Here is a 56,407-nt window from a genome sequence, read left to right as displayed (position 1 = left end):
CTGCCCCCGACGAAACGGGCTTTCCCGGGGGCAAGGCTCCGCGAGGCGCGATGAATCCATCCATGGACGCTACATCCGCCATCCCTGGCGGATAACCCTCGCTTCGCCTTGCCCCCGGTGCCCGCATCGCCGTCCAGGCAGCTCCTTACCTCCCAAGACTCCGAGATAAAACGCCGACGAGCGAAGGCCAGACAAGGCAAAAATCGGCGAGAGAGCGGAGTTTACGGGTTGTTAAATGAGCAGCTTGAGCCGATTTTTAACGCCGTATGGCCGAGCGCAGTCCGTTTTAAACGGAGTCTCATGACCCGCATCGATTTCTATATCCTCCCCGAGACCACCCTGGAAGCGCGGCTGGCATTCGCCTGCCGGCTAGCCGAGACCATCGCCCGCAAGGGCTATCGGCTGCACCTGCACGCCGAGGACGAGGCCATGGCCCGGGAACTGGACGACAAGCTCTGGACCTTCCGGCCCGACGCCTACCTGCCCCATGCCCTCTTGGGCAGCGAGCAGGCCAACGGCGTGCCGGTGACCATCGGCTGGCAGGAGCCGCCGCCCGGCGACGCCGGCGTTCAGGCGATGCTCAACCTGCACCCGGAGATTCCCGAGTGGTTCTCACGCTTCGAGCGGGTCGCCGAGATCATCAACCAGCACCAGGCGGTGCTGACCGCCAAGCGGCGCTGCTGGCAGACCTACAAGAAGCGCGGCTATCCGGTCACGCCACACCATCTGCGCGCCGGGGGCTGAGGGCCCACGGCATAACGGCAAGGGGCGCCCTCTCCCCCGCCCATGACGCCACCCGGCCCCTCGGGCTATAATCGAGCCCATTTTCGCGTCTCGCACCGCCGGCCCGAAAGGCCCGCCGTGCCACGTCGTCGCCACCTCCTTCGACCCGGAAGATTCCATGGACAAGACCTACCAACCCGAGCAGATCGAATCCCGCTGGTACGAGCGCTGGGAAGCCGACAACCGTTTCGCCCCCTCCGGCGAGGGCGAGCCCTTCTCGATCATGATCCCGCCGCCCAACGTCACCGGCAGCCTGCACATGGGCCATGCCTTCCAGGACACCATCATGGACACCCTGACGCGCTGGCGGCGCATGCAGGGTCGCAACACCCTGTGGCAGGTGGGCACCGATCACGCCGGCATCGCCACCCAGATGCTGGTAGAGCGCAAGGTCGCCGCCGAGGAAGGCAAGAGCCGCCACGACCTGGGGCGCGAGGCCTTCACCGACAAGATCTGGGAGTGGAAGCACGAGTCCGGCGGCCACATCACCCGCCAGCTGCGTCGCATGGGCGCCAGCGTGGACTGGTCCCGCGAGCGTTTCACCATGGACGACGGCTTCTACAAGGCGGTGCAGGAAGTCTTCGTGCGCCTCCATGAAGAGGGCTTGATCTATCGCGGCAAGCGCCTGGTCAACTGGGACCCGCAGTTCGAGACCGCCATTTCCGACCTCGAAGTGGAAAACATCGAGGTCGACGGCCACATGTGGCATTTCAAGTATCCGCTGGCGGGCGGGGAAACCTACGAATACATCGAACGGGACAACGACGGCAACGTCACCCTGCGCGAGACTCGGGATTACATCTCCATCGCCACCACTCGTCCCGAGACGATGCTCGGGGATGGCGCCGTCGCCGTCCACCCGTCCGACGAGCGCTATGCCTCCCTGATCGGCAAGCTGTGCGAAATCCCGGTCGGCCCCAAGGAACATCGGCGCCTGATCCCGATCATCACCGACGAATATCCCGATCCCGACTTCGGCTCCGGCGCCGTCAAGATCACTGGCGCCCACGACTTCAATGACTATGCAGTCGCCCAGCGCAACGGCATCCCGCTCTACAATCTGATGGACCGCAAGGCCCATATGCGCGAGGACGGCCTTGCCTATGAGGAAAGCGCAACGCTCGCCTCACGCGCCGCGCGGGGCGAGGGCATCGACAACGTGGACGAGGTGAATCTGGTCCCCACCGAGTTGCGCGGCCTGGATCGTTTCGAGGCGCGCCGCCTCGTCGTCGACGCCATCACCTCCGAAGGCCTGGCCGTCACCGTGATCGGTGAGGATGGCAGCGAGGTGCCACTGGTCGAAAAGAAGAAGATCATGCAGCCCTTCGGTGATCGCTCCCAGGTGGTCATCGAGCCCTACCTCACCGACCAGTGGTTCGTGGCCGTCGAGGAGCTGGCCAAGCCGGCCATCGCCGCGGTGGAGAACGGCGACATCCAGTTCGTGCCGAAGAACTACGAGAACATGTACTTCGCCTGGATGCGCGACCTCCAGGACTGGTGCATCTCACGCCAGCTGTGGTGGGGCCACCGCATCCCGGCCTGGTACGACGCCGAAGGCAACGTCTATGTGGCCCGCACCGAGGCCGAGGCCCGGAAGAAACATGGCCTGGCCGACGATGTCGCCCTGACTCAAGACGAGGACGTGCTCGACACCTGGTTCAGCTCCGGGCTGTGGACCTTCGGCACCCTGGGGTGGCCCGAGCAAACCGAGGAGCTGGCGACCTTCCACCCCTCCAACGTGCTGGTCACCGGCTTCGACATCATCTTCTTCTGGGTCGCCCGGATGATCATGATGACCCTGAAGTTCACCGGCGAGGTGCCCTTCAAGCAGGTCTACGTGCACGGCCTGGTGCGCGACGGCCTGGGCCAGAAGATGTCCAAGTCCAAGGGCAACGTGCTCGACCCCATCGACCTGATCGACGGCATCGAGCTGGACGCCCTGGTGGAGAAGCGCACCGGCAACATGATGCAGCCGCAGAAGGCCAAGGCGATCGCCAAGGCCACCCGAGGCGAATTCCCGGACGGCATCGAGCCCCACGGCACCGACGCCCTGCGCTACACCTTCTTGTCCCAGGCCACCACCGGTCGCGACATCAAGTTCGATATGGGCCGCCTCGACGGCTATCGCAACTTCTGCAACAAGCTGTGGAATGCCTCGCGCTACGTGCTGATGAACGCCGAAGGCCAGGACTGCGGCGCGGCCGGTGGCGAGGTCGAACTGTCGCTGGCCGATCGCTGGATCGTCTCCCAGCTGCAGAAGACCGAGGCCCAGGTAACGAAGGCGATGGAGGAGTTCCGCTTCGACCACGCCTCCCAGGCGCTCTACGACTTCGTGTGGAACGAGTACTGCGACTGGTACCTGGAGCTCTCCAAGCCGGTGCTGTGGGATGATGCCGCCTCCGAGGCCGCCAAGCGCGGCACCCGCCGCACCCTGGTGCGCGTGCTCGAGGCCGTGCTGCGCCTGGCCCATCCGATGATGCCGTTCATCTCCGAGGAGATCTGGCAGCGCGTGGCGCCGCTGGCCGGCGTCGTCTCCGACGCCGGAAGCGAGTCCGTGATGACCCAGCCCTGGCCGGCGGCCGACGAGGCGCTGATCGACGACGACGCCACCCGCGACATCGAGTGGCTCAAGGGCGTGATCGTCGCGGTGCGCAATGTCCGCGCCGAGATGAACATCGCCCCGGGCAAGCCGCTGGAGGTACTGCTGACCAAGGGTACCGCGGGCGACAGCGCGCGCCTGGAGGCCAACCGGCCGTTCCTCGCCAAGCTGGCCAAGCTCGAGAGCGCCACCTGGCTCGACGATCCGGAGCAGGCGCCGCTCGCGGCTACCCAGTTGGTCGGCGAGATGGAGGTGCTGGTGCCCATGGCCGGGCTGATCGACAAGGACGCCGAGCTCGCGCGCCTGGCCAAGGAGATCGACAAGCAGGACAAGCTGATCGGCGGCATCGAGAAGAAGCTCGGCAACGATAGCTTCGTGGCCAAGGCCCCCGAGGCGGTGGTACAGAAGGAGCGCGGCAAGCTTGCGGACTTCCAGGCCACCCGCCGCGTGCTGGTGGAGCAGCGCGACAAGATCGCCGCCCTCTGACCCCGTGCGTTTGAGACGAACGGCGCGACAAGCTTGCGCGGTTCACCTGGCCAGGCTGCCCGCAAGGTGCTGGTGGAGCAGCGCGACAAGATCGCCGCGCTCTAGGAAACTCCCAATGTAACGCGAACGGCCCGCCTATCCGGCGGGCCGTTCGCGTATGGACTGCAGCTGGAGGATCAGCGAGAGCGGCGAAAGCCGCCCAGCACCCGCTGATCGGGACCGAAGAACACCAGCCGGTCGTGGTCGATCAGGTAGCGGTAGGCGGTATCGAGCATGGCGGTCACCTGGCCGGCTTCGTCCATGTGCGGGCAGGCCATCATGGTGGACGCCAGCTGGCCGAACTCGATGCGATTGTCCGGCCCCAGCTCAACGCTGCCGGTGAAGCGATTGCAGCCGTCATGGCCGTTGACACGTCCGTCCGGCGAGATCTCGAAGTGCGGAGTGGTCGGCAGGTCGAGGCGGTCGCTGGTACCCACCAGCAGCAGATTCCAGCGCGGTCCGACCACAGGGCCGGAGAGGGTCTCGCCCTCGCCGGGCTGGCTCACCGGCGCGGGACCGGAGGCGCAGCCAACCAACAGCACGAGCATCAACAGCGGCAGGGCATAGCGAATCTTCGCGATCATGGGGTCGTCCTTGAACGGGTAGTGGCGGTATCGCGCCCAAGCTTGCCCCAGGCCAGCCTTTCGGACAATGCTTGAAGCATCCCATCGACACGGAGATGTCCCATGCTCAACGCCTTGCACAATGACGCCCTCGGCAAGCTGATCCTGCGCCTCGCCGTGGGCGGCCTGCTGCTCTTCCACGGCGTGTCCAAGCTGCTCAACCCGGGATCGATCGACTGGATCGGTGGCATGCTGGAAGGCTATGGGCTGCCTGCCGTGCTGGCCTATGGGGTGCTGATCGGCGAACTGCTCGCCCCGATCATGGCCATCGTCGGCTGGCAGACCCGGCTGGCCGGGCTATTGATGGCCGGCAACATGCTGGTGGCCTTCCTGCTGGTGCATACCGGTGAGCTGTTGATGCTCAACGACAACGGCGGCTGGCAGCTCGAGCTTCAGGGGCTGTTCTTCTTCGGCGCCCTGGCGCTGATCTTCCTCGGCAGCGGCCGCATGGCGGTCCGCCCCGACTGACCCTATTCCGCCCCACCATGACGCCGCCGGCGGGTTTCCTGCCGGCGGCGGACGTCTCACCGCTCACGCCTTTACCACGACCCTTCATTCTCCATCGACGCCCAGGGCTCCTTCGGCGGCTGCGGCTCGCCTTCCTGCAGCAGCTCGACGGAGATGCCGTCGGGGCTCCTGACGAAGGCCATGTGGCCGTCGCGGGGCGGGCGATTGATGGTGACCCCGCCGGCCTGCAGGCGCTCACAGAGCGCATAGATATCGGCCACGCGGTAGGCCAGATGGCCGAAGTTGCGCCCGCCGGTATAGGTCTCGGGGTCCCAGTTCCAGGTCAGTTCGAGTTCCGGTGCCTGGAGTTCTGTCGAGCGCGCCTCGTCGGCGGGCGCGGCGAGGAACACCAGGGTGAAGCGGCCCTTCTCGCTCTCCTTGCGACGCACTTCCTCGAGGCCAAGCAAGTCACAGTAGAAGTGCAGCGAGGCTTCAAGATCGCTGACTCGGACCATGGTGTGCAGGTATTGCATGAAATTCTCCTTGTTCACAGAACGGACGAACCGGGGCATGCTGACAGCAACACACGACTTCGCCAAACTCGACGAGCAGGACTCATGAGCCACTACTGTGACCTGGCCCCGGCCCATCCGTTTCACGGCCCCTATCACGACCACGAATACGGCTTCCCGGTGGAAGGCGACCACGTGCTCTTCGAACGCCTGGTGCTGGAGATCAACCAGGCCGGGCTATCCTGGCTGACGGTGCTCAAGAAGCGCGCCGCCTTCCGCGCAGCCTTCGAGGACTTCGACATCGACCGCGTAGCTGCCTACGGCGAGGCCGAGCGGGCCCGGCTGCTGGCCGACGCCGGCATCATCCGCAACCGCCTCAAGGTCGACGCCGTGATCCACAACGCCGTCGTGATCCGCGGGCTCCAGGCCGAGCACGGCAGCTTCCGGGCCTGGCTGGAGGCGCACCACCCGCGCCCCCATGGCGACTGGGTCAAGCTGTTCAAGCGCACCTTCCGCTTCACCGGGCCAGAGATCGTCGGCGAATTCCTGATGAGCACCGGCTACCTGCCCGGCGCCCACCGCGACGACTGTCCGGTGCAAGCGCGCGTGCTGGCCGCCAGCCCCGCCTGGGCGCGTCCGAACGACGCTTCCGGGACCTGAACGCCATGATTCGAGGACACACACGACCATGGACTCGCTGACACAGGCCGCGCTGGGCGCGGCGATCGGCGGTACCGTGCTGGGCCGCCGGCTGGGCCGCAAGGCGGTGCTGCTCGGGGCCGTCCTGGGCACCCTGCCCGATCTGGACGTGATCATCGACTACGGCGATGCGGTGGCCAACATCACTCGCCATCGCGGCTTCAGCCACTCACTGTTCGTGCTGACAGGTCTCGCCGCGGCCCTGACGCTGCTGGCGGCCCGCCTCATCCCGGCGCGAGGCATCGGCCTTCGCCGCTGGGCGGCCTTCTTCGGGCTGTGCCTGCTCACTCATCCGCTGCTGGATGCCCTGACCACCTACGGCACCCAGCTGTGGTGGCCGCTGGACGTGCGCCCCACCGCCCATCCGCTGGTGTTCATCATCGACCCGCTCTACTCGCTGCCGCTGCTGGCGGGCGTGTTGATTGCCCTGATCGGCGGCCGGGTCGGCGCAACCCGCCTGGGGCTGGCGCTGTCGTGCGCCTATCTGGTGCTGTCGCTGGGCGCCAAGACGCTGGTCGAATCCCGCCTCGAGCCGGAACTCGCCGAGCGCGGCCTCGCCAAGGCCCCACGGCTGGTACAGCCCACGCCCTTCAACATCCTGCTGTGGCGCGCCACCGTGGCGGACGACAACCGCTACCACGAGATCCTGGTGGGCGTGTTCGACGGTGACCATCGCCCCCGGGTCGAGACCTTCTCCCGCGGCGCCGAGTGGGAGCCTCTCGCCCTGGCCGGTCGCGCCGGCCGTCGCCTGGACTGGTTCGCGGGCCCCTTCCTGCGCTACGAGATCGACGAACGTACGACACCGGCCACCCTGGTGGCCACCGACCTGCGACTGGGTTTCCCGGGCTTCCACCCCTTCCGTTACGCCCTCGCCGAGCGCAGTGCCGAGGCCTGGCAGCCGCTGACGCCCACCCGCCAGCTCGAGACACCCCGCCGCGACGACGGCGAGGCCATCAGGCGGCTGGGCGCGCGCCTGCTGTCGCCGGAGCCGCAGCTGTGCCTCGGCCGGTTCGTCGACCCCAGCTGGTGGCTGACGGCGACGCCAGCCTGTTGAGCATTACCTAGACGCGAACGGGGCGGCCCGAAGGCCGCCCCGTTCGTCGATGACGCTTGTGAAATGCCCGGCTCAGAGTCGCTCGACCAGCCCGGCGATGGCCTGGCGAGCCTCGGCCATGGCGCTGTCGCGCTGCGCCTCGCCCATGGCCAGTCCTTCGGCGAACACCGTGTCCACCTCGCCGATGCCCATCAGTCCCAGCATGCTCATGAGATGTGGGGTCTGACTATCGAGTTCGGTGCCGGCATACTGGCCGCCGCGGGCGGCCAGGATCACCGCACGCTTACCTTCCAGCAGGCCCTGGGGACCGCTCTCGGTGTAGCGGAAGGTCACCCCGGCACGCATCACGCGGTCGAACCAGGCCTTGAGCTGCGAGGGAATGCCGAGATTGTAGAGCGGCACACCCAACACCACGACATCATGCGCCTTGAGCTCCTCGATCAGGGCGTCGGAGCGGGCCGCCAGCTCGCGCTGTTCGTCGCTGCGCTCGTCCGCCGCCACCTGCCAGCTGGACAGCTCCGGCAAGCCCAGGTGGGGCAGCTCGTCGGCTACCAGGTCGCGATGGGTGATCTCGACGCCGTCACGCTCGGCGGCCAGACCGCTGAAGTGATCGGCCAGCTGCTGAGAGTTGCCGCCGAGGATGGAAGAGGTCAGAACGAGGACGCGGGTCATGGCGATCTCCTTGAAGCATCATGAGCTGAGGAATGATCGCCATTATATATTCGTTTTTGACCACGATAAGCGGGAAAAACCGCAGCTATCGTTCGATCATATCGAATATAAGCGAGGCACTCAGGGTGCGATGCCCTGCCCACAACCTCGATAGGTCTGGCCGTTGAGCGAGAGCGTCACCCGAGCCGGCCAGGGCTGGCCGCTCATGTCATCGAAGCAGGCCTTGGCCTCGATGCGCAGCGTGAACGGGCGTGCCGCCTGGCCGCTGGCCAGAATCACTCGTCCGGCGCCGTTGTCGAGGGTGGTCACCCGATAGGGCAGCGTCAGCTCCCGACTGCCATAGTCCAGCGACAGATCGAGCTTCGGCACGTCGTTGGCCAGTTCGACGCTCCAGCCCGGCTCGTTGCCGCGGGCGTGGAACATCACCCCTGGGTGCCCCTCGCGGGTCAGAGCATCCAGAGTGATGTCCCGCCGGCAGTCCAGCCGCCCTTGCTGGCTCTCAACCAGCGCCTCGTCGCCCTTGAGCCAGACACTCAGCTCACCCTTCTGGTAGCGGCTGCCGCTGGCCACCACGGCGGGCGACAAGCTATTGGCGCCATGGGCGGACCATAGCCGCAGCTCGTCCTCGGCGGCGGCGGTGACCAGGTCCTGGGCCGGCGTGCAGCGCCAGCCCACCAGCTCACCGGCCTCGCCGGGGAACAGCGTCGAAGGCAGCAGCGGGGCCTTGGGCGATACCGGGTCTTCATCCTCGGCACTGGCGTTGGCCTCGTCGATCGCTGGCGGCTCGGGTGCGGGCTCGGGCGCCGGCGAGTTCACATAGGTGACGCAGCCGGACAGCCCCAACGCCATCAGCAGCGGCAGGGCAATTCGATAAGACGAGAAATGAGGCATGGCAGTGACTCCTTGCGCAGCGGAACTCCATTGCCGCCAGCATACCAGCCGACGGCGGTGTTAGGGCCGCGATGCCGGACCGACTGGCCCCTATAACTGAATCAAACTAAACTTGCTCTTCATCATCATGAAGCTAGCTCAGAATCATGCTCGAACTCCGTCACCTCCGCACCCTCATCGCCCTGCGCGACGCCGGCTCCCTGGTGGAAGCCGCCGAGCGGGTCCATCTCACCCAGTCCGCCCTCTCCCACCAGATCAAGGACCTGGAGGAACGACTGGAGAGCCCGCTGTTCCTGCGCAAGACCCGCCCGGTAGAGTTCACCCGCGCCGGCCTGCGCCTGCTGACGCTGGCCGAACAGGTATTGCCCCAGGTGCGTATGGCGGAGCGTGATCTGGCACGACTGGCCGGCAACGAGCAAGGGCGGCTACACATGGCCATAGAGTGCCACAGCTGCTTCCAGTGGCTGATGCCTACCGTCGATCACTTCCGTGACCACTGGCCCGAAGTGGAGATCGACATCCCCGGCGGCCATCACTTCGACCCCCTGCCCGCCCTGGCCCGCGAGCAGCTCGACCTGGTGATCACCGCCGACCCTCAGCCGCTGCCCGGCGTCCACTACGAGCCGCTGTTTCGCTACGAGGGGCTACTGGCCGTCGCCCGCCAGCATCGCCTGGCCGGCCAGCGCTTCGTGACGCCGGAGGAACTGGTCGATGAGACCCTGATCACCTATCCGGTGGAGCACGGCCGGCTGGATGTCTTCACCCAGTTCCTCGACCCGGCCGGCTGCAAGCCCCGGGAGGTGCGCACCGCCGAGCTAACCATCATGATGATGCAGCTGGTCGCCAGCGGTCGCGGGGTCTGCGCCCTGCCCAACTGGGCGCTGACCGAATACCTGGAACGGGACTACGTGAAGGCGGTACCGCTGGGCGAACATGGGGTATGGAGCACGCTGTTCGCGGCGATCCGCGAGGAAACCCGGGACGCCCCCTGGATGGAAGACTTCCTGCGCACCGCCCGTGAGACGTCGTTCTCGGTGCTGGCGGGGATCAAGCCGGCCTGAGAGGTCGGTTCGAGGATTCAAGCGTCCCGGACCGTGGCTCGCTGAGGCAACAGCAACGTGAAGCGAGCCCCGCCGAGCGTCGGACTGTCATCGACCATCACGCTGCCGCCGTGCCAGGCCATGACCTTCTGCACGATAGACAGCCCCAGACCGTATCCCCCCGAGCGCCGCGCGCGGCTGTTGTCCAGCCGCGCGAAGGGCTTGAAGATCTCGCTGCGCTTGGCCGTCGGCACCCCAGGGCCGTCATCCTCGACGTCGAAGCGTACCAGCCGCGGCTCGCCGTGGATGCGGATCATCACCCGGGAGCGCGCATGGCGGCAGGCGTTGGCCACCAGGTTCTGCAGCGCCCGCTGCAGGTAGCGTGTCTCGGCCGCGGCCTCTACCTCGGCACCGGGCGCCAGAGTGAGGCTGAGATGGGCATGCAGCGGATGTAGGGTCTCGATGACCCGCTCGGCCATGGCCCGACACTCCACCAGTGAGGTCTCGAAGGTCACGCCGTTGGCTGATTCGCTCCCCAGACGCGCATAGGTAAGGATCTCGTCGACCAGGTCGTCCAGCTCGGTGATATCGGCGTCGATGCCCTGCAGATGGCGACGCACTCCGGGATCATCGGTCATGTCCTCGACCATCTGCACGGCGAAGCGAATACGCGCCACCGGGGTGCGCAGCTCATGGGACACCGCCCGGATCATGTCCTGCTGGCCACGCAGCAGCGACTGCACCTGAGTCGCCATACCGTTCAGTGCCATGCCCAGCCGGCTCAGGAAGTCGTTGCCCTCGACCTTCACTCGGGTGTCCAGACGCCCCGCAGCGATGCGCGTGGCGGCGAGCTCGAGCTTGGCCATGCGTGCCTCCACGCCGCGTACGATCAGATAGATGATCACCGCCAGCATGGCCAGCAACAGCAGCAATAGCAGCAACAGCAGCGAGGCCGGCAACGGCTCGAAGGCATACAGCGGACCGACCTCGACCCATTGCATGCCGCCGCCGGCGCTCGATAGCCGCAGGTAAAGCGACATGGCCCAGCGCTGGGGCAGCAGGCGTACGACCACCTCGGTGTCCCCCAGCGTGGCCAATCGTGCCGGGTCGAGGCCCTCGGGCGGCGTATCGGTGAGCTTGAGCTGGATCACTCCGCTGCGCAACCGGTCGAGCCGGGCGGCCCGCTGCTCAGGCGGCACCGCCATCAACCACTGTCCCAACTGACGGGCCAACCCCATCAGCTGGTCTTCGCCCAGCGAGGCCAGTTCGGCACGCATCAGCAGGGGCTCGTCCGCCAGCCGACGATGCAATCGCCAGCCCATGGCTTCGGTCTGACGCACCAGGGTCTGGCCACCCTCGAGGCGGGCTCGGTCGAAGTAACCAAGCGGGTAGTCCGCCATGTCATACAGCGACAGCTGGATATTCAGCCGAGCACTCTGCTCACGCAGCCAGTCGGCTCGCCACTCGGCGGGGAGTGCCTCGAGCTGAGCCGTCAGCAAAGTCATCGGCGCCTCGGCGAGCTGCTCCTGGTAGTGCTGACGACGCACCTTGTCGACGACGGTGATGGCCAGCAGTGCCAGGGCGAAGATCATCACCAGAGCCAGGGCCAGCAGCACATAGACCCGCAGGAAGGTGCTGTCGGCCAGGGCCCGGGGCAGCAAGCGGGAGGTTGCCATCAGCCGTCCTTGACGAACAGGTAGCCTTTGCTACGAACGGTCTTGATCCGCTGCGGCTGGTTGGGATCATCTCCGATCTTGGGCCGAATTCTCGAGACTCGCACGTCGATCGAACGATCCTGGCCGTCGTACTTGATACCGCGCAGCTGAGAGAAGATCTCTTCCCGGGTCAGCACCCGACCGGCATTGCTGGCCAGCAGCCACAACAGATCGAATTCGGCGCTGGTCAGGTCGATGCGCTCCCCGGCCAGGAAGGCCTCACGGGTCGCGTTGTCGACTTCCAGCTGGCCGAACGCCAGCCGCACCTCATCCCCGACCGGCTCCGCTTCGCGGCGACGCAGCAGCGCGCGCATGCGGGCCAGCAGCACTCGCGGCTGAACCGGCTTGGCCACGTAGTCGTCGGCGCCCATTTCCAGCCCCAGCACCTGATCCATGTCATCAGTGCGAGCGGTAAGCATGAGGATGGGACCGGGATACTCCGAGCGTACCCGGCGGCAGATCGACAGGCCGTCCTCGCCGGGCAGCATCAGGTCCAGGATCACCAGGTCGGGTTGCAGGGAGAGGATCCGCTCGACGCCGTTGGCGCCGTCGGGCTCGAGGGTCACACGGTAACCGTTGGTCTCGAGGTAATCGCGGGTCAGCTCGGCCAGGCGCTCATCATCCTCGATGATCAGCACGTGATCCTGTTCTTGGGAGTCCAGGCTGTCGTCCATTTCTGCGTCATCATCCTCAACGGGCGTTCGGGTAGAGTGGCACCGTCGGCGCTTGACCGACCACCGGTAGCTAAAGAATACCCGACAACGCCTTCCTTCGCTCGATGGTCACCGGCACGAATTCACGCCGACGGCCCAACCATGCGGCCTCGCGATGATGTGCCGAATCAGTCCCCGAAAGGCCACAGCCCATCCACAAGTTATCCACTTGATGAGCGACCCAAAGCACACTATCTTGTGCTCGACTTCGGCAGGAACACCACATCATGTGGCACTAGCAACCTTGCCGAACTCTGTCAACCGTCGCCCTCCGGCGGCCTTCTTCAACCGACAAGGTAGGGAACCCCGGCGCCATGGATACCACCGCTGCCCCGGACCGTCCGTCCGTCTCCGTTACTGCACCGCAGACCCTGCGTGTCATCAAGCGCACCGGCGATGTCGTGCCCTTCGATGCCGGCAAGATCGCCGTGGCCCTGAGCAAGGCCTTCATCGCCGTGGAGGGCGACAACGCCGCCACCTCCTCGCGGGTCCGCGATTTCGTGCAGCGCGCCTCCGATGGCATCGCGCAGGCCTTCCTGCGCCGCATGCCCGACGGTGGCACCGTCCATATCGAGGACATCCAGGACCAGGTCGAACTGGCCCTGATGCGCGCCGGAGAGCAGAAGGTCGCCCGCGCCTACGTGCTCTACCGCGAGGAGCACGCCCGCGCCCGCGCCGAGTCCGGTGCCGACATCGAAAAGCCCCACCCAACGCTCAACGTCACCGCGCCGGACGGCAGCACCCGCCCACTCGACCTGGGCCGGGTCGAGACCCTGGCCTTCGACGCCTGTGAGAACCTCACCAACGTCGATCCGGGCAAGATCGTCGAAGACTCGCTGAAGAATCTCTACGACGGCGTGACCGTCGACGGCGTCTCCCAGGCGCTGATGATGACCGCGCGGACCCTGGTCGAGAAGGACCCCAACTACACCTACGTCACTGCCCGGCTGCTGCAGGACAACCTGCGTCGCGAGGCGCTGTCGTTCCTGGGTATCGCCGACGAGGCGACCTACCAGGAGATGGCCGAGCTCTACAAGCCGGCCTTCCAGGCCTACATCGACAAGGGCATCGAGTTCGAACAGCTCGACCCGCGGCTGGCCGAGTTCGACCTAGAGCGTTTGGGCGATGCGCTGGACCACACCCGCGACGCCCAGTTCACCTACCTGGGCCTGCAGACTCTCTACGACCGCTACTTCATCCACCGCGACGAGGTGCGCTACGAGCTGCCCCAGGTGATGTTCATGCGCGTCGCCATGGGCCTGGCGCTCAACGAGGACGACCGCGAGGCGCGGGCCATCGAGTTCTACGAGCTGCTCTCCAGCTTCGACTACATGGCCTCCACCCCGACCCTGTTCAACTCGGGCACCGTCAGGAGCCAGCTCTCCTCGTGTTATCTCACCACCGTGCCGGACGACCTGGACAGCATCTACAGCGCCATCCGCGACAACGCCCTGCTCTCCAAGTGGGCCGGCGGCTTGGGCAACGACTGGACCCCGGTGCGTGCGCTGGGCTCCTACATCAAGGGCACCAACGGCAAGTCCCAGGGCGTGGTGCCGTTCCTCAAGGTAGTCAACGACACCGCGGTGGCGGTCAATCAGGGCGGCAAGCGCAAGGGCGCGGTGTGCGCCTACCTCGAGAGCTGGCACCTCGACATCGAGGAGTTCCTCGAGCTGCGCAAGAACACCGGTGACGACCGTCGCCGCACCCACGACATGAACACCGCCAACTGGGTGCCGGACCTGTTCATGAAGCGGGTCTTCGACGACCAGGAATGGACCCTGTTCTCGCCGGCCACCTGCCCGGACCTCCACGACCTGTACGGCGCCGCTTTCGAGAAGCGCTACCAGGAATACGAGGAGATGACCAGAAGCGGCCAGCTCAAGTTGTTCAAGCGCGTGCGTGCCAAGGACCTGTGGCGCAAGATGCTGTCGATGCTGTTCGAGACCGGTCACCCGTGGATCACCTTCAAGGATCCGTGCAACCTGCGTAGCCCGCAGCAGCACGCTGGCGTGGTCCACAGTTCCAACCTGTGCACCGAGATCACCTTGAACACCTCCCCGGAGGAGATCGCGGTATGCAACCTGGGCTCCATCAACCTGGCCCAGCACGTGGTGGACGGCGCCTTCGACGGCGACAAGCTGAAGAAGACCGTCAAGACCGCGGTGCGCATGCTCGATAACGTCATCGACATCAACTACTACGCGGTGCCGCAGGCGAAGAACTCGAACTTCAAGCACCGCCCGGTGGGGCTGGGCATCATGGGCTTCCAGGATGCCCTGTACGCCCAGGACATCGCCTACGCCTCCGAAGAGGCCGTGACCTTCGCCGACACCTCCATGGAGCTGGTCAGCTATCACGCCATCGAGGCTTCCAGCGACCTGGCCGCCGAGCGTGGTCGCTACCAGAGCTTCGAGGGCTCGCTGTGGGACCAGGGCGTGCTGCCCATCGATTCCATCGAGAAGCTGAAGCAGGAGCGCGGCGAGAAATACATCGAGGTCGACACCGCCGCTACCCAGGACTGGGATCGCATCCGCGACAAGGTCGCCGACCAGGGCATGCGCAACTCCAACGTCATGGCCATCGCCCCGACCGCGACCATCTCCAACATCTGTGGCGTCTCGCAGTCGATCGAGCCGACCTACCAGAACCTGTTCGTGAAATCGAACCTGTCGGGCGAGTTCACCGTGGTCAACGCCTACATGGTCAACGACCTCAAGGCGCGCGGGCTGTGGGACGAGGTAATGATCAACGACCTCAAGTACTACGACGGCTCCGTGCAGCCCATCGACCGCGTCCCGGACGATCTCAAGGCCACCTACGCCACCGCCTTCGAGATCGAGCCCAAATGGCTGGTCGAGGCCGCCGCTCGCCGCCAGAAGTGGATCGACCAGGCCCAGTCGCTGAACCTCTACATCCAGGGCGTCTCCGGCAAGAAGCTGGATGTGACCTATCGCATGGCCTGGTTCCGCGGCCTCAAGACCACCTATTACCTGCGTGCCCTGGGCGCCACCTCGGTGGAGAAATCCACCGTGGACCGCGGCAATCTCAACGCGGTGAGCAACGCCTCGCCCGGCTCCGCCCCGGCGCCGACGCCGTCCGCCGCACCGGAAGCCAAGAGCGAGCCCAAGGGCATCGACGACTTCCTGCAGGGCAAGAGCGGCAGCGGCTCCCGGGCGCCCTCAGCGGGCGAGATCGACGAGCTCGGCTGCGAGGCCTGCCAGTAACGACAAGAAGGAAGAGGGAAGGCGGCGCGGCGCGCCGATTGAAGAGGGAAGGCCCGCAGCCCCCTCTTCTGCCCACCGGGCGCTTGCCTCTTATCCCTTCCACCTCCGAGGAACGAGGAAGAACATGATCGATTGGAACGAGTTCCACGAAGACACGGTTGATAACGACGCTGCGACCGCCGAGGCGCCCCAGCCGGCCCCCGCACCGCAGCCCGCTGCGCCCAAGGCCGAGGTCCGCGACAGCGCCGGCGCCTACCAGGTGGCCGAGCAGGATCGCCTGGCCCGCGCCAAGCAGTCCCTGGAGGAGCTCGACGTGGCCGCCGGCCTCGAGGAACTGGAAGTCGGCGCCCAGCGCATCGACGTCGACGACAAGCGGATGATCAATGCCCGCGCCGACCTCAACCAGCTGGTGCCCTTCAAGTACGAGTGGGCCTGGCAGAAGTACCTGGACGGCAGCGCCAACCACTGGATGCCCCAGGAAGTGAACATGAACGCCGACATCGCGCTGTGGAAGAGTGCGGACGGCCTCACCCAGGACGAGCGCCGCATCGTCGAGCGCAGCCTGGGCTACTTCTCCACCGCCGACTCGCTGGTCGCCAACAACCTGGTGCTGGCCGTCTATCGCCTGATCACCAACCCCGAGTGCCGCCAGTACCTGCTGCGCCAAGCCTTCGAGGAGGCGATCCACACCCACGCCTACCAGTACTGCGTGGAGTCGCTGGGCATGGACGAAGGCGAGGTCTTCAACATGTACCGCGAGGTGCCCTCCGTCTCGGCCAAGTCCGCCTGGAGCCTCAAGCACACCCAGTCGCTGGCCCGCCCGGACTTCCACACCGGCACCCCGGAGACCGACCAGGAGCTGCTGCGCAACCTGATCGCCTTCTACTGCGTGACCGAGGGCATCTTCTTCTACTGCGGCTTCAGCCAGATCCTGTCCATGGGCCGGCGCAACAAGATGACCGGCGTCGCCGAGCAGTTCCAGTACATCCTGCGCGACGAGTCGATGCACCTGAACTTCGGCGTCGACATGATCAACCAGATCAAGATCGAGAACCCGCACCTGTGGACCGCCGAGTTCCAGGACGAGGTCACCCAGATGATCCTCGAGGGCACCGAGCTCGAGATCGCCTACGCCCGCGACACCATGCCCCGCGGCGTGCTGGGTATGAACGCGGCGATCATGGAAGAGTACCTGCACTTCATCTGCAACCGTCGCCTGGCGCAGATCGGTCTCAAGGAGCAGTTCCCGGGCGCCGAAAACCCCTTCCCGTGGATGAGCGAGATCATCGACCTGCGCAAGGAGAAGAACTTCTTCGAGACCCGCGTCACCGAATACCAGGTGGGCGGCGCTCTGAGCTGGGATTGATCACAGCTCCTCGTGTGGAGGCACGGCCATGATCGAGAACGCCATTCCTTCTCGCCATGTTGACTACCGGGGTGCAGATCGCTCCGCGTGGCCTCCCTCGAACGGAGGTCGGGCCATTGCCGGCTCGATGTCCACTTGATGAAAACGCCCCGCTCGGCACTGCCGAGCGGGGCGTTTTTCATGCCGCCGGGTGCCATCACAACCCGGACAACGCCTGTCTCCAGGCGACACCATGGAGGACCATCCGATGATGCATGCCACCCCGCAACGCGTTCCCCACCGCGATGTCCAGGCCTGGCAATCGGCCCTGGAGTGCGCGCTGGCCGCCCATGACGACGAGGTCGCCCTGGCCCGCTATCCCCATGTGGCCCACGCCTTTCCCTCGTCATCCCCCAACCCCTATACCCCCGACCACCCTCTGCTCGACTACCGCGAGCTGAAGGCCTGGGCTACCGATCGGGGCTGGCACGTGCGCCCGGCGCCGGAGCGAGCCTCTCGGGACGAGAAATATCAACCACCGGTGCGCTTCAGCCGACGACCGCCCGGCGGTCGGCTCCACACCCATTGACGGCCTCGGCCGGCCTAGCGGCCACGATCGAAAAGGCCGACGCCACGGCGTCGGCCTTTTATCGTCTCTCCGCGCTCACCCACGCCCCAGGCTGGGTGGCCTTGAGATTGTGATTGAGCCACCAACGCAGCTGTCGACCGCTCGGCACAGAGGGCGCTCCGTCATCCGGTGACGATGAGATGCGGTGCCATCAGATCGGCAAACCAGTGAATGAAGGCATCGATACGCGAGGTGCGATGCCGGCGATGGGGGTACAGCACCGACACCTCCAGCCCGGCGGGACAGCTGTCGGGCAGCACCTCGCAGAGCACGCCGCTGCGCAGCAGGTCGTCGACGTCGAAACGCGGAACCTGTATCAGCCCGTGGCCGGCGGCACAGCAGGCGATATAGGCGTCGGTATTGTTGACCACCACTCGGCTCGGCAGGCCGAGTTCCCGCGACTGCCCCGCCTCGACCAGTTCGAAGCCCTGCTCGCGTCCGCTCTTGGGATCGAGGTAGCCGACCATCACATGCTCGGCGACGAGCGAGGCCGGGTCCGTCGGCCATCCATGCTCGGCCAGGTAGCCAGGCGACGCGCAACTCACCATGGCGACCCGACCCAAACGCCGGGCCACCAGACTGCATTCGCCGATCGGCCCGAAGCGAACCTGGCAGTCCAACCCCTCCGCTACGGGGTCGATATAGCGGTCCGAGGCGCCCAGCCTGATATCCAGGTTGGGGTAGCGTTGCAGAAGTTGATGAAGCGCAGGTACGACGAGCCGTCGGGCCACGCGAGTTGGCATGTCGATGGTCAAACGCCCGGATATGGCTTCGCGACTCTCCCGAAACAAGTGTTCAAGACGTTCGGCGTCTTCCACGAGGGTTCGCGCATAGGCGAGCAGCAAGTGACCATCCGGTGTGAGCTGTACGCAACGCGTCGTGCGGTGCAACAGGCGTGCACCCACGGCGTCCTCTAACCGCTGCACGGCTAAAGACAGAGTCGTTCTTGGCCATCTCAAGGTTGCCGCTGCCTTTGTGAAGCTGCCCATTTCGGCAACCTGGATGAAGCCTTGCAACTGTTCTATCCGGTCCATAACTGCCCTAGCCCATCAGAAAACTCACCTCAAGTGCGTATCGAGCCCCGTCGGGAAAGCATTTCCCAGAATCCGACGCCCATCAACAGTGCGGTGCTCATTCCTTGAAGAAGCAGGGCACTGTGGAATTCGGCGAGCGGCCACATCATTACCGGCAGCAAGCAAAGCCCCATAAGATGAGACAGCGGTATCCGACCATAAACAATGAACTTATAAACGCCCATGCCAGCAAGGAACAGCATAGGGCCCGCCAACAGCACAATCAGTGCCTGGGATGAAAGGTGGCCTGTGGGGTGAGCGATCACCAGTTCACTGCCCACAGCACAGAGAATGACACTCCCCAGAATGATCACATGAATATAGTGAAAATAAGCCCCGATTTTTCCAGGATCCTTGGCATCAGTAATGACCCGAGCGGCATCACGGATAGTCAGGTGGAAATACACCCACCACATGGCGACCGTCTCGAGAAAGGCCACGCCAAAAGCCAGTAAGGTGCTACTTGCCCACTGTTCAGCATGGGCCAGAGACGCGCCTGTAATGAGAATGGTCTCGCCCAGAGCAATGATCATGAAAAGCGCGCAGCGCTCGATCAGATGCCCCCCTTCGATATCCCAGTCGCGATCACTTCGAGAGCGCCCCAGTCCAGGAAGGGGAAAGCCGAACATCGGCGAGACGTACTCGCACAGCACCGCCAGGGCCCAGAGACCCAACCGCAGGCCGCCTTCGGCCAACCCACCAGCGATCCATAGCACTGCCGCGATACAAGCCCAGCCAAGAATCCGGCTGTAGTTGTCTCTCAAGGGATGATTGCCCAGGCTCAGACGAATGAAGACCGCCCGCCCCACCTGCATGGCGGCGAAACAACCCGCAAATACCATCCCTCGGGATTCAAAGGCCTCCGGCAATGCCGCCGCCATCATCAGCGCCAGGGCCATGGTGCCGAACAGCACTAGCCGAATAGGGGCCGTGTCCGGATCGAACCAGTTGGTTACCCAAGCACTGTATTGCCAGCCCAACCAGACCGCAAACCACATCAAGAGAGCTTGAGTCGCACCCAGCAAGCTCAGGTTATCGAGCAGGAAGTGCGAGACCTGGATGATCGCGAAGACATAGATCAAGTCGAACAGAAGTTCGACATAACTCACTGAGGCTTCATGTCCATCACGGACGCGCATCAGGGGGTGTGGACGTTCCGCTTTCATGCTTTCTCCCGCGAGATACTGGCGTGATAATCAGAGCACTTCCAATATGATACAACCCTCAAGGTGGGGATCATATACGATGCCAGAGCCACCGCCATGCGAACCCAACGGGCATGACAAACAGCACAGCATGAATCGCCATTTCTTCACCTAATGCATAGCCATGCGACAATCCAATGCTGAGATTCCAGACACAGACTATCAGCCAGACTACCGAAAAAATGACTGCCCCCAGGCGCCGGCGAGCTTGTGGCCAATATTGTGCCAGCAGCCATACCGCCACAATGCCGATCAGCAAGATAAACAAGGTACGCATCTATTCCCTCCTCGAACGCGGATGCCAACCCCACCTTGCTCTCGACAATCCAAACGGTCGAGGCAGGCGCTATGCGGCCCAGACACGAAAACCATAAACCCAGAAGGCAACAGACCACCCAGCCACGTCAAGTTTTACTTATGAATATTTGTAAACTCTCAGAGCAAATAGCAACGCGGCCAGGTAAGGATTTCCTCACCTGGCCGCGCCCATCTTACATGGTCGAAATCCGATCACTTGGTCGTATAGCCACCGTTGGAGAGCAGGGTCTGGCCAGTCATCCACCAACCATCGGTGACCAGGTGGCGAATCAGCGGCACAATATCCTCGATATCCGTCAATCCCGTCTTGCTAAAGCCGGAAAGCGCTGCGGCGCTCTTGTGGAAAGCGACGGCATCCTCGGCTTCCTGGCCATAGAAGAAAGGGGTATCCATGGGACCAGGGCCCACCGCGGTCACCGAGATCCCCCGCTCGCCGAACTCTTTTGACGCCGCACGCGTGAAGTGTTCCACCGGTGCCTTGGCACCAGCATAGGTGGAGTAGAAAGGCGTATAGGCACCCAGCAGTGACGTCACCAGCGTCACGATCTTGCCGTGGTCCTCCAACACTCGCCCAGCCTCCTTGAGGAAGAAGAAGGCGCACTTGGCATTGATGTTGAACATTGCATCGTACTCATCCTCGCCGATCTCCAGCATCGGCTTCTTGAGCACCATCCCCGTGGTATTGATGGCAATATCCAACTTTCCGAACCGATCCACCACATCATCGAACAGCTGGGTGACGTTCGCGGCACGAGTCAGGTCGGCTTGGAAAATTGCGCCCTCTCCGCCCAAGGCCTTGACCTCAACGAGGGTCTGCTCGGCGGCCTCCCGAGTTGCATCGCTGTTATAATGAATGGCCACAGCTGCGGCGCCATGACGCGTAAGGTCCCGCGCCAGCAGCCCCCCCAGATTTTTGGCACCACCACCAATCAAAACAACCTTGCCGTCAAGTCCATGTTTCTGCATATCGAAATCCCTAATTGCTGTGTGCTGGAAAATCCGAGTTTAGACAGGCTTTCGGCAAAGATCATTCTTGATCTATGGCAACACTGTTCATATTCGCCATCCAATCGTGTCAAGCGGTATCCCACTCTCCCTATATTGCTCCTATACGGTGCCAATCGGCCCTAGCATCCCCCCTATCCAACGATCCTTCTGCGGATCAGACTACGTCTCACCGCAGGATGATCTCTATAGAAAATAAGAAATATCTCACAGAAAGTGCATCATTTTTCCTGTATGTTTCGCCGCGTCCATATTGCGATCAGGAGGTTATCTTGCTTTTCCTTAGTGAAGAAATCCTCCGGATCTCATGAGGCCGTCTCAGCGCCTTGCGCTAACATGGATGCGTCACTCGATACCCAATGGAGATGTCATGCAATTCCGCACTACGTTTGCCGTTGCTGCCCTTTGCAGTTCAGCCCTCGTCGCCGGCTGCGAGAGCCTGTCACCCGATGCCATGATGCAAACCGGCATGGGGGCCTTCAATGCCGCCACCCTGAGTGACGAGGAGGTCCACCAGATGTCCGAGGAATCCTGCGCGCAGATGGACGCCGAGGCGCAGATCGCCGGGGCAGACTCCGTCTACGGGCAGCGCCTGGAGACCATTGCCAGCAATCTCGGTCACGAGATCGATGGCACGCCGGTCAACTACAAGGTCTACCTGAATGACCAGCCCAATGCCTGGGCCATGGCCAACGGCTGCGTGCGCGTCTACAGCGGGCTGATGGACATGATGAACGACAACGAGGTCGAAGGCGTGCTGGGCCACGAGCTGGGTCATGTGGCGCTGGGCCACAGCAAGAAATCCATGCAGACGGCCTATGCCACTTCCATCGCGCGCGATGCCATGGCCGCTTCCGGCAACGCCGCGGTCGCCTCACTTTCCAGTTCCCAGCTGGGCGACCTGGGCGAGAAATTCGTCAACGCGCAGTTCTCGCAGAGCCAGGAAACGGCGGCCGACAACTTCTCTTTCGAGCTGCTCGGAGAACGCGGCATCTCCCGCGAAGGGCTCGTCACGGCATTCGAGAAGCTGGCTAGCCTCGACGGTGGCGAAGGCAGCCTCATGTCCTCCCACCCGGGTTCCTCGGAGCGCGCCGAGAACATGCGAGCGAAGCTCAACGCCGAAGGCTGATGACGCGGGCCTCGCGAGGGGCGATCGTCGACACTTCACTACCCGCCTCCGCTTGGCCTTCCCAAGCGGAGGCGTGTTTCATCGGCGACGCCGCCACGTCAGCATCAATGCCAACCCCACCAGCATGCCCGCCAGGTGCGCGAAGTGCGCCACGCCCTGGTGCGTACCGGTGAGGCCCAACCATAGCTCCACCAGGCCGATGACGATCACGAAGTACTTGGCCTTCATGGGAATCGGCGGGATCAGTAGCAGGATGTACTGATTGGGGTAGCGCATGCCGAAGGCCAGCAGCAGCGCATAGACGCCGCCCGAGGCGCCCACCGTGGGCGCGAAGGTGCCAGTCGATACCACCAACAGCTGCACCGCACCCGCTCCCAGCACGCACAGGAAGTAGTAGAGCGCGAAGCGCTGGCTGCCCCAGTCTCGCTCCAGCGGGCTACCGAACATCCACAGCACGAACATGTTGATGGCCAGGTGAAAGAAACTGCCGTGCAGGAAGGCGTAGCTCAACAGCTGCCAGAGGTGGAACTCACCCACCGGCATGCTGGCGGGCAGCGGCAGCGTCTCCGGCACCACGCCGAGAGGCCAGAGCGCGAAGTAGCGCAGCATTGGGCCCGGCAGCATCAACTGCACAAGGAAGGCCAGGCCGTTGGCCGCCAGCAGCAGAATGATCACCGAGGCACCGCCATCGGCCGCGCGCTCCTGCATGCGTCCCATCCGCCTCTCCTCCCGGCTTGGCATCTTCTCAAGGTGGACGGCGACGGTCTCAGGGGCAAGCCCCGACCGACGTTGAAGACTTCCGCCACCTGATCGAGGATTCAGGGGCATGGATACGATTTGTCAGACATCACTTAGGATGCGAATATTCTGCCCCACCACGCACCGACAGGACGCCCCATGCCCCGACACGCCCTCGCTCCCGTCATGATGACGCCTCTTCTGCTGCTGCCCACCGCCGGCCAGGCCGCCGAGCTCGCGCTAGAGCCGATAACGGTCAGCGCATCGCGGCTCGAGCGAGAGCTCTATGCCACGCCGGCCGCCGTGTCCGTGGTGGAAGACGCGCAGATCACCCGGGGGCAACCGAGAGAGCGTCTCAACGAGTCACTTTCGAGCGTGCCGGGGCTCTATCTCCAGAATCGCCACAACTTCGTCCAGGGCGAGCGCGTGTCGATCCGCGGCTTCGGCGCCCGCACGCCCTGGGGCGTGCGCGGCATCACGGTGCGCGTCGACGGCATTCCCTACACCCTGCCCGACGGTCAGGCCCAGCTCGATGCCATCGACCTGGACAGCGCCCAGCGCATCGAAGTGATTCGCGGCCCCGCGGCGGTGCAGTACGGCAACGCCGCCGGCGGCGTGATCGACGTGACCACCGCCGACGGCGAGAGCGATCCGGGCACCCGGCTGCGCGTCGAGGGCGGCAGCGACGGCTATCGCAAGCTGGCCCTCAGCAACGGCGGCGTCGAGGGCCCCTGGTCGCATCACGTCAGCGTCTCGGCGCTGGGCCTGGACGGCTATCGCGACCACAGCGAGGTCGAGAAGTACCAGCTCAACGCCAAGCTACGCCGCGAGCTGGACGCAGACCGCTCTATCACCGCCATCATCAACCTGCTCGACAACCCGCGCTCCGAAGATCCGGGTGGGCTGACCGCCGAAGCGGTGGACGAGGACCGCAAGGGCACGATCGACAGCAATTTCTATTCGCCGACCCGCATCGATGCGGGGCAGTCGGTCGACCAGCAGCTGCTCGGCCTCGAGTACGAGGACCTGGCCGCCGGCCCCGGCGAGTTGACCCTGCGCGGCTTCTACCTGCAGCGCGACTTCGAGCAGCAGCTGGCCTATGCCGGCGACAGCTTCGTCGCCTACGATCGCGACTACTACGGTGGCAGCGCCGAGTATCGCCAGTCGCTGACCGTCGGCGACCTGCCGCTGAGCTACGTAACCGGCATCGACCTGGCCCGCCAGGAGGACGAGCGCTACCGCGACGAGGTCACCATCGACGGCGACCATCAGGGCCGCGTCGACGACGAGACCCAGACGGCCAGTTCGGTCGGCGTCTTCGCTCAGGGCGACCTGGACCTGAGCGATCGCTGGACCCTCTCTCTCGGCACCCGCTTCGACCACACCCGGTTCGATATCGACGACGCCTACCTCGCCGACGGTGACAACAGCGGCGATCGCCGCTTCGACCAGTGGAGCGGCAGCGCCGGGCTGAGCTACCGCTATCTGCCCAACCACCAGGCCTATCTCTCGACCGGCACCGCCTACGAGACGCCGACCTTCACCGAGTTCGCCAACCCGGCCCGCGTCGGCGGCTTCAATCCGGACATCGAACCGCAGAAGGCCTGGAACCGCGAGATCGGCCTGCGTGGCACCTTCGCCGACCCCGGCCTCGACTACGACGTGGCGCTGTTCTCGACCCGGGTGCGCGACTCGCTGATCGCCTATCGCGACGACGCGGGCCGGGACTTCTACCGCAACGCCGGGCGCAGCCGCCAGGACGGCCTGGAAGTGGCACTGGGCTGGCAGTTCGCCGAGGAGTGGCGCCTCGACAGCGCCCTGACCCTGGCGCGCTACGAGTTCCAGGACTACGAGGATGGCGACGGCAACGACTTCGCCAACCACCGCATCCCGGGCCTGCCCGAGCGCACCTGGGTCAACCAGCTGACCTGGCAAGGCATCGGCGAGCGCTTCGCCACCCTGGAGACTCGCTACGTCGGCTCGATGGTCGCCGACGACGCCAACCGCGTGAAGATCGACGACGTCTGGCTGGCCAACCTGCGCGTCGGCGACGGCTGGCGGCTCGGCGACGACTCGATGCTGCGCGCCTACGTGGGCGTACAGAACCTGTTCGACCGCGAGCACTTCGACAACATCGTCATCAACGACCAGCGCGGGCGCTACTTCTCCACGGCGCCGGACCGCAGCGTCTATGCCGGCGTAGAGCTGGCGTTCTGACCACAGCGGGGCGCCGTGAAACGCGCTCAAGGCGGTCGGATTGGATAAACTTAGCCCGCAACACTGAGCTCATGGACGGGCGTAGAGGCAAGATGAACCTTCTCGACAAACGGGCCACCTATCTCCATGAAGTCGACAGCTGCGGCGGCATCCGTGCCGCGGCTGAGCACCTGAGCGTCAATCCCTCGGTGGTCAGCCGACAGATCCGGCACCTGGAACGGGAACTCGGCATGGCGCTGGTCGAGCGCCATGGGCGCTCACTGCGCCTGACCGAGGCAGGACAAATGGTGGTGGAGAGCCACCTGGCCAAGAGCCGGCTAAACAGCGAGTTGATAGATACGCTGTCGCGACTACGCAACCTCCAGGCCGGCAAGGTGGTGGTCTCGGTGGGCGACGGTTTCGTCGACAGCTTCGTCAACCAGGTACTGGCCCGAGTCGCACAACAGTATCCCGACGTGCTGATCGAGCTCAAGACGGGCATCTACTACCCTCGGGAGCCGCACCACATGGTGATCGATGACGAAGTCGACATCGCCGTCACTTACGGTCCGGTCTCCGATCCCCGTCTGACGGTGCACTCCTTCGAGCGAGGGGCATTATGCGCCCTGGTCACGCCCGACCATCCGCTGAGCGGCCATCGCCAGGTGTCGGTGGAGGAGTTGGCGCGCCACAAGCTGATCTTCCTGCCCGACGCTTCCGGTTCACAGCAGTGCGTCAACGCCGTCTTCCGGGACGCCGGCATCCCTGTGACACCAGCCTATCGCTGCAACCTGCACTCCGTGTCACGGCGCATGGCCCGCTCCGGGGTCGGCGTGGCCTTCATGACCGCCGCCGCGGCCCAGGAAGAGATCGTGCGCGCCACTCTGCGCGCGATTCCTATCGATCATCCGGTAGCCCGCGCCACCCAGGGCAACCTGGTAAGAAGAACCGGCAGAAGGCTCTCGCCCGCTGCCGGTTATCTGTGGAAGCTGATGCTAGCCATGCAGTGAGCCAGACGTTCAGCTTGCCATCATGTACACCCCTGGACCGATCGGCAACCCCAGGCTCAGCCACAGCATCAGGAAGGCCGACCAGGCCAGCAGGAAGGTGACCGCCAGCGGCAGCATGGTGGCGATCAGGGTTCCCAGTCCCATGTCCGGCTTATAGCGCTGCATGTAGACCAGCGCGACGGAAAAGTAGGGGCTCATGGGCGAGATGATGTTGGTGCTGGAATCACCGATGCGAAACATCGCCTGCACGAAGGCTGGATCCAGATCGACCATCATCAGCATGGGCACGAACACCGGCGCCATCAGCGCCCACTGGGCGGACCCGCTGGTCATGAAGACATTGAGCACCGCGCTCATCACGATGAAGGCGCCCACCAGCGGCAGGCCGGTAAAGCCGGTGCTCTGCAGGATGTTGGAGCCTTCGATAGCGATGAACTGGCCAAGCTCCGACCATTTGAAATAGGCGATGAACTGCGAGATAGCGAAGAACAGCACCAGAGTCGGTGCCAGTTCGCGGGCGGCATCGGCCATGTGCTTCGGCACGTCCTGGGCCGAACCGATGCGCGCGGTGGCCAGGCCATAGGTCAGACCGATGGCGACGAAATAGCCGAACATCAGCGGCACCAGCGACTCGAGGAAGGGTGAAGGGATCAACCCTCCCGCGTCGTTGCGCAGCGGTGACGCCTCGGGATAGACGATCAGGAACACCAGCCCCAGATAGGCAAGGGTAACCCAGCCGACTCGCTTGAGTCCGCGGCGCTCGGCATCGCTCAGCTCATGGTGCTCGATCTGGACGTCGACCTGCTTACCCAGCGGCAAGGTACGCTGCAGGCGCGGCTCGATGACCTTGTCGATCACCAGGGTACCGACGGCGGCCAGTACGAAGACCGAACAGGCCACGAAATAGTAGTTGTCCACCGGCGATACGTAAGCGTCCGGGTCGACCAGGCGCGCCGCCTCGGTGGTGATCCCGGCGAACAGCGCATCGCCGACGGTGACGAACAGGCTGGCGTCGAAGCCTGCCCCGGCGGCCGCATAGGCCGCCGCCGCGCCTGCCACGGGATGGCGCCCCACCGAGTGGTAGACCATCGCCGCCAGCGGAATCAGGATCAGGTAGTTGGCATCCGAAGCGATGCTGCCGCAGATGCCGGCCATGAAGACCGCAAAGGTCAGCAGCGAAGGAGGCGCTTTGGCCACGCTGACTTTCATCAGGGTCGACATCAGCCCCACCTTGTCGGCCAGGCCAATGCCGAACATCACCACCAGGATGAGGCCGAGAGGCGGAAAGTTGACGAAGTTGCTCACGACGCTGGTGAACATGAACTGAATGCCATCGTCCGAGAGCAGGCTCCTGACCACGACCTCGGCATCGGTCTTGGGGTTGACCGCGGTGACCCCAAGCCACGACAGCAGCGAGGAGGCCAGGATCACCACCCCCGCCAGGATGACGAACAGAATGAAGGGGTGCGGCAGCTTGTTGCCGACTCGCTCGACGGCATGAAGCACGGCTTGCATAACGGGATTCCCTTGTAGCGTCTTGTAAGGTTATTGAAGGAAGCGACCGAGGTGCGTCAGTCGCTCGGCCCCATCAGGTGATCGACGAGCGCGACGAAAGTACCCGCGGCGACCGGCAGGATCGCGTCATTGAACTCATAGTGCTCGTTGTGCAGGTAGGCTCCCTGGTCGCCATTGCCGACGAAGAAGAAGCAGCCCGGCACTTCCCGCAGGTAGAAGGCGAAGTCCTCGGCCCCCATGGTCGGCATGTAGTCGAGCTGCTCGATCCGTTGGCTGATGCCATGAGTCCGGCCAGCCTCCAGCACCACCTGGGCCCAGTACGGATCGTTGACCAGCGGCGGCACGTGATGCAGTGACTCGATGCGATAGCTCGCGCCGTGCGCCTGGCAGACGCCCTGGACCACCTGTTCGAGACGGCCGGCCAGCGCGTCCCGGGCCTCGTCGCTATCGTTGCGGACATTGACCAGCAATTCCGCTTCGCCTGGGATAACGTTAGCGGCATCGCCAGCATGGAAGGCCGCCACCGTGATCACCCCGGCCCGCAACGGCGACTTTTGGCGCGCGGTCAAGCCCTGCAGCTGCTGCACGATGCTCGCGCCAACGTAGATCGGATCTACGGCCAGATGCGGCATGGCGGCATGGCCGCTGCGCCCCTCCACCACCACGCGGAAGGTGTCATTGCCGCCCATCGCCGAACCCGGTTTGACGAACAGCATGCCGGCCTCGAAACCGGGCCGGTTGTGGTAGCCGAAGATGGCGTCGACTCGTGGCGCCTCCAGCACCCCTTCACGAACCATCTTCTCGGCGCCGTTACCGCCCTCCTCGCCGGGCTGGAACAGCAGCTTGAGATGGCCCTTCAGCTTGTCGCGGCGCACCATGATCGCCTCGGCGGCCAACAGCAGGGTGGCGGTATGACCATCATGGCCGCAGGCATGCATCCGACCCTCGTGGCAGGAACGATGGGCAAACGCATTGGCCTCCCGAATGGGCAGGGCATCCATGTCCGCGCGCAGGGCGATAACCGGCCCGGGGCGGCCGGTCTCCAGCTCGGCGACCACGCCGGTCTGCGCCACGCCCTCGCGCACTCGGTATCCCAGCTCGCGTAGCCGCTCGGCGACCCTGGCGGCGGTACGCGTTTCCTCGAACTTGAGCTCGGGGTGACGATGGAGATCCCGCCTCAGGGCAACGGCATGCTCCAGTTGATTGTCATCAAACATCCTCGATCCTTGGCTAGCGTGAACAAGAGCCGCCGTAGGCTGGCCCAACGGCACGTGATCCAACCCAAGGACTATGAAAGCTGCCCGCCAGCGGAAGAAGGCGTGTGGAGGGTTCCCTTTGTTGCTCTGAGAGCAACGAAGGGCCCTCGAGGAGCGGGGCCTCCCGGGATTCAGGCCTCCTCGCCCCAGCCCGCGACTACGAGTTTGCCCCGCCCCCGGCCGCTCTCGATCCACGCATGGGCGCGACGCAGGTTATCGGCATTGATCGGCGACAGGGTCCGGGCGAGGGTGGTGCGCAATCGTCCCGCATCGATCTCGTCGGCCACCCGGTTCAGCAGCCGATGCTGCTCGATCATGTCCGGAGTCCGGTGCATCGGCCGGGCGAACATGAACTCCCAGTGCAGGCTGGCGGCTTTGGTCTTGAGGCCCGCCATGGGCATCGGCAGGTCAGTGTCGTCGATGGCGACGATGCTGCCCTGGGGACGAATCAGGGCGACCGTCGCCTCCCAGTGGCGCATGTCGTTGAAGATGGCCACGTGATCCACATACTCGAAGCCCAGGCCCTGAACCTGATCCACCAAGTCGCCCTGGTGGTCGACGCTGTGCTGGGCACCCAGCGACAGCACCCAGTCGCTGGTCTCCACCCGTGACGCCGTGGCGATGACCGTCAGGCCGGCGCGCCGGGCCAACTGGATGGCGATGGAGCCGACGCCTCCAGCGGCGCCGATCATCAGGATGCTGCGACCGGCATCGGCGCCGTCGGGGTCGATGCCGAGGCGATCGAACAGTGCCTCATGGGCAGTGATGGCGGTCAACGGCAGAGCCGCGGCCTCGGCATGGTCGAGGCGGGTGGGCTTACGCCCTACGATGCGCTCGTCGACGCGCTGATAATGCTGGTTGCTTCCGGGGCGAGTGATGTCACCGGCGTAATAGACCTCGTCTCCCGGCCGGAACAGGCTGACGTCCTCGCCGACGGCGACCACCACCCCGCTGGCGTCCCAGCCCAGCACCCGGGGCTGGGGCTCGACGCGGTCCTTGGGGGCGCGGACCTTGGCGTCCACGGGATTGACGGCCACGGCATGGACTTCCACCAGCAGGTCATGGCCATGGGGCACGGGGCGTTCCAGCTCCACGTCCCGCAGGGCGTGGGGATGATCGATGGACAGATACTCGGTTAGGGCAACGGCTTTCATGGCAGGCTCCTGGGGTGATGACGGCCGGCGAGCGCCGGACGCATGGGCAAGGTGGCACTCTCAGACATCGGCCGACGCCTCGAGATAGTCGATGTAGCCCTTGGCCCCACCCCCGAACAGGGTCTCGGGATCGAAGGGGCTCAGGGACCGTCGGGCCGCCAGGCGGCGAGGCAGGTCGGGATTGGCAATGAAGGGACGCCCGAAAGCCACCAGGTCCACCCGCCCCGAGCGCAGCAGCGCCTCGGCACGGTCCCGGTCGTACTTGCCGGCCACCATGATGGCACCCGAAAAGGCGCGACGCAGAGCGATCCGGAAGTCGTCGGGAATCTTTGGGGCGTCCTCCCAGTCGGCTTCCGCCAAATGCAGATAGGCCAGACCCTGCCGCTGAAAGGCCTCGGCAGCCGCCAGGATCGTCGGAATGACCTCGTCGTCGTGCATGTTGCGCTGGGTGATGAAGGGCGAGAGCCGCACGCCGGTCCGCTCGGCCCCGATCTCGCCGGCCACGGCATCGACGGTCTCGAGCAGGAAGCGCAGGCGATTGTCGCGGCTGCCCCCGTAGCGGTCCTGGCGCCGGTTGGCCGAACGGCGCAGGAACTGGTCGATCAGGTAGCCGTTGGCGGCGTGAATCTCGACGCCATCGAAGCCTGCCTCCCAGGCGTTGGCGGCGGCCCGCCGAAAGTCATCGACCAAACCCGGGATCTCCTCGGTGGCCAGCGCCCGCGGCACCGGACAGGGTCGCATGCTCCCCTCCCCGGTCCGTGCGTCGGCCACCCAGACGCTGGCGTCCGGCGCCAGCGCCGAGGGTGCCACCGGTCGGCCATCGGCATGGAAACTCTCGTGGCTCATGCGCCCCACGTGCCAGAGCTGCAGCACGATCCGCCCACCCCGTGCATGCACAGCGTCGGTCACCCGGCGCCAGCCGGCGACCTGTTCTTCGCTGTGGATGCCCGGAGTGAAGGAATATCCCTGTCCCTGGGGCGAGATCTGGGTCGCCTCGCTGATGATCAGGCCGGCGCCGGCCCGCTGGGCATAGTACTCGGCCATCAGGGCCGTGGGCACGTTGCCCGGATGGCGGCTCCTGGCACGGGTCATGGGCGCCATCACCAAGCGGCTGGGCAACCGCAGCGCACCGAGGTCGAGGGGGGTAAAGAGGTCCGTCATCACGCTCTCCTGGCAGTCATGGGGTTCGTCGACCGGCTTGCCGATCGCTCCGACCGCCTTTGTACACCCCCCGGACTTTTCGGATAATCTGACCTTTCTCAAAAACACTATTTGGAAAATCCGAACAATGATGCTGGAGCACCTGCAGGTCTTCCTGCGTATCGTCGAATGCGGCGGCCTGGCCGCCGCCGGGCGCGAGCTGGGGCTCTCCCCGGCCACCGTCTCAGAGCGCCTGGTTACCCTGGAGCGCCACTTCGGCGCACGTCTGCTCCACCGCACCACCCGTGCGATCAGTCTCACCGAGGAGGGGCGCGAACTGGTGGAAGGCGGGCGGCGGCTGCTGGCCGAGGCCGAGGAGCTGGAGACGCGGATCCGCCTCGGGGTCGAGCGCCTGGCCGGTCCGATTCGCCTCAGCGCCCCGCTGGACCTGGGACGCCAGCGCATTTCCCGGCTTCTCGACGAGGTGATGGACGCGCACCCGGAGATCAGCATCGAGCTGACCCTGCATGACGGTTACGTGGACCTGGCCGCCCAGGGCATCGACCTGGCGGTCCGCCTCGGCACCCTCACCGACAGCTCCCTGAAGGTTCGCCGGCTGGCCGACAACGCCCGGATCCTGTGTGCCGCGCCGGACTACCTGGCACGCCATGGCGTCCCCGAGCATCCCGAGGCGCTTCGCCACCATGACTGCCTGTGCATGCGCTTTGGGGACGCCATCGAGGCCAGCTGGCCCTTCGTGATCGACGGCAGGACCCGCCACCTGGCCGTACGGGGCCGTCGCATCGCCAACGACGGCGGTCTGGTGCGGGACTGGGCCGTGCGAGGCCTGGGCATTGCCCGTAAGTCGGAGTGGGACATCGCAGATGACCTCGCCGCCGAGCGGCTGGTGCCGCTGCTGCGGGAGTACGAGGGCGCGCCGGGAGCCCTGCAGGCGGTCTACCCCTCGGGTCGCGCCCCATCGCGGCGCATACGCTATCTGCTCGACACCCTGGTGAAGGCCTTCGGCAGCGATCCGACGCCGGCAGCCCTGGCCAGCCGCGGCGGGTAAGACCTTGTGATTTAATCAACTGATTAATACACTGGCCGATAGCGTCCGGACACGCCGGGCACCGCTCATCGGCCGTCGAGGATCGTCGCCATGCCCCCCTTCCCCCGCCTGCCGGCCGTCGCGCTACTGCTGGCCGGCCTCGCCCCGCTGCTGGCCGGCTGCTCGCCGGAGGCGGCGCCCCCCGAGACGCCGCCGCGGGTAGTGGCCAGCCATGTCATCCAGGCCGACGGCAACGGCGCCGTGACCCGGCTCTCGGGGCGGGTCAAGGCCGCCGAGCGCACCGCCCTGAGTTTCGAGATCCCCGGCGAGATCCAGTCCCTTTCGGTGGACGTCGGCGACACCTTCGCCGCCGGCGATACCCTGGCGAGCCTGGACGACGCCCGCTACCGCCTAGTGGCCCAGCAGCGTCGTGCGGAACGCCGGGAGGCCGAGGCCAGCCTGGCCGAGAAGCGTCAGGACTACCGCCGCCAGGCCAGCCTCGCCGACAAGGGCTACGTCAGCGATACCCGGCTGGATACCGCCCGGGCCGCCCTGGATACCGCCGAGTCCCGCCACGCCTCGGCCCAGGCCGCCGTGGCGCTGGCCGAGCGAGACCTGCGCCTGACCACCCTGACAGCACCCTATGCCGGCTCGGTGAGCCAGCGCCAGGCCGAGCCCGCGGAGCGGGTCGCCGCCAACCAGACCGTCCTCGAGGTGATCTCCGACCGCGAGGGCTTCGAGGTGGAGACCAGCGTGCCCGAGACCCTGGTCGGCGCCCTCGTCGAGGGCAACATCCACGAGGTCCGCCTGCCCGCCCTGGGCGACGCCTCGAGCCCCGCCACCCTGCGCCGGCTAGGCACCCAGCCGCGCTCCTCCAACGACTACCCGGTGATCCTGGCCGTGGACGAGCCGCCCGCGGGCCTGCGCTCCGGCATGACCGCCCGGGTGGCGCTGTCGCTGCCCGCCGCGGACGGCGCCGCCGGCCTGCCGATCCCGCTCACTGCCCTGGTCTATGACGGAGAGGACAGCGCCCATGTGCTGCGCATCGACGACGACCATCGCCTCGAGCGGGTCGACGTCGAGGTGCTGCGTCTCGAAGAGGGCCGCGCCCGGGTGCGCGGCGCCCTGGCTCCGGGCGAGCGCATCGTCGCCCGGGGCGCGGAGTTCGTCGACGCCGGCCAGGCCGTGAGCCTGCTCGGCGAGGGCCCGGAACGCTACCACTGAGGTCCTCATGAACCTGAGCCAGATCGCCTACCGCCGCCGCCCCGTCGTCTACCTGGCCACCGTGCTGGCCATGCTGTTCGGCCTGTACAGCTACTTCACCTTGCCGGCCCGTGAGGACCCCGAGATCACCGTTCGCGAGGCGGTGGTGACCACCGCCTTTCCCGGGCTGCCGGCCGCCCAGGTGGAGGAGAACATTACCAAGCCGCTGGAGGAGAGCATCCGCACCCTCGGCGAGGTCGAGCGCATCGCCTCGACCTCGATGCGCGGTCGCTCGATCCTCCACGTCGAGATCCAGGACCGCTACTTCGACCTGGACCAGATCTGGGACGAGATGCGCCAGCGCGTCGAGGCCGCCCGAGGCCGGCTGCCGGAGGGCACCCAGGACCCGGTCATCAACGACGACTTCGGCGACGTGGCGGTGGTCACCGCCGCGCTCACCGCCGAGGACTTCCCCCAGGCCGAACAGCAGGAGATCGCCGAGCACGTGCGCGCCGCCCTCTACGGCGTGCCGGGCACCCAGAAGGTCGAGCTGCTGGGTATCCAGGAACAGCGGGTGTTCATCGATATCGCCGAGGCGCGCCTGGCCGAACTGGGCCTGACCCCGGGCGAGCTCGCCGAGCAGATCCAGAGCCGCAACATCTATCCGCCGGGCGGCGTGCTGGAAACCGGCGACCAGCGCCTGGCGCTGGAGGTCTCCGGCGAGTTCCCGACCCTGGAGGCGCTGGGCGACACCGAGCTGCGCCTGCCCGACGGCGCCACCCTGCGCCTGCGCGACCTGGGCGAGATCACCCGCGGCTACGAAGACCCCGCGGACAAGGCCGCCTACTTCAATGGCGAACCGGCCATCGTCTTCGCCGTGTCGATGCTCGAGGGCGAAAGCGTGCTCGACTTCGGCCATGCCGTGCGCCAGCGCCTCGACGAGCTACGCGCCGGCCTGCCCGCGGGCTACCGCCTCGACATCATGACCTTCCAGCCCGAACAGGTGGCCAACGCCGTCTTCGGGGTGACCCAGAGCGTGCTGCAGACGCTGGCCATCGTGCTGGGCGTGGTGATCCTGTTCCTCGGCATGCGCACCGGGCTGATCGTCGGCTCGATCATCCCCACGGTGATGCTGGTCACCCTGGCCGTGATGGGGCTCACGGAGCTGACCCTGCAACGAGCGAGCCTGGCCACCCTGGTGATCGCCCTGGGCCTGCTGGTGGACAACGCCATCGTCGTCGCCGAGGACTTCAAGACCCGCCTGGAGGCCGGCCGCAGCCGCGATCAGGCGCTGGCCGAGACCGGCGGCGAGCTGGCCCTGCCACTGCTGTCGTCCAGCCTGACCACCATCCTGGTGTTCCTGCCGCTGATGCTTGCCGAGCACGCCGCCGGCGAGTACACCCGCTCGATCTCGCTGGTCATCGCCATCACCCTGCTGGCCTCCTGGGGGCTGTCGCTGACGGTGACCCCGGCGCTGTGCCATCGTTTCCTCAAGGCACCGCACGCCGGCACCCAACCCGACGCCCCCGGGGGGGCTCCCAACCTCTCCGACCGCGCCTTCAACTGGGTCTCGCGGCGCTACGGCCGCTGGCTGGCCCGTATGCTGCACCACCGCCCGCTGTTCCTGGCCGCCATGGCGCTAGCCCTGGCGGCCGGAGTGGCAATGATGCAGGCGGTACCCAAGAAGTTCTTCCCCGACTCGGACCGCAACCAGGTCCTGGTGACCATCGACTTCCCCTCGGACATCGCCGCCAACAGCAGCGACCGGCGCGTTCAGGCGCTGAGCCGCGAACTGCTCGAGGCCCCGGCGCTCGGCGACGACGTCACCGGCGTGGCCGCCTACTCGGGCTTCGGGGGCCCACGCTTCGTGCTCTCGCTGACGCCCCTCGACCCGGCCCCCAACAAGGGCTTCCTGGTGCTCAACGTGGCCGACCGCGAGCGGGTGGCGGCGGTGATCCAGGCCACCCGGATGCTGCTGGCGACGCGCCACCCGGACCTCTCGCCACGGGTCACGCGGATGTTCCTCGGCCCTTCGGACAGCACCCTGCTACAGGTCCAGGTCAAGGGCCCGGACCGTGAGGTGCTGTTCGCCGCCGCCGGCGAGGTGGAAGCGCTGCTGCGTGACCTCGACGGCACCCGGGACGTACGCCAGAGCTGGGAGGCGCGGATCCCATCGCTGGGCGTCGAAGTCGACCAGGCCCGGGCGCGGGCCGCCGGCATCACCTCCGAGGACATCGCCCGCTCGCTGTCCGGCGCCCTCGACGGCTATCGCCTCAGCCACTATCGCGAGGGCGACGACATCATCCCGGTGGTAATGCGCTACGCCGACGAGCAGCGCGAGAGCCTCGCCCACCTCGGGGCGCTGACCGTCTACCCGCTGGGCACTCCCGGCGAGGGCGTGCCGCTCAACCAGGTGGCCGAGCTGCGCCTCGACAACGGCTACTACCGCATCGACCGCGAGAACCTGGTGCGCACCATCACCGTGGAGGGCCGCCACCGCACCCTCACCGCCGAGGACATGGTGCCGCGCCTCGAACCGGCGCTGCGCGAGCTGGAGGCGGACCTGCCGCCGGGGCACTGGCTGGAGTTCGACGGCGTGGTCAAGGAATCCCGCGAGGGCCAGGCCGCCCTGCAGGCCAACCTGCCGCTGTGCCTGGGGCTGATCGTGGTGCTGCTGGTAGCCCAGTTCAATTCCTTCAAGCGCCCGCTGGTGATCGTCGCCACCATCCCGCTGGTGATCGTCGGGGTGGCGCTGGGGCTGCTTGCCAGCGGCGCGAACTTCGGCTTCATGGTGATGTTGGGCATCTACAGCCTGGCCGGCATCATCATCAACAACGCCATCGTGCTGATCGACCGCATCGATATCGAGCGTCGGGATCCGGCGCTGTCGGGACGCGATGCGGTGGTCAAGGCCTCTGCCCGCCGGCTGCGACCGATCCTGATGTCGGCGGTCACCACCATCCTCGGCTTCCTGCCGCTGATCGTCGGCCGCGACCCGCTGTTCTACGGCATGGCCGCCGCCATGGCCGGGGGGCTCGGCGTCGGCACCCTGATGAGCCTGGGCGTGGTGCCGGTGCTCTACAGCTACCTGTTCGGCATCGACACCCGCGAACCGTCCCGGAGGAACCGCCCATGACCGCGTCCGCCGCCGAGACCCGCGAGCGCCTGATCCAGGCCGGCATCCGGCTGTTCGGCGAGCACGGCTACCGGGCCACCAGCACGCGCATGCTGGCCGAGGCCGCCGAGGCCAACATCGGATCCATCGCCTATCACTTCGCCAACAAGCACGGCCTCTACCTGGCGGCGGCGGGCCACATCGCCGACCAGCTCCGCGAGCGCCTGGCGCCGGGGGACGCGCCGGATGCCCCCACCGACCGCGACGCCGCCCTGGACTTACTGCGCGAGGTGGTACGGCGCATGGTGCGCACCTTCGCCGCCGACGACGACTGCCGCCAGTGGCTGCTGTTGGTGATGCGAGAGCAGATCCATCCCGGCGAGGCCTTCGAGATCCTCCAGGGGCGCGCCTTCGGCGTCGTCCAGACCCGGCTGGCGACCCTCATCGGCCGGCTCACCGACCGCGCCCCGGACGACCGCCGGGTGGTGCTGGAGACCCACACCCTGGTGGGTCAGATCGTATTCTTCCTGATCGCCCGCGAGCCGCTGCTGCGCCGCCTGGGGCTCGAGGCCCTGGACGCGACGACCCTGGCCGAGATCGAAGCGGTCCTCGACGGCCACCTGGACCTCTATGCCCCGCCGCCCTGTTAGACTCTTCCGCTCGACGCGACATGCCGCCCTTCTGGACAGCGCCGCCCTCACCCGCCACGGAGCTCCGCCATGACCACCGACGCCCCGACCCTGCATATCGCCGCCGCCCTGATCGAGGACGCCGAGGGCCGGCTGCTGCTGGTGCGCAAGCGCGGCACCACCGCCTTCATGCAGGCCGGCGGCAAGCTGGAGCCCGGCGAGTCCCCCGCCGCCGCCCTGGCCCGGGAGCTCGAGGAGGAGCTGGGCCGGCCACCGACGCGTCTCGAACCGCTTGGCGAGTTCACCGCTCCGGCCGCCAACGAACCCGGCCACGAACTGCGCGCACACCTGTTCCGCGCCGAACTCGAGGGGCCACTGCAAGCCGCGGCGGAGATCGCCGAGCTACGCTGGGTGACCCCAGCCGAGGCCCTGGCGCTGCCGCTGGCACCGCTGACCCGCGACCGGGTGCTGCCACGGGCCAGCCTGGCCACGGCCTGACCATGCGCCAGGCAATCGTTGGCTATCACCGCGACGAAGAAGGCCACTGGGTGGCCGAGCTGGCCTGCGGGCATGGCCAGCACGTCCGCCATCAGCCGCCCTGGGCCGATCGCCCCTGGGTGACCACCGAGGCCGGGCGACGCTCGCGGCTGGGCCTGGCGCTGGAGTGCACCAAGTGCGACCGCGGCGAGCCGCCGGACCGGCCGTGAACGCGCACCGGGGAATCCCTGGCCCACTTCTTGCTTGGCCATTGGGGCGGTCCTCTGCGGTAGGATGGAGGCTCGCCGACCACCACCTGCATCGCCACCGGAGGAGCCCGCCTTGGCCATCGCCCTGCTCTACAACGCCCTGATCTTCCTTGCCGCCGCGGTACTGATCGTGCCGCTGGTCAAGCGCTTGGGGCTCGGCGAGGTGCTGGGCTACCTGGTCGCCGGGGTGGTGATCGGCCCCTCGGCGCTGGGGCTGGTCCCCGATGCCGATGCGGTACTGCAGTTCTCCCAGGTGGGTATCGTCTTCCTGCTGTTCGTGATCGGCCTGGAGCTCAAGCCGTCGCGCCTCAGGCTGATGCGCAAGGCGGTGTTCGGCTTCGGCAGCCTGCAGGTGGCCATCACCACGGCGCTGCTCACCGGCCTGGCACTAGCGGCGGGGCTCACGCCCGCCGCGGCCCCGGTGGTCGGCTTCAGCCTGGGGCTGTGCTCCACGCCGCTGGTGCTGCAGCTGCTCGGCGAACGCGGCGAGCTTTCCAGCCGCCACGGCCGCTACGCCTTCGCCCTGCTGCTGTTCCAGGACCTGGCCGCCATTCCGGTGCTGGCAGCCATCCCGCTGCTGGCCGGCGACGATCCGCTGGCCGGCGGCTGGGGCCATATGGTGGGCGAGGCTCTGATCGCCGCCGGCGCCTTCGCCGGGCTGATCGTCGGCGGGCGCTACCTGCTGAGGCCGCTGTTCCGCTTCGCCGCCGGCACCCGCAGCCGCGAGGTGTTCGCCGGCACCGCCCTGCTGGTGGTGATCGGCGCCGCCCTGCTGATGGAGCTGGCCGGGCTGTCCATGGCACTCGGCGCCTTCATCGCCGGGGTGCTGCTGGCCGACTCGGAGTATCGCCACAGCATCGAGGCCGACATCGAGCCCTTCCGCGGCCTGCTGCTGGGGCTGTTCTTCATGGCCGTGGGCATGACCGCCCAGATCGGCCTGCTGGCCGAGCGCCCCGGCCTGGTGCTGGGCCTCGCCGCCGCCCTGCTGGCCGCCAAGTGGCTGAGCCTGGTGGTCGCCACCCGCGCCTATCGCGGCGACTGGAAGGTGGCGCTGAACCTGGGCGCGCTGCTCTCCCAGGGCGGCGAGTTCGGCTTCGTGCTGCTTACCGCGGCGGGTGCCGCCGCCCTGCTGGATCCGGCGCTGGTCGGCCTACTGGTGCTGGCAGTGTCGCTGTCCATGGCCGCCACGCCAGTGCTCGTCCAGCTACATGCGCGCCTGATCCGACCGCTGTTCAAGGCCGGCAAACCGCGCCGCGACTTCGACCGGCCGCCCCAGAACGGTCCCCAGATCATCATCGCCGGCTTCGGACGCTTCGGCCAGATCATGGGGCGCATCCTGCAGGGGCTGAAGATTCCCTACACGGTGCTCGACATCAACGCCGAACACGTCGACGTGGTACGCCGCTACGGCAACGAGATCTACTTCGGCGACGCCTCGCGCCTCGATCTGCTGGAGGCCGCCGGGGCCGACAAGGCCCGGGTGCTGGTGGTGGCAGTGGGCGACATCGAGACCTCGATGCGCATCGTCCAGCGGGTCAAGCGTCGCTTCCCGCACCTGCGCCTCTACGCTCGGGCCCGGGACCGCTACCACGCTCAGCTGCTGATGCGCGCCGAGGTCGCCTACATCATCCGGGAACTGCTGCCGGCGAGCCTGGAGCTGACCCGCGAGGTGCTGGTCGGCCTCGGCATCCCTCGCGACCAGGCCCAGCACACCGTGGATACCTTTCGCCCCCATGACGAGCGCGCCCTGGAGCGCCAGCTCGAGGCCTTCGGCAACAAGCAGCAGCAGATACAGACCATCCAGCAGGCCGCCCGGGAACTCGAGGAGCTGTTCGAAGCCGACGAGGACGTCGCCACCACCGCGCCCGGGCGCCCCGCCGAGCGTCGCTGAGCCGACGCGACGCGAACCGCCGTCACCAACGAAAAACGCCAGGCCCCGCCCCCGGAGACGGGAGCAGGCCTGGCGACGGCGAGCGAACCTCAGATCAGGCGCCGGCGGTCTTGTGCTGACCGATCGGCACCTCGGGAACCGCCTCCATGCGCTCGCGCTCCTCGGAGATGACCGCCAGGGCCTCCGCCTCGCTGCGTCGCGACGCCGGGGTCGCCAGGCTTACCGCCACGCCGGCCAGGGCCGCCAGCAGCACCGCCGGAATGCTCGGGTTGCCCCAGTAGGCGTTCCAATCGGCATTGGCGATGATCGCCAGCGACGTCGCCGAAGCCACCACCAACGAGGCGATGGCCCCCTGCCAGTTGTAGCGCGGCCAGAAGCGCCCCAGCATGCCGCACACGAACATCCCGGCCAGCACCGTGGACACCATCCGGGTGATATAGGAGATCACATTGTCGGAGGTCAGCGCGAAGGCCAGCGCCAGGCCGATGGTGGCCACCAAGCCCACTCGCGAGAACAGCACCACGTGGCGAGCCGAGGGCGCACGGCCCTTGACCAGCACGTAGACATCGCGAATCAGGGTGGTGACGCCGGCGATGGCATCGCTGCTGGCGCTGGACATGGTCGCCGACAGGCCGGCCACCAGCAGCAGCAGGCCGAGCCCCAACGGCAGCACCTCGGTGGCCAGGTAGGGAAAGGCAAAGTTGCTGTTCTCGAGGTCGGGATTCAGCGCATGGGTGGCCATGCCGATGATCGCGGGGACGATGGAAAACGCCATGTACAGCACGCCGGTGATCAGGAAGGAGCGTCGCACCGAGCCCACCGAGGCTCCGGAGTAGATGCGCTGGCGGAACGACGGGGTGGCCAGCACGCCGACCGCGATCACCGTGGACAGCGAGATCGCCGGCAGCAGGCCAATCTTGTCGATGGCCAGGAAGCTCGTGGCAGAGTCGTCGAGCGCCGCGGTCATGGCGTCAAAGCCGCCCACCTCGACCACCGCCACGCCGGCCATCAGGAAGAAGCCGACGAACAGCACCAGCGCCTGCACGGTGTCGGTCCATACCACCGCCATGTAGCCGCCGATCACGCAGTAGACGCCGAAGCCCAGCGCCACGATGATCTTGGCCTGCCAGGCAGGGATATCGGCCATCCACGCCAGGTAGAGTCCGCCGCCGAGAATATGGGCGCCAAGCCAGCCAATGCAGGCGATGTAGATTAGCATCGCCACGACATTGCGCACGATGCGGTTGGCGCCGACGTAGAACGACAGCTCCTCGCTCATGGTCATGAAGCGCAGCCGCCGGATGCCGGAGAAGCACAGCGCCAGCAGCAGCACGCCGATGGAGCCGCCGATGCCATAGAGGGCGCCGCCCCAGCCGCTGGAATAGCCGAAGCCCACCGCGCCCATGCTCGAGCCGGTGCCGACCATGGTCGCCACCGTGGTGCCGACGGTGAGGAACAGCGGCACGCTGCGCCCGCCGAGCAGGAAGTCATCGCCGGTGCCACGGTCGTTGCGCGAGACCCACCAGCCGAAGCCGATCATCGCCAGGATATAGACGAAGAAACTGCCGAGGAAAAGGTGACTGTTCATACAGACCTCTTATACTTGTCGTCCCGGTCGTTGCCGCGATCGGGACAGTGGACGTTTGCCGTTTGCTGTGCCTGGCGCCGGGTCCTTGCCGGGATCCGGCGCCTCCTGTTGTTCTTGGTATCGCGTTACTGGTTCGGGTTGTGGATGTTGCGTGCAATGTCGACGTCACGTGGCGTCCGGCGGCCCGTCTGCCTGCCGCCCCTGAGCGTCAGGCGCGGTCGGCGCGATAGCAGGTCAGGTCAACCTCGACCTTGCAGTCCACCACCAGGTCCTGGACGCTGCAGATGCGCGCCGGCGGGTGATCGCGGAAGAACTCGGCGAACACCTTGTTGAACGACGAGAAGTAGCGCGCGTCGGTCAGCACCGCGGTGACGTGCACCACGTCCTCCACCGAATAGCCCGCCTCCCGGGCGATACCCAGGGCATTGTCGAAGGCCAGCCGCGTCTGCTCGACGATGCCGCCCTCGACCACCTCGCCATCGGTCATCGGGGTCTGACCCGAGACCTTCAGCCAGCCGCCGGCTTCCACCGCGCGGGAGAACGGCAGCTTCTGGCCGCCGGTACCGACGCCGCCTTCGGCGCCATAGCGTGTAATGCTCATGAAATGTCCTCCTGATGGACGTGTTGATGATGAGAAATGGCGATCTACTGGCCGGGTGACGGGCTCAGCCTTACGCTTCGCCGCAGCATGCGCCCGGTGCGCGTCCTGCCCGGCGCGCCGTCGGCATAGGCCGTGGCCCCGTTGACCACTACGCGCAGGATGCCGCGAGCCGGCGACACCGGAGCGTCGTAGTCGGCGGTGTCCTCGAGGGTCGCCAGGTCCAGCAGCACCAGGTCGGCGTAGGCGCCCTCACGGATCTCGCCGCGGTCGACCAGGCCGAAGGTGGCCGCCGAAAGCCCGGTCATCTTGCGCACCGCCTCGGGCAGCGGCATCAGCGCCAGGTCACGGCTGTAGTGGGCCAGCACTCGCGGGAAGGCGCCCCACAGCCGAGGGTGCGGATGCGGATCGTTGGGCAGGCCGTCGGAGCCGACCATGGCTAGCGGGTGCGTCAGTACCCGGCGCATGTCGTCCTCGCTCATGTTGTGATAGACGGCCCCCGCCGGCTGAAGGTGTCGAGCAGCCTCCATCAGCGACAGCCCCCAGTCGCCGGCGATATCGGCCAACTGGCGCCTGGCCTGCTCGGGATGCGGTCGCGACCAGGTGATGGTGATGGCGATCTCGTCGGTCACCTGGCCGAGGTCCAACGTCGAGGAGCCGGCGGTGTAGGGATAGCAGTCGCAGTGCACCCGCTGGCGTTCGGCGGCGCCCTCCAACTGGGCCAGGGCCCGCGGCGCCTGGCCCCAGTTGCCCGCCCCGGCGCACTTGAGGTGCGAGATGACCAGCGGCGCACCGCCCCGGCGCGCGGTATCGAAGGCCTCATCCATGGCCGCCGCCTGGCCGGCGAATTCGTCGCGCAGATGAGTGGTATAGAGGCCGCCGGCCTCGCCCACCGCCGCCACCAGCGCCGCCATCTCGCTGTCGGGGGCGTGAAAGGCGTTGTGATAGGCGAGCCCGGAACTCAGGCCCATGGCCCCTTCCGCCAGCGCCTGCTTCAGAGTCGCACGCATCCGCGCGATCTCGTCGGCGCTGGCGGGGCGGTGGAAGTCGTCCATGACCTGGCTGCGCAGGCTGGTATGGCCGATCAGCGCCGCCACGTTGACCGCCGGCCGCGCCAGCTCCACCGCCTCGGCGTAGGCCGCGAAGCTGGGATAGGCGAAGTCGACCGCCTCGCCCAGCAGGTTCATGGGGTCCGGCACCTCACCGGTCAGCGTCACCGGCGCGGCGCTGATGCCGCAGTTGCCCACCACCACTGTAGTCACGCCCTGGGAGAGCTTGGGCAGCATCTCGGGGGCGCGGATCACGTTGGTGTCGTCATGGGTATGGACGTCGATGAATCCCGGGGTCAGATAGAGCCCCCGGGCATCGAGCGTCTCCTCGGCGTCGTGCCCCTCAAGGTCACCCACGGCCACGATGCGCTGGCCGTCCACGGCCACGTCGGCCGTGAAGGGCGCACGCCCGGTGCCGTCGATCACCTCGGCGCGGCGAATCAGCAGGTCATGGCGCATCTCAGTCTCCCAGCGGCTGGCGGTTGTCGCCGCCGCGGTGGTCGTCGAGGGTGATCTTCAGGCGGCGCAGCTTGTCGCGCGCCTGGTCGCGATGGCGCAGGGCCAGCTCCAGGGCGAGGACATCGATGGCCGCCATCAGCGCATAGCGCGAGGCGGAGGGATGCAGGATGAAATCGGTCTCGCGGGCGGCGATCGGCAGCACCAGGTCGGCATTGTCGGCGAGCGGCGAGCCCACGGCGGTGATGGCGATCACCCGGGCGCCGTACTGGCGCGCGACCTGGGCCGACTCGACCATCTCGGGCGTATAGCCCGACACCGAGAGCACCACCACCACGTCGGCGGGGTCCAGCGTCGAGGCCACCATCCGCGGCAGCAGCCCCTGGGGATAGGCGCTGACCGCATAGCCCAACCGCACCAGGCGGAACTGCAGCTCCTGGCACATTACGCTGGAGCCGCCGCCGCAGCCGAAGGCGATGATCTGGCGAGCGCCGTCGAGGCATTCGACGGCACCGGCCACGTCGGCCTCCAGCAGCAGTTCACGGTTGAGCGCTAGGGTCTGGGTGGCGATGTCGTACACCACGCCCGGCCCCTCGGCGGGATCGGCGTCCTGGATGAAGCGCCGCCCGGCGGCCAGGGCGCGAGTCAGGCGCAGCTTCAGGTCGCGCACATTGGCGCAGCCCACCGAGCGCGAAAAGCGGGTCACCGTCGCCTCGCTCACGCCGGCCCGGTGGGCAATGCCGGTGATGCTGGCCTCGGTGACGAAATCGATGTCCTCGAAGATCAGCTCCGCCACCTTGCGCTCCGACTCGCTCAGCGAGCCGACGCTGGCGGTGATGCCGGAGAGGATGTCGATCTGTTGGCTCATGGGTCGGTTCCTCCGGCGTCGGCAGCGATCGAGCCCGCTCGACGACGCCTGGCACTGGCATGGATCATGGAACTCACGCTATGTTAGTTTCTAACAAGCAGTCAAGTTTATGTGAAAATTTCAAACAAAAGTCGCAGCCACCATCGCATCGGGCCCACCATCACCGTCGTATGATGGAGGCCTGCCGACCCTCACCGGAGCACCCCATGACGCACATCACAACCGACACTTCCCCCGCCTGGCAGGGCGGCCACAAGGGCACCCTGGAAACCGGTCGCGACCTGCTGACCGATGTCAGCCTGCCCGCTGCCGTCATCCACGAGGCACCGCTGGCCCACAACCTGACCTGGATGCAGGACTTCACCCGCCGCCACCGGGCCGAGCTAGCTCCCCATGGCAAGACGACCATGACGCCGGCGCTGTTCCGTCGCCAGCTCGAGGCCGGCGCCTGGGGCATCACCCTGGCCACCCTCCCCCAGTGCCGAGCCGCCTTCGCCGAGGGCGCGACGCGCCTGCTGCTGGCCAACCAGCTGGTCGGCCGCGCCAACATGGCGATCGCCGTCGAACTGATGCGCGCCGGCGCCGAGCTCTACGTGACCGTGGACGGCCACGCCAACGTGGCCGAGCTGGGCGAGGTCTTCGCCGCAGCCGGCCTGACGCTGCCGGTGCTGATCGAGGTCGGGGTAGAAGGCGGGCGCTGCGGCTGCCGCAGCGACGAGGACGTGATGGCGCTTGCCCGCGACATCGCCGCGCGGCCAGGGCTGATACTGGCCGGCCTGGAGGGTTACGAGGGCGTGGTTCACGGCGACGATCCGGCGGCCGGTATCCGCGTCTACGCCGAGCGGCTGGTGGCCAATCTGCATCGGCTGGCGGGAGAGGAACTGTTCGGCGTCGAGGCGCCGATCGTCACCGCCTCGGGCTCGGCCTGGTACGACCTGATCGCCGAGGCCTTCCGCGACGGTGGGCTGGAGGGGCGCTTCACTCCGGTGCTGCGCCCGGGCTGCTATGTGGTACACGACCACGGCATCTATCGCGAGGCCCAGCGTGGCGTGCTGTCACGGCGCCCGGACCTGCACGAGGGCCTGCGCCCGGCGCTCGAGGTCTACGCCCAGGTGCAGTCGCTGCCGGAGCCGGGGCTGGCCATCGTGGCGCTGGGCAAACGCGACATCGGCGTCGACCAGCTCCCCGAGCCGCTGGTGCGCTATCGCGAAGGCGGCAGCGTCGCGGAACCGCTGTCGGTGGACGGCTGGCGGGTCACCAAGCTGATGGACCAGCACGCCTTTATCGCCCTGCCGGAAGGTGCCGGCGACGTGCGCGTTGGCGACATGCGCGTTGGCGACATGCGCGTTGGCGACGTGCGCGTTGGCGATATCATCGCCTTCGGCGCCTCCCACCCCTGCCTGACCTTCGACAAGTGGCGCCGGATCCACCTGGTCGATGAACGCCTGAACGTCATCGACACCTGGAAGACGTGCTTCTAGCTCTTTCAGGGCCGCCGAGTATCAAAGGCCACGCTGCGTACTAACGCAATGACGGGCATCCCGGTGCGCAGCCCCATCTCGTCGAGAGACTTGCGGGTCAGGCGGGCACGCAGCACCTGCTCGCCGAGCCGCAGGCGCAGTTCCACGGCGGCCCGCCCCGGTTGCGGTGGGCCGATCTCCTCGACCGTGGCATGCAGCCGATTGCGGTAGCTGGTGGCGCCGGGCTCGTCGAGGGCCAGCGCCACCTCGCGCACCGGAATGCGCACCCGCAGCCGGCTACCGGGGGCGGCGTCCACGATGGGAATGGTCAGCGGCTGACCGTCGGGCAGGCGCAGCCGGGTCAAGGCATAGTGCGGCTCGTGGCCTTCCACCGTTGCCGTGATCAGCGAAGCGGCATCGAAGCCACCGAGCTGGTCGGTGAGTTCGAAGCGGGTCAGCAGGTCATCGAGCGGCCCATGAGCCAGGACCCGACCCTGCTCGAGCAGTACCAGGTGATCGGCGATGGCGATCAGTTCGTCGGTCTCGTGGCTGACGTAGACGATGGGAATATCGATGTCACGGGCCAATCGGGCGATGTAGTCCAGCAGTTCCTGCTTGCGAGCCCCGTCGAGACCGGTCAGCGGCTCGTCCATCAGCAGCAGTCGCGGCTCGCTGAGCAGCGCCCTGCCGATCGCTACCCGGCGCGCCTCGCCGCCGGAAAGGGTCGCCGGAAAACGCTCCAGCAGATGCCCGATCCCCAGCAGCTCGACGATGTCGTCCAAGCGCGCCCGCGCCGTACCGCGCATGCCGTAGGCAAGATTGCCGCGCACCCGGTAGTGGGGAAACAGCCGCGCCTCCTGGAACACCACCCCGAGACGCCGGCGATGAGGCGGCACGAACCGTCGACGCCGGGTATCGGTCAGGGTCTCGTGGCCGAGCCGAATGCTGCCGCTGTCGGGGCGATCGAGGCCGGCGATCAGGCGCAGCAGGCTGGTCTTGCCGCTGCCGGAGGGGCCGAACAGCGCCGTGACACCGCTGGCAGGCAACGTCAGCGACGCCTCGAGGCGAAAGCCCCCCTGACGCTTGTCGACCGTCAGTTGGAGATCGTCCCGGCGCTGCGGATGCAGATCATGGGTCGGGGTAATCGAGGACATGGACGACGGCCTGGTGGAAGGAAGTGTCAGCCATCGCGCTCACTCAGGCGACGGCGGGCATGGCGGGCCAGCCACTCAGAGGCCAGCAGAGAGAGCATGGCGATGACGATCGAGAGCACGCACAGGCGGGCCGCAGCGGCCTCCGCACCGGGCGTCTGGATCAGCGTGTAGAGCGCCAGCGGCAGGGTACGGGTTTCGCCGGGAATATTGGCCGCGAAGGTGATGGTGGCGCCGAACTCCGACAGCGCACGGGCGAAGGCCAGCACGCTCCCGGTCAGCAGTCCGGGAAAGGCCAACGGCAGGGTGATGGTGAAGAACACCCGCCAGCGGCCGGCACCCAGGGTGCTGGCGGCGGCCTCGAGCTTGACGTCGACCGCCTCCAGCGACAGGCGCACGGCGCGCACCAGCAGCGGGAAGGCCATCACCCCGCCGGCCACCGCCGCGCCCTGCCAGGTGAACGGCAGGGTGACCCCGAACCACTGGTCCAGCCACTGTCCCAGCCAGCCCTGGCGGCCCAGCGACAGCAGCAGCAGGTAGCCGACCACGACGGGCGGCAGCACCAGCGGCAGGTGCAGCACGCCGTCGAGCAGCGCCTTGCCGCGGAACTCGCGCCGCGCCATCAGCCAGGCCAGGGCCACGCCGGGAACCAGGATCCAGCCGACCGCGACGCCGGCGACCCGCAGGCTGATCAGGATGGCCTGCCACTCGGCCTCGGAGAGCATCAGCGCCGCCACCGATCACTCGCCGTTGCCGGCGGCGGGCGAGAAGCCAAAATCGGTGAACACCGCCAGCGAGGCCTCGCTGCCCAGCCAGTCGCGAAACGCCTGGGCGGCATCGCTGGCCGGCGGGTTGACCAATGCCACCGGGTAGGTGATCGGCGCATGGCTATCCGCCGGGAACAGCCCCAGCAGGCTCACCTTGTCGCTGGCGCCGGCATCGGTCTGGTAGACGATGCCCAGCGGTGCCTCGCCTCGCTCGACCAGCGCCAGGGCGGCGCGAACGTTGTCGGCGCGGGCCAGTCGCGGGGCCAGCGCCTCCCACTCGCCGAGGGATTCGAGCGCCTGCCGGGCATAGATACCCGCCGGCACGTGATCGGGATCGCCCACCGACAGGCGCTGATCGTCCTCGAGTAATGCCGCGAGCGATTGCCCCTCGCCGGGGGTGACGTCGTCCAGGCCGCTGTGCGGCGAGGCGATCAGCGCCAGGCGATTGCGCAGCAGGTCCTGGCGATCCGCCAGCTCGATGCCCTGCTCTCCCAGCCAGTCCATCCACTTCTCGTTGGCCGAGAAATACAGGTCGGCCGGTGCACCGTTGGCCACCTGGCGCGCTGCCGTGGAGGACGAAGCGTAGACCGGCACCACGTCGACGTCATGGCTCGACTCGTAGCGCTCGATGGCGGCATTCAAGGCATCGGTCAGCGAGGCGGCGGCGAACACCTTGACCGTCGGTTCGGCCTGGGCAAGCGGAACGACGCCCAGCAGGCCAAGCAACAGCATGCCGCTGGCCCGGGCGAAGACGCGCGGATGGCGTTGGATGGTCGACATGACGACTCCCGTTGTGTACGACTGGAAATAGCGGAAATACCATAGTCGTTCGACCGGGCGCTGCCAAGTGCCGGCCACGACGCGCACCACGGCCTCAGTCGTCTCCGCTGGCCGTGATCAGCTCGAGCAGCGCCCGGGCATCGTCGCAGGCCTCGGGGTCCAGCCGGCGCTGCAGGGTCCGGTAGCGGGCCAGCAGTTCCTCGCCCAGCGGCGTGAGGTGCGCCCCGCCACGTCGGCTTCCCCCGGTGCTGGTGGCGATCACCTCGCCCGGCAAGTGACGATTCATGGTCTCGATCAGCTGCCAGGCCTTCTTGTAGCTCATGTTCAGCGACCGGCTCGCCGCGGAGATCGAGCCCTCGCGGGCGATCGCCGCCAGCAGGTCGGCCTTGCCGGGCCCCAGCACCACATCGCGGTCGGCGACCAGCCGCAGTTGGAAGGTGGGGCGATCATGGCGGGTTCGGGTCATGGGCGTTTCCTCATCGACAGGGGAATGGGCAGGCCAGGCCACGGGCAAGGGTCAGGGCGCGAGGCGCCACCAGTCGGGCAGCAGCGCGCGATTCTCGGCGCGGTCGAAGCGATCGTCCATCAACACCACCACGCCGCGATCCTCGGGACCGCGGATCACCCGCCCGGCGGCCTGGACCACCTTGATCATGCCCGGCACCCGATAGGCATAGTCATGGCCGCGCCCGAAGCGCGCCTCGAGCCGCGCCTCCAGCGCCGCGTGGTAGGCATCGAAGGGGGGCAGGCCGAGGCTGGCGACGAAGGCGCCGACCAACCGCTCGCCGGGCAGGTCGATGCCCTCGGCGAAGGCGCCGCCGAGCACGGCGAAGGCAACGCCCGTCTCGCCGGGCACGAAGCCGGCCAGGAAGGCCTCGCGCTCGGCCTCGTCCATGCCGCGGCGCTGGGCGCGCACCGGTATCTCGGGACAGGCCTCGCGAAAGCGCGCCAGCGCCGCTTCCAGGTAGGCGAAGCTGCTGAAGAAGGCCAGGTAGTGGCCCGGCCGGCGCCGGAACTGGCCGGCCAGCTCGGCGACGATGGGGGCGAGCGACGCCTCGCGGTCGCGCAGCCGGGTGGAGACATCCGAGCGCAGCCGCACCTCGAGCTGCTCGGCGACGAAGGGCGCCGGCACGCTTCGCGTCACGGCGTCGCCGGGCAGGCCCAGCAGGTCGCGATGATAGCCCGGCGGGCTCAGGGTCGCCGAGAACAGCACCGCGCAGCGAGCGGCGCGAAAACGCGGCGCCAGGAAGTCCGCCGGCACCAGGTTGCGGATCGCCAGCCTCGCCCGACCGCGGCCGTGACGCTCGAGCTCGCACAGCGAATGCTCACCGAAGGTCTCGGCACGGCGAGCGAACGCCAGCGCCTCGAACAGGAACTCCTGCAGCGCCGGGTCGACGCCCGTCGGATGCTCGCCCAGGTAGTCGGTGATCGCCGCCACCGCCTGCTGCAGGGCGCCGAGCAGCCCGCCCGGCACCGCCTCCAGCGCCTGCCACTCGCGTTCCTCGACCTCGCGCAGCAGCGCCTGCCAGTGCCGCGACAGTCGCGAAAGCGGCTTGGACAGCGCCGGCGGCGCGGCCTTGCGCAGCCGGTTGAGCCGGCGCTGGTCGAGCGACGCGCTGTACATGCCGCGGGCCCGGTCGACCAGGTTGTGGGCCTCGTCCACCAGCACGCCCAGGCGTGAGCCATCCGCCTGCATCAGACCGTGGATCAGGGCGCCGTCGTCGAAGTAGTGATTGACGTCGCCGACCAGCACGTCGGCCCAGCGTGCCAGCTCCTGGCCCAGGTAGTAGGGGCATACGCCGTGCTCGAGCGCCAGCTCACGCAGCGACGCGCGATCCCAGAAGCCCCGGGCCACGGCGTCGCGCCGCGCCGCCGGCAGCCGGTCGTAGAAGCCTCGGGCCAGCGGGCAGGACTCGCCGTGGCAGGCGCGGTCGGGATGCTCGCAGGCCTTGTCGCGCGCCACCAGCTCGAGCACCCGCAGCGGCAGCCGGTCGGTCTCGTCGGCGGCGCCCAGGTCGCTCAGGGCATCCAGCGCCAGGCGCCGCCCCGGCGTCTTCATGGTCAGGAAGGCCAGGCGGTCGAGGCCCTGACGCGGCATGGCGGCCAGCAGCGGATAGAGGGTGCCGAGCGTCTTGCCGATGCCGGTGGGCGCCTCCGCCAGCAGGCAGCGGCCGGTAGCGGCGGCGCGATAGGCGTCCTCGGCCAGGGTCCGCTGACCGGGGCGGAAGTCGCCGTGAGGAAAGGCCCGCGCGCCGAGAGCCGCGTCCCGCACCGCGCGATGCTCGGCCTCTTGATCGGCCCATTCGGCGTAGGCGTGGCAGTGGGCCGCGAGACGCGCCCACAGCTCATCGGCGCGGGCCTCGCGGGTCAGCACGGTCTCGCGACCGGTGGCGATGTCCAGGTAGACCAGCGCCAGCGTCACCGCGGCCAGGCCGCGCTCGGCGCACAGCAGCGCGCCGTAGGCCTCGACCTGGGCCCAGTGCAGCGCGCGCTGGTTGGCGGCCATGCGCTCGAGGCTACCGCGATGTGTCTTGACCTCCTCCAGGCGGTTGGCCACGGGATCGAAGCCGTCGGCGCGGCCGCTCACGGTCAGCCCCTCGAGGGTGGCAGACAGCGCCACCTCGGCCTCATAGCCATCGCCGCGCCGGCTGCGCACCCGGGCGTGGCCCTCGATGCCCTCCCGAGCGCTGGGCGCCGGGGTGAAGCGGTGGTCGAGATCACCCTCTCGGGCGGTGAACTCGCACAGCGCCCGCACGGCGACGCGAAGGTCCGCCGGCTCGTTCACGGGGCCTCCCAGCGCACATGGCTGACCGCCACCGGAATGTCATGGGCGTGGAAGAAGGCCAGCCAGCGGCGCTGGTTGTCCTGCAGCCGATCGCCCGGCCCCTTGACCTCGATCAGCCGGTAGCCGGGACTTTCGGTATCGCTGCCAGGCAGGAACTGGATCAGGTCCGGCAGGCCGGCGCGATGGGTCCGCGGATCGTCGAGCAGGCGTTCGAAACAGGCCCGCAGGTGTGCCGGCGGAATGGCGACCAGGGCCCGCTCCAGCAGCGCCTCGCCGATCGCCCCCCAGTGCACGAAGGGCGAGGACAGGCCCCACTTGTCGCGGAAGCGCTCGCGGATGGTGGCCCGATAGCGGCCGTCGTCGAGCTCGGCCAGGCAGGCGTCGAACAGGGCACGGCGCCGGGCTACGAAGTCCTCGCGGCCGAGATCGGCGGGGCCGCTGTGGAAGGGGTGGAAGAAGGCGCCGGGCAGCGGCGCGAAGATCGCCTGCCAGCACAGCAGGCCGAACAGCCCGGTGATCAGGGCGTTCTCGACGTAATGCACCGGCGCCTCGGGCGTGGACAGATGCTCGGCCACCGCCCGCTCCACGCCGCCGGGAGAGGCAGGCAGCGTCAGGTCGAGCCGCTCGGGCACCGGCTCTGGCTCGCGGGGCGGCGCCGGCAGTCCCAGCTTGCGGCACAGCCGCGGATGCAGGCGGGCCAGCGCCTGGCGCTCGGCCTCGTTCACCGACTCGGCCGCCTCGATCAGCCGATGGGCCAGCGCGAACTCGCCGCGCCGCTCGAGCAGGCGCAGCCGGCGAACGCGCGCTTCGCCGAGCCCGGCGGCCGCATAACCTTCCAGCGCCGCTTCGGCCTGGCCCCGGCGCTCGGCCTCGCGGCCCAGCTTCAGCAGCAGCCGCGCTCGACGGGCGGCCAGCCAGGCGTTGTCGGGCGCCGGCGGCACCTCGGCGGCCAGTGCGACCGGGCACTCGCCGTCGTCGAGACGCTCGCGAAGACGATGCAGGGCCAGGTAGGCGTCGACCTCGTCGCGACGCTGGAAGGCCCGGGAATCCGGGCCGAAGGGCACGCTCTCGAAGCGCTGCAGGCCGAGTTCGGCGAGCACGAACTCCGCCCAGTCCTGGCGCAGGTTGCCGAAGAACATCAGCCGCAGCCGGTCGCAGAGCTCCATCAGGGTCAGGCGCACCACGCGATCCGGCGCCGCCGGCCACCAGTCCTCCAGCCGGCGAGGTTCGAGCCCGCGCTCGGCCATGGCCGCGTGCAGCGCGCCTTTGGCGACGCTTCGGGTCAGGCCCGCCGCGGCGATCTCGCCGGCCAGAGCCTGGCGCAGCTCGGCCAGGCGAAGCTGGCGAAACAGCTCGTCGAGGGGCAGCGCCGGGGCATCATCGACCCAGCCGCTCTCTACCAGCGGGCCGAGCGCCGCCTCGGCGTCACCGATCTCGTCGTAGGCCAGTCGCGAGACGCGAAAGTGCTCGCCCTTGCGCATCACCATGCGCACCAGCAGCGCCCGGGAACTCCGGGGCAGGGTCGGGAAATCGGCGAGGAAGGCGCGCTCGGGCTCGCTGAGCAGATCGCCATGGCGCGCGGCCACCCAATCCAGCACGCACTGAAAGTTCGCCAGATAGTAGAAGGGGTCGTCCAGGGAGGCCGTGAGCGCGGCGGCAGACGTGACGCTGTTCATGGCACCATGGTATCAGCCCCGCGCCGGCTGGTGAGCCTCAGCCCTTGTCCTTTTCGGGCAGGCGAAGGGTCAGGGTATCGCCGCGCATCTGCAGGCCGAAGCGCCCCAGGAAGCTCATGCCCAGCAGCACCACGCCATCCTCGAGCCCGGGCACGATGGCCCCGCGCACGTCGTGGGCGACCAGCCCGCCGAGCCGCACCTCGTCGAGGCGGGTAAAGCGCCCGCTGACGCGCCCGTTGGCGGTGGAGAACCTGGCTTCACCGAGCCGCGGCAGGTCGAGTCGCTCGGCCAGATCGGCCGGCACGGCCACCTGGGTGGCGCCGGTATCGAGCAGCATGGTGACCGGCTCGCCGTTGAGTCGCCCGGTGGCCACGAAATGGCCGGCGGCGTTGCGCGTCAGGTTCAAGGGGGCGCCGTCCACCGACTCGACCAGTTGGGCATTGGGGTTCATCCGCTCCTCGAGCATGCCCTGGAACCACCAGGTCCCAAGCCCGATGAACAGCACCCAGAAGGCCAGCATCATGCCGAGCCCCGTGCGTTTCACCTCGCTGCCGCGCTCGCCCATCGCGTGCTCTCCTCGCCCTTACCCGACATCATCATGACACTGGACGCCCGAGGCTGCCCATGCTGGGATGGGCCTTTCGTCAGCCGCCAGGATGTCCCATGAGCGACACCAGCCCCACTGCCGCCACGTTCGATGCCGGCACTCTCTACCGACTGTTTTCCGGCGCCATCGCCCCGCGCCCCATCGCCTGGGTCTCCACCATCGATGCCGCCGGCCGAGCCAACCTGGCGCCTTTCTCGTTCTTCAACGTGGCCAGCGTCGATCCGCCGGTGCTGGCGTTCTCGCCGCTGCTCGACGGCGAGGGCAATGCCAAGGACACCCTGCGCAACCTCGATGAGGTCGGCGAGTGCGTGATCCATATCGGCGGCGAGGCGCTGGCCGAACCGCTCAACGCCACCAGCGCCAGCCTGCCCCGGGGCGAGGACGAGTTCGAGCACGCCGGCCTCTCCAAGGCCGCACTGGGGGAACTCAGGGTGCCACGCATCGCCGAGGCGCCGGTGGCCTTCGGCTGCCGACTGCGCGAGGTGATCCGCTTCGGCGACCGCCCTCGGGCCGGCAACCTGGTACTGGCCGAGGTGGTGGCGGTCCACGCCGACCCCAGCGTCTGGGATGGTCGCCACGTGGACATCGACATCCTGCGTCCGATCGGCCGACTGGCGGGCGCCGACTACAGCCGCACCACCAATCGCTTTGCCCTCGAGCGGCCGCAATAACGCGAGGCAGCGAGGCTCAGCGCGGGCCCCGCTCCTCGAGAACCGACGCTTGTCCCGTCTCGGCAAGGCCCCCGTCGGGGGCGTCGCCGGCCCGCGCCATGTCCATGCCCACCAGGATGGCCAGCGAGATCAGCACGTAGGCGGCGAAACGTTTCCATGCCCGGATCATGCGTCGCTCCTCACGGCACCATGGCCGATGAAAGACAGATTGGCGCGGCTTGCCGCAGGGGCGTCGACAGGAGGATTCAGCGTGGGCATGGCGTTTTCTTGTGTCCTTGAGTGAGCTTCTAGCATACCAGAGCCCGATGGACCGCCCGAGGAGGCCCGGCGTCAGCTGCCATTGCGGGCCTCCCAGTCTCGCGCCGCCTGCATTCCCCGAGCCTGGTCGACGAACAGGCAGATCAGGATAGCGACGACGAACAGCGCCGCACACAGCAGGATCGAGGCCTGCAGGCCGACCACCGACTGCAGCGCTCCCAGGCCGATGATGCCCACGACCCCGGCGAGCTTGTTGGCCAGCCCCCAGAAACCAAAGAACTCGGCGGCCTTGCGGCCGGGAGAGAAAAGCCCCACCAGGGCGCGGCTGGCGGACTGGCTCGAGCCCAGGCTGAGCCCCGCCAGGCAGCCGACCAGCAGGAACAGGTGCTGGGCCTGCCAGTCGAGGCCGAGCGCGGCGTTAAGCCAGGCGGTGAGCGACGGCGTGGCCCAGATGGCCAGGATGGCCGCCACCCACAGCACCAGCGTGATCAGGTAGGTGACCCGGGTGCCGATGCGGTCCTGGATGGCGCCGAAGCCTAGCGCCCCGGCGGCGGCAGTGATCTGCACGATGATGAACATCAGGTTGCGGACGGATTCCTCCCAGCCGATCACCTGGGCGCCGTAGATGAAGGCGAAGGCGATAATGATGTAGACCCCGGCCATGGAGAACAGCAGCGACACCAGGAAGGTGGCCAGGTCGCGAAAGCGACGCAGCTCGTGGAGGGTGGTCGAGACCCGCTGCCAGGCGATCGCCCGGTAGGAAAGCGCGACGGGCTGCGGCGTGCCGCGCTCCTTCACCCACAGGAAGGTGGGGATGGCGGTGATCAGGAAGAAGCCGGCGGCGAAGGGCCCGACCCAGCGGATGCGCTCGAAGTTCTCGGCGCTGGCCTCGCCCAGCACCACCAGGGTGAAGCCGGCGGCGAACAGCCCGCCGACGTAGCCCAGCGCCCAGCCGAAGCCGGAGATGCGACCCAGCGATTCGGGCGGGCCGAGCCCCGGCAGGAAGGCGGCGATGAAGGACTCGCCCATCGAGTAGGCGTAGTTCGAGACCACGATCAGGATCAGCCCCAGCCACACGTAGCCCGGGGCGACGAAATAGAGCAGCGCCGTGGCGACGATGGTGACCACGTAGCTGGCGAACAGGAAGCGCTTCTTCTCCGCCCGATAGTCCATCACCGCCCCGCACAGCGGGCCGGTGATCACCACCAGCAGGTAGCTGGTCGCCAGCGCCAGGCTCCACAGGAAATTGGCCAGCCGGTAGCCGTCGCCGCGGTCGCCGACGATCACCGTGGTGAACAGTTCGCCGAACACCACGGTGATGATCAGCAGCGTGTAGGCCTGGTTGGCGAAGTCGAACATCGCCCAGCCCAGGATCTCCTTGCGCGAGGCCCAGGGCGTCGCGGGCGCATCGGTGGCGGTAACGCTCATGGCGGGGCATCCCTGTCGAGAAAGGGGCCAAGATAGCAGCCGCGCATCTCGCCGACTATTGGCGTCGGGCTTCCCCTTCGACCTGTCCCCGGCCCCGGTGCTCGTTGGTCGCGCTACACCAGGTCCCGCGGGATCGTCTCGTCCCAGGTGCGGGCGAAGATGCGGGTCTCCCCTTCCCAGGCGTCCAGGGTGGCGCGCAGCCGGAAGTTGTCCGGATCGCTGGTCATCAGGGTACGGGTCAGGGTGCGCACCTCCCAGTCGCCACGCTTGAAGCTGCGTTCCCACTCGGTCCAACCGCTGACGCTGTCATAGCTGCCATAGGCGTAGCGGTAGCGTTCGGTGACTCGGGCGGCGATCTCCAGGTCGATGTCGTCGAGCCGGTAGCGCCCCTCGTCGTTGATCACCTCGAGCGTCGTCTGGTCGT

The 56,407-nt window shown here is 67.3% G+C and carries 50 protein-coding genes (1 of these 50 running past the window's edge); 21 read left to right on the top strand and 29 right to left on the bottom strand.

Annotation, left to right across the window (positions count from 1 at the left end; translation table 11 throughout):
• Positions 1-300 precede the first annotated feature (300 nt).
• Complete coding sequence (locus tag ACGTN6_RS06880; protein WP_394590613.1) at positions 301-744, top strand: DNA polymerase III subunit chi; 444 nt, start codon at positions 301-303, stop codon at positions 742-744.
• A 157-nt stretch (positions 745-901) separates the two neighbouring features.
• A complete protein-coding gene (locus ACGTN6_RS06875; protein ID WP_394590612.1) occupies positions 902-3,868 on the top strand; it encodes a valine--tRNA ligase in 2,967 nt (988 codons plus the stop codon).
• 176 nt (positions 3,869-4,044) lie between these two features.
• On the opposite strand, the gene ACGTN6_RS06870 is transcribed toward ACGTN6_RS06875, so the two are convergent.
• Entirely contained in the window at positions 4,045-4,491 is a 447-nt protein-coding gene (locus ACGTN6_RS06870) for an META domain-containing protein (RefSeq protein WP_394590611.1), read from the bottom strand.
• Positions 4,492-4,593: 102 nt separating this feature from the next.
• On the opposite strand from ACGTN6_RS06870, the gene ACGTN6_RS06865 reads away from it, so the two are divergent.
• Entirely contained in the window at positions 4,594-4,998 is a 405-nt protein-coding gene (locus tag ACGTN6_RS06865) for a DoxX family protein (RefSeq protein ID WP_394590610.1), read from the top strand.
• Positions 4,999-5,069: 71 nt separating this feature from the next.
• Here ACGTN6_RS06865 and ACGTN6_RS06860 read toward each other — a convergent pair whose 3' ends face one another.
• Positions 5,070-5,510, bottom strand: coding sequence for a VOC family protein (locus ACGTN6_RS06860; RefSeq protein WP_394590609.1), 441 nt, complete (start codon positions 5,508-5,510; stop codon positions 5,070-5,072).
• An 84-nt stretch (positions 5,511-5,594) separates the two neighbouring features.
• Between ACGTN6_RS06860 and ACGTN6_RS06855 the strand changes: the two genes are divergently transcribed.
• Positions 5,595-6,149, top strand: a complete 555-nt coding sequence (locus ACGTN6_RS06855) for a DNA-3-methyladenine glycosylase I (RefSeq protein ID WP_394590608.1) — start codon at positions 5,595-5,597, stop codon at positions 6,147-6,149.
• Between the two features lie 28 nt (positions 6,150-6,177).
• Positions 6,178-7,242, top strand: a complete 1,065-nt coding sequence (locus ACGTN6_RS06850; RefSeq protein ID WP_394590607.1) for a metal-dependent hydrolase — start codon at positions 6,178-6,180, stop codon at positions 7,240-7,242.
• Positions 7,243-7,314: 72 nt separating this feature from the next.
• Here ACGTN6_RS06850 and ACGTN6_RS06845 read toward each other — a convergent pair whose 3' ends face one another.
• Positions 7,315-7,914 (bottom strand): FMN-dependent NADH-azoreductase, encoded by a 600-nt coding sequence (locus tag ACGTN6_RS06845; RefSeq protein WP_394590606.1) that lies wholly within the window; start codon positions 7,912-7,914, stop codon positions 7,315-7,317.
• 120 nt (positions 7,915-8,034) lie between these two features.
• On the bottom strand, positions 8,035-8,805 hold the full coding sequence (locus ACGTN6_RS06840; RefSeq protein WP_394590605.1) for a COG3650 family protein: 771 nt from the start codon (positions 8,803-8,805) through the stop codon (positions 8,035-8,037).
• A gap of 146 nt (positions 8,806-8,951) precedes the next feature.
• Here ACGTN6_RS06840 and ACGTN6_RS06835 point away from each other — a divergent pair, with 146 nt between their 5' ends.
• Positions 8,952-9,866, top strand: coding sequence for a LysR family transcriptional regulator (locus ACGTN6_RS06835; RefSeq protein WP_394590604.1), 915 nt, complete (start codon positions 8,952-8,954; stop codon positions 9,864-9,866).
• Positions 9,867-9,883: 17 nt separating this feature from the next.
• Here ACGTN6_RS06835 and ACGTN6_RS06830 read toward each other — a convergent pair whose 3' ends face one another.
• Positions 9,884-11,521: an ATP-binding protein gene (locus tag ACGTN6_RS06830; RefSeq protein ID WP_394590603.1), complete on the bottom strand. Its 1,638-nt coding sequence runs from the start codon at positions 11,519-11,521 to the stop codon at positions 9,884-9,886.
• On the bottom strand, positions 11,521-12,234 hold the full coding sequence (locus ACGTN6_RS06825; protein WP_394590602.1) for a winged helix-turn-helix domain-containing protein: 714 nt from the start codon (positions 12,232-12,234) through the stop codon (positions 11,521-11,523). The genes ACGTN6_RS06830 and ACGTN6_RS06825 overlap by 1 nt, the downstream gene beginning before the upstream one ends.
• Positions 12,235-12,587: 353 nt before the next feature.
• Here ACGTN6_RS06825 and ACGTN6_RS06820 point away from each other — a divergent pair, with 353 nt between their 5' ends.
• The 3 genes from ACGTN6_RS06820 (at position 12,588) to ACGTN6_RS06810 (ending at position 17,431) form a co-directional block, all read left to right on the top strand.
• A complete protein-coding gene (locus tag ACGTN6_RS06820; RefSeq protein ID WP_394590601.1) occupies positions 12,588-15,497 on the top strand; it encodes a ribonucleoside-diphosphate reductase subunit alpha in 2,910 nt (969 codons plus the stop codon).
• Between the two features lie 124 nt (positions 15,498-15,621).
• Positions 15,622-16,863, top strand: a complete 1,242-nt coding sequence (locus ACGTN6_RS06815) for a ribonucleotide-diphosphate reductase subunit beta (RefSeq protein ID WP_394590600.1) — start codon at positions 15,622-15,624, stop codon at positions 16,861-16,863.
• Positions 16,864-17,110: 247 nt separating this feature from the next.
• Entirely contained in the window at positions 17,111-17,431 is a 321-nt protein-coding gene (locus ACGTN6_RS06810; RefSeq protein ID WP_394590599.1) for a hypothetical protein, read from the top strand.
• A gap of 161 nt (positions 17,432-17,592) precedes the next feature.
• Here the strand turns inward: ACGTN6_RS06810 and ACGTN6_RS06805 are convergent, their stop codons facing one another.
• The 4 genes from ACGTN6_RS06805 to ACGTN6_RS06790 form a co-directional block, all read right to left on the bottom strand.
• On the bottom strand, positions 17,593-18,504 hold the full coding sequence (locus tag ACGTN6_RS06805) for a LysR family transcriptional regulator (protein WP_394590598.1): 912 nt from the start codon (positions 18,502-18,504) through the stop codon (positions 17,593-17,595).
• Between the two features lie 29 nt (positions 18,505-18,533).
• On the bottom strand, positions 18,534-19,709 hold the full coding sequence (locus ACGTN6_RS06800) for a low temperature requirement protein A (RefSeq protein WP_394590597.1): 1,176 nt from the start codon (positions 19,707-19,709) through the stop codon (positions 18,534-18,536).
• Between the two features lie 70 nt (positions 19,710-19,779).
• Complete coding sequence (locus ACGTN6_RS06795) at positions 19,780-20,025, bottom strand: hypothetical protein (RefSeq protein WP_394590596.1); 246 nt, start codon at positions 20,023-20,025, stop codon at positions 19,780-19,782.
• A 233-nt stretch (positions 20,026-20,258) separates the two neighbouring features.
• Positions 20,259-21,032, bottom strand: a complete 774-nt coding sequence (locus tag ACGTN6_RS06790; protein ID WP_394590595.1) for an SDR family oxidoreductase — start codon at positions 21,030-21,032, stop codon at positions 20,259-20,261.
• Between the two features lie 409 nt (positions 21,033-21,441).
• Here ACGTN6_RS06790 and loiP point away from each other — a divergent pair, with 409 nt between their 5' ends.
• Positions 21,442-22,200 carry a metalloprotease LoiP gene (loiP, locus tag ACGTN6_RS06785; RefSeq protein WP_394590594.1) on the top strand — a complete coding sequence of 253 codons (759 nt, stop codon included), beginning with the start codon at positions 21,442-21,444 and terminating at the stop codon, positions 22,198-22,200.
• A 78-nt stretch (positions 22,201-22,278) separates the two neighbouring features.
• Here loiP and ACGTN6_RS06780 read toward each other — a convergent pair whose 3' ends face one another.
• Complete coding sequence (locus ACGTN6_RS06780) at positions 22,279-22,917, bottom strand: rhomboid family intramembrane serine protease (protein ID WP_394590593.1); 639 nt, start codon at positions 22,915-22,917, stop codon at positions 22,279-22,281.
• A gap of 180 nt (positions 22,918-23,097) precedes the next feature.
• Between ACGTN6_RS06780 and ACGTN6_RS06775 the strand changes: the two genes are divergently transcribed.
• The gene (locus ACGTN6_RS06775) at positions 23,098-25,155 is read left to right on the top strand and encodes a TonB-dependent receptor family protein (RefSeq protein WP_394590592.1); all 2,058 of its coding nucleotides are present in this window, start codon (positions 23,098-23,100) and stop codon (positions 25,153-25,155) included.
• Between the two features lie 92 nt (positions 25,156-25,247).
• On the top strand, positions 25,248-26,144 hold the full coding sequence (locus tag ACGTN6_RS06770; RefSeq protein ID WP_394590591.1) for a LysR family transcriptional regulator: 897 nt from the start codon (positions 25,248-25,250) through the stop codon (positions 26,142-26,144).
• 9 nt (positions 26,145-26,153) lie between these two features.
• Here ACGTN6_RS06770 and ACGTN6_RS06765 read toward each other — a convergent pair whose 3' ends face one another.
• From ACGTN6_RS06765 to ACGTN6_RS06750, 4 genes are all read right to left on the bottom strand, one after another.
• The gene (locus tag ACGTN6_RS06765; RefSeq protein ID WP_394590590.1) at positions 26,154-27,659 is read right to left on the bottom strand and encodes an AbgT family transporter; all 1,506 of its coding nucleotides are present in this window, start codon (positions 27,657-27,659) and stop codon (positions 26,154-26,156) included.
• A gap of 56 nt (positions 27,660-27,715) precedes the next feature.
• Positions 27,716-28,876 carry a M20 metallopeptidase family protein gene (locus ACGTN6_RS06760; RefSeq protein ID WP_394590589.1) on the bottom strand — a complete coding sequence of 387 codons (1,161 nt, stop codon included), beginning with the start codon at positions 28,874-28,876 and terminating at the stop codon, positions 27,716-27,718.
• Positions 28,877-29,046: 170 nt separating this feature from the next.
• Positions 29,047-30,069: a zinc-binding alcohol dehydrogenase family protein gene (locus ACGTN6_RS06755; RefSeq protein WP_394590588.1), complete on the bottom strand. Its 1,023-nt coding sequence runs from the start codon at positions 30,067-30,069 to the stop codon at positions 29,047-29,049.
• A gap of 60 nt (positions 30,070-30,129) precedes the next feature.
• Complete coding sequence (locus ACGTN6_RS06750) at positions 30,130-31,230, bottom strand: alkene reductase (protein ID WP_394590587.1); 1,101 nt, start codon at positions 31,228-31,230, stop codon at positions 30,130-30,132.
• 127 nt (positions 31,231-31,357) lie between these two features.
• On the opposite strand from ACGTN6_RS06750, the gene ACGTN6_RS06745 reads away from it, so the two are divergent.
• From ACGTN6_RS06745 to ACGTN6_RS06715, 7 genes are all read left to right on the top strand, one after another.
• Positions 31,358-32,278: a LysR family transcriptional regulator gene (locus ACGTN6_RS06745; RefSeq protein WP_394590586.1), complete on the top strand. Its 921-nt coding sequence runs from the start codon at positions 31,358-31,360 to the stop codon at positions 32,276-32,278.
• A 90-nt stretch (positions 32,279-32,368) separates the two neighbouring features.
• Positions 32,369-33,481, top strand: a complete 1,113-nt coding sequence (locus ACGTN6_RS06740; protein WP_394590585.1) for an efflux RND transporter periplasmic adaptor subunit — start codon at positions 32,369-32,371, stop codon at positions 33,479-33,481.
• A gap of 7 nt (positions 33,482-33,488) precedes the next feature.
• The gene (locus ACGTN6_RS06735) at positions 33,489-36,596 is read left to right on the top strand and encodes an efflux RND transporter permease subunit (protein WP_394590584.1); all 3,108 of its coding nucleotides are present in this window, start codon (positions 33,489-33,491) and stop codon (positions 36,594-36,596) included.
• Entirely contained in the window at positions 36,593-37,225 is a 633-nt protein-coding gene (locus tag ACGTN6_RS06730) for a CerR family C-terminal domain-containing protein (RefSeq protein WP_394590583.1), read from the top strand. The genes ACGTN6_RS06735 and ACGTN6_RS06730 overlap by 4 nt, the downstream gene beginning before the upstream one ends.
• Before the next feature lie 69 nt (positions 37,226-37,294).
• A complete protein-coding gene (locus ACGTN6_RS06725) occupies positions 37,295-37,702 on the top strand; it encodes an NUDIX hydrolase (protein ID WP_394590582.1) in 408 nt (135 codons plus the stop codon).
• Positions 37,703-37,704: 2 nt separating this feature from the next.
• Positions 37,705-37,911: a DUF3565 domain-containing protein gene (locus ACGTN6_RS06720; RefSeq protein WP_394590581.1), complete on the top strand. Its 207-nt coding sequence runs from the start codon at positions 37,705-37,707 to the stop codon at positions 37,909-37,911.
• A gap of 112 nt (positions 37,912-38,023) precedes the next feature.
• Positions 38,024-39,841 carry a monovalent cation:proton antiporter-2 (CPA2) family protein gene (locus tag ACGTN6_RS06715; RefSeq protein ID WP_394590580.1) on the top strand — a complete coding sequence of 606 codons (1,818 nt, stop codon included), beginning with the start codon at positions 38,024-38,026 and terminating at the stop codon, positions 39,839-39,841.
• Between the two features lie 94 nt (positions 39,842-39,935).
• Here ACGTN6_RS06715 and ACGTN6_RS06710 read toward each other — a convergent pair whose 3' ends face one another.
• From ACGTN6_RS06710 to ACGTN6_RS06695, 4 genes are all read right to left on the bottom strand, one after another.
• Positions 39,936-41,429 carry a sodium:solute symporter family protein gene (locus ACGTN6_RS06710; RefSeq protein WP_394590579.1) on the bottom strand — a complete coding sequence of 498 codons (1,494 nt, stop codon included), beginning with the start codon at positions 41,427-41,429 and terminating at the stop codon, positions 39,936-39,938.
• A 208-nt stretch (positions 41,430-41,637) separates the two neighbouring features.
• A complete protein-coding gene (locus ACGTN6_RS06705; protein WP_394590578.1) occupies positions 41,638-42,030 on the bottom strand; it encodes a RidA family protein in 393 nt (130 codons plus the stop codon).
• Between the two features lie 44 nt (positions 42,031-42,074).
• Positions 42,075-43,535 (bottom strand): N-acyl-D-amino-acid deacylase family protein, encoded by a 1,461-nt coding sequence (locus ACGTN6_RS06700; protein ID WP_394590577.1) that lies wholly within the window; start codon positions 43,533-43,535, stop codon positions 42,075-42,077.
• A gap of 1 nt (position 43,536) precedes the next feature.
• On the bottom strand, positions 43,537-44,400 hold the full coding sequence (locus tag ACGTN6_RS06695; protein WP_394590576.1) for a MurR/RpiR family transcriptional regulator: 864 nt from the start codon (positions 44,398-44,400) through the stop codon (positions 43,537-43,539).
• A gap of 206 nt (positions 44,401-44,606) precedes the next feature.
• Between ACGTN6_RS06695 and ACGTN6_RS06690 the strand changes: the two genes are divergently transcribed.
• Positions 44,607-45,881 (top strand): amino acid deaminase, encoded by a 1,275-nt coding sequence (locus tag ACGTN6_RS06690; RefSeq protein WP_394590575.1) that lies wholly within the window; start codon positions 44,607-44,609, stop codon positions 45,879-45,881.
• A gap of 5 nt (positions 45,882-45,886) precedes the next feature.
• On the opposite strand, the gene modC is transcribed toward ACGTN6_RS06690, so the two are convergent.
• From modC to ACGTN6_RS06655, 7 genes are all read right to left on the bottom strand, one after another.
• Positions 45,887-47,014 carry a molybdenum ABC transporter ATP-binding protein gene (modC, locus tag ACGTN6_RS06685; protein ID WP_394590574.1) on the bottom strand — a complete coding sequence of 376 codons (1,128 nt, stop codon included), beginning with the start codon at positions 47,012-47,014 and terminating at the stop codon, positions 45,887-45,889.
• Positions 47,015-47,040: 26 nt separating this feature from the next.
• A complete protein-coding gene (gene modB, locus ACGTN6_RS06680; protein ID WP_394590626.1) occupies positions 47,041-47,736 on the bottom strand; it encodes a molybdate ABC transporter permease subunit in 696 nt (231 codons plus the stop codon).
• A gap of 15 nt (positions 47,737-47,751) precedes the next feature.
• Positions 47,752-48,558 (bottom strand): molybdate ABC transporter substrate-binding protein, encoded by an 807-nt coding sequence (gene modA, locus ACGTN6_RS06675; RefSeq protein ID WP_394590573.1) that lies wholly within the window; start codon positions 48,556-48,558, stop codon positions 47,752-47,754.
• A gap of 94 nt (positions 48,559-48,652) precedes the next feature.
• Positions 48,653-49,024, bottom strand: coding sequence for a winged helix-turn-helix domain-containing protein (locus ACGTN6_RS06670; RefSeq protein WP_183385958.1), 372 nt, complete (start codon positions 49,022-49,024; stop codon positions 48,653-48,655).
• 51 nt (positions 49,025-49,075) lie between these two features.
• Positions 49,076-51,343 (bottom strand): ATP-dependent DNA helicase, encoded by a 2,268-nt coding sequence (locus ACGTN6_RS06665; RefSeq protein WP_394590572.1) that lies wholly within the window; start codon positions 51,341-51,343, stop codon positions 49,076-49,078.
• Positions 51,340-53,019: a VRR-NUC domain-containing protein gene (locus tag ACGTN6_RS06660; protein WP_394590571.1), complete on the bottom strand. Its 1,680-nt coding sequence runs from the start codon at positions 53,017-53,019 to the stop codon at positions 51,340-51,342. Before ACGTN6_RS06660 ends, ACGTN6_RS06665 begins: the two co-directional genes overlap by 4 nt.
• 37 nt (positions 53,020-53,056) lie before the next feature.
• Positions 53,057-53,584, bottom strand: coding sequence for a retropepsin-like aspartic protease family protein (locus ACGTN6_RS06655; protein WP_394590570.1), 528 nt, complete (start codon positions 53,582-53,584; stop codon positions 53,057-53,059).
• Positions 53,585-53,682: 98 nt separating this feature from the next.
• Between ACGTN6_RS06655 and ACGTN6_RS06650 the strand changes: the two genes are divergently transcribed.
• Positions 53,683-54,297 (top strand): flavin reductase family protein, encoded by a 615-nt coding sequence (locus tag ACGTN6_RS06650; protein ID WP_394590569.1) that lies wholly within the window; start codon positions 53,683-53,685, stop codon positions 54,295-54,297.
• A 16-nt stretch (positions 54,298-54,313) separates the two neighbouring features.
• Here ACGTN6_RS06650 and ACGTN6_RS06645 read toward each other — a convergent pair whose 3' ends face one another.
• From ACGTN6_RS06645 to ACGTN6_RS06635, 3 genes are all read right to left on the bottom strand, one after another.
• Positions 54,314-54,466, bottom strand: a complete 153-nt coding sequence (locus tag ACGTN6_RS06645) for a hypothetical protein (RefSeq protein WP_394590568.1) — start codon at positions 54,464-54,466, stop codon at positions 54,314-54,316.
• A 161-nt stretch (positions 54,467-54,627) separates the two neighbouring features.
• The gene (locus ACGTN6_RS06640) at positions 54,628-55,983 is read right to left on the bottom strand and encodes an MFS transporter (protein ID WP_394590567.1); all 1,356 of its coding nucleotides are present in this window, start codon (positions 55,981-55,983) and stop codon (positions 54,628-54,630) included.
• A gap of 113 nt (positions 55,984-56,096) precedes the next feature.
• Positions 56,097-56,407 carry the 3' portion of a CocE/NonD family hydrolase gene (locus tag ACGTN6_RS06635; protein ID WP_394590566.1) on the bottom strand. It continues 1,717 nt past the right edge of the window, so 311 of the gene's 2,028 nt are visible here — the last part of the coding sequence; its start codon lies beyond the right edge, outside the window; its stop codon occupies positions 56,097-56,099.

Source organism: Halomonas sp. B23F22_20 (assembly GCF_043496985.1).
Classification (GTDB): domain Bacteria; phylum Pseudomonadota; class Gammaproteobacteria; order Pseudomonadales; family Halomonadaceae; genus Halomonas.
Note: the sequence above shows the minus strand (reverse complement) of the source record. Positions and strands in the feature narration are given on the sequence as shown.

Excerpts from the sequence above, each read along its gene's own strand:
- ACGTN6_RS06880 (WP_394590613.1), top strand. The coding sequence starts at position 301 with ATGACCCGCATCGATTTCTATATCCTCCCCGAGACCACCCTGGAAGCG.
- ACGTN6_RS06875 (WP_394590612.1), top strand. The coding sequence starts at position 902 with ATGGACAAGACCTACCAACCCGAGCAGATCGAATCCCGCTGGTACGAG.
- ACGTN6_RS06870 (WP_394590611.1), bottom strand. The coding sequence starts at position 4,491 with ATGATCGCGAAGATTCGCTATGCCCTGCCGCTGTTGATGCTCGTGCTG.
- ACGTN6_RS06865 (WP_394590610.1), top strand. The coding sequence starts at position 4,594 with ATGCTCAACGCCTTGCACAATGACGCCCTCGGCAAGCTGATCCTGCGC.
- ACGTN6_RS06860 (WP_394590609.1), bottom strand. The coding sequence starts at position 5,510 with ATGCAATACCTGCACACCATGGTCCGAGTCAGCGATCTTGAAGCCTCG.
- ACGTN6_RS06855 (WP_394590608.1), top strand. The coding sequence starts at position 5,595 with ATGAGCCACTACTGTGACCTGGCCCCGGCCCATCCGTTTCACGGCCCC.
- ACGTN6_RS06850 (WP_394590607.1), top strand. The coding sequence starts at position 6,178 with ATGGACTCGCTGACACAGGCCGCGCTGGGCGCGGCGATCGGCGGTACC.
- ACGTN6_RS06845 (WP_394590606.1), bottom strand. The coding sequence starts at position 7,914 with ATGACCCGCGTCCTCGTTCTGACCTCTTCCATCCTCGGCGGCAACTCT.
- ACGTN6_RS06840 (WP_394590605.1), bottom strand. The coding sequence starts at position 8,805 with ATGCCTCATTTCTCGTCTTATCGAATTGCCCTGCCGCTGCTGATGGCG.
- ACGTN6_RS06835 (WP_394590604.1), top strand. The coding sequence starts at position 8,952 with ATGCTCGAACTCCGTCACCTCCGCACCCTCATCGCCCTGCGCGACGCC.
- ACGTN6_RS06830 (WP_394590603.1), bottom strand. The coding sequence starts at position 11,521 with ATGGCAACCTCCCGCTTGCTGCCCCGGGCCCTGGCCGACAGCACCTTC.
- ACGTN6_RS06825 (WP_394590602.1), bottom strand. The coding sequence starts at position 12,234 with ATGGACGACAGCCTGGACTCCCAAGAACAGGATCACGTGCTGATCATC.
- ACGTN6_RS06820 (WP_394590601.1), top strand. The coding sequence starts at position 12,588 with ATGGATACCACCGCTGCCCCGGACCGTCCGTCCGTCTCCGTTACTGCA.
- ACGTN6_RS06815 (WP_394590600.1), top strand. The coding sequence starts at position 15,622 with ATGATCGATTGGAACGAGTTCCACGAAGACACGGTTGATAACGACGCT.
- ACGTN6_RS06810 (WP_394590599.1), top strand. The coding sequence starts at position 17,111 with ATGATGCATGCCACCCCGCAACGCGTTCCCCACCGCGATGTCCAGGCC.
- ACGTN6_RS06805 (WP_394590598.1), bottom strand. The coding sequence starts at position 18,504 with ATGGACCGGATAGAACAGTTGCAAGGCTTCATCCAGGTTGCCGAAATG.
- ACGTN6_RS06800 (WP_394590597.1), bottom strand. The coding sequence starts at position 19,709 with ATGAAAGCGGAACGTCCACACCCCCTGATGCGCGTCCGTGATGGACAT.
- ACGTN6_RS06795 (WP_394590596.1), bottom strand. The coding sequence starts at position 20,025 with ATGCGTACCTTGTTTATCTTGCTGATCGGCATTGTGGCGGTATGGCTG.
- ACGTN6_RS06790 (WP_394590595.1), bottom strand. The coding sequence starts at position 21,032 with ATGCAGAAACATGGACTTGACGGCAAGGTTGTTTTGATTGGTGGTGGT.
- loiP (WP_394590594.1), top strand. The coding sequence starts at position 21,442 with ATGCAATTCCGCACTACGTTTGCCGTTGCTGCCCTTTGCAGTTCAGCC.
- ACGTN6_RS06780 (WP_394590593.1), bottom strand. The coding sequence starts at position 22,917 with ATGGGACGCATGCAGGAGCGCGCGGCCGATGGCGGTGCCTCGGTGATC.
- ACGTN6_RS06775 (WP_394590592.1), top strand. The coding sequence starts at position 23,098 with ATGCCCCGACACGCCCTCGCTCCCGTCATGATGACGCCTCTTCTGCTG.
- ACGTN6_RS06770 (WP_394590591.1), top strand. The coding sequence starts at position 25,248 with ATGAACCTTCTCGACAAACGGGCCACCTATCTCCATGAAGTCGACAGC.
- ACGTN6_RS06765 (WP_394590590.1), bottom strand. The coding sequence starts at position 27,659 with ATGCAAGCCGTGCTTCATGCCGTCGAGCGAGTCGGCAACAAGCTGCCG.
- ACGTN6_RS06760 (WP_394590589.1), bottom strand. The coding sequence starts at position 28,876 with ATGTTTGATGACAATCAACTGGAGCATGCCGTTGCCCTGAGGCGGGAT.
- ACGTN6_RS06755 (WP_394590588.1), bottom strand. The coding sequence starts at position 30,069 with ATGAAAGCCGTTGCCCTAACCGAGTATCTGTCCATCGATCATCCCCAC.
- ACGTN6_RS06750 (WP_394590587.1), bottom strand. The coding sequence starts at position 31,230 with ATGACGGACCTCTTTACCCCCCTCGACCTCGGTGCGCTGCGGTTGCCC.
- ACGTN6_RS06745 (WP_394590586.1), top strand. The coding sequence starts at position 31,358 with ATGATGCTGGAGCACCTGCAGGTCTTCCTGCGTATCGTCGAATGCGGC.
- ACGTN6_RS06740 (WP_394590585.1), top strand. The coding sequence starts at position 32,369 with ATGCCCCCCTTCCCCCGCCTGCCGGCCGTCGCGCTACTGCTGGCCGGC.
- ACGTN6_RS06735 (WP_394590584.1), top strand. The coding sequence starts at position 33,489 with ATGAACCTGAGCCAGATCGCCTACCGCCGCCGCCCCGTCGTCTACCTG.
- ACGTN6_RS06730 (WP_394590583.1), top strand. The coding sequence starts at position 36,593 with ATGACCGCGTCCGCCGCCGAGACCCGCGAGCGCCTGATCCAGGCCGGC.
- ACGTN6_RS06725 (WP_394590582.1), top strand. The coding sequence starts at position 37,295 with ATGACCACCGACGCCCCGACCCTGCATATCGCCGCCGCCCTGATCGAG.
- ACGTN6_RS06720 (WP_394590581.1), top strand. The coding sequence starts at position 37,705 with ATGCGCCAGGCAATCGTTGGCTATCACCGCGACGAAGAAGGCCACTGG.
- ACGTN6_RS06710 (WP_394590579.1), bottom strand. The coding sequence starts at position 41,429 with ATGAACAGTCACCTTTTCCTCGGCAGTTTCTTCGTCTATATCCTGGCG.
- ACGTN6_RS06705 (WP_394590578.1), bottom strand. The coding sequence starts at position 42,030 with ATGAGCATTACACGCTATGGCGCCGAAGGCGGCGTCGGTACCGGCGGC.
- ACGTN6_RS06700 (WP_394590577.1), bottom strand. The coding sequence starts at position 43,535 with ATGCGCCATGACCTGCTGATTCGCCGCGCCGAGGTGATCGACGGCACC.
- ACGTN6_RS06695 (WP_394590576.1), bottom strand. The coding sequence starts at position 44,400 with ATGAGCCAACAGATCGACATCCTCTCCGGCATCACCGCCAGCGTCGGC.
- ACGTN6_RS06690 (WP_394590575.1), top strand. The coding sequence starts at position 44,607 with ATGACGCACATCACAACCGACACTTCCCCCGCCTGGCAGGGCGGCCAC.
- modC (WP_394590574.1), bottom strand. The coding sequence starts at position 47,014 with ATGTCCTCGATTACCCCGACCCATGATCTGCATCCGCAGCGCCGGGAC.
- modB (WP_394590626.1), bottom strand. The coding sequence starts at position 47,736 with ATGCTCTCCGAGGCCGAGTGGCAGGCCATCCTGATCAGCCTGCGGGTC.
- modA (WP_394590573.1), bottom strand. The coding sequence starts at position 48,558 with ATGTCGACCATCCAACGCCATCCGCGCGTCTTCGCCCGGGCCAGCGGC.
- ACGTN6_RS06670 (WP_183385958.1), bottom strand. The coding sequence starts at position 49,024 with ATGACCCGAACCCGCCATGATCGCCCCACCTTCCAACTGCGGCTGGTC.
- ACGTN6_RS06660 (WP_394590571.1), bottom strand. The coding sequence starts at position 53,019 with ATGAACAGCGTCACGTCTGCCGCCGCGCTCACGGCCTCCCTGGACGAC.
- ACGTN6_RS06655 (WP_394590570.1), bottom strand. The coding sequence starts at position 53,584 with ATGGGCGAGCGCGGCAGCGAGGTGAAACGCACGGGGCTCGGCATGATG.
- ACGTN6_RS06650 (WP_394590569.1), top strand. The coding sequence starts at position 53,683 with ATGAGCGACACCAGCCCCACTGCCGCCACGTTCGATGCCGGCACTCTC.
- ACGTN6_RS06645 (WP_394590568.1), bottom strand. The coding sequence starts at position 54,466 with ATGATCCGGGCATGGAAACGTTTCGCCGCCTACGTGCTGATCTCGCTG.
- ACGTN6_RS06640 (WP_394590567.1), bottom strand. The coding sequence starts at position 55,983 with ATGAGCGTTACCGCCACCGATGCGCCCGCGACGCCCTGGGCCTCGCGC.